Annotated in this window: 44 protein-coding genes, 3 tRNA genes and 1 pseudogene (1 of these 48 running past the window's edge); 27 read left to right on the top strand and 21 right to left on the bottom strand. The window is 31.2% G+C overall.

Annotation, left to right across the window (positions count from 1 at the left end; translation table 11 throughout):
• Nucleotides 1-641: 641 nt before the first annotated feature.
• Entirely contained in the window at nt 642-1,007 is a 366-nt protein-coding gene (locus tag ACFQ0S_RS10245; protein WP_379756821.1) for an IS1/IS1595 family N-terminal zinc-binding domain-containing protein, read from the top strand.
• Complete coding sequence (locus tag ACFQ0S_RS10240) at nt 1,004-1,588, top strand: transposase (RefSeq protein WP_379756824.1); 585 nt, start codon at nt 1,004-1,006, stop codon at nt 1,586-1,588. The genes ACFQ0S_RS10245 and ACFQ0S_RS10240 overlap by 4 nt, the downstream gene beginning before the upstream one ends.
• 256 nt (nt 1,589-1,844) lie before the next feature.
• Here the strand turns inward: ACFQ0S_RS10240 and ACFQ0S_RS10235 are convergent, their stop codons facing one another.
• Nucleotides 1,845-3,236 (bottom strand): OmpA family protein, encoded by a 1,392-nt coding sequence (locus ACFQ0S_RS10235; RefSeq protein ID WP_379756827.1) that lies wholly within the window; start codon nt 3,234-3,236, stop codon nt 1,845-1,847.
• A gap of 400 nt (nt 3,237-3,636) precedes the next feature.
• Between ACFQ0S_RS10235 and ACFQ0S_RS10230 the strand changes: the two genes are divergently transcribed.
• Complete coding sequence (locus tag ACFQ0S_RS10230) at nt 3,637-5,217, top strand: T9SS type A sorting domain-containing protein (protein WP_379756830.1); 1,581 nt, start codon at nt 3,637-3,639, stop codon at nt 5,215-5,217.
• 188 nt (nt 5,218-5,405) lie between these two features.
• Here ACFQ0S_RS10230 and ACFQ0S_RS10225 read toward each other — a convergent pair whose 3' ends face one another.
• The 4 genes from ACFQ0S_RS10225 to aroB all read right to left on the bottom strand — a co-directional run bounded on the left by ACFQ0S_RS10225 (nt 5,406) and on the right by aroB (nt 9,750).
• Entirely contained in the window at nt 5,406-5,831 is a 426-nt protein-coding gene (locus ACFQ0S_RS10225; RefSeq protein ID WP_379756833.1) for a DNA primase, read from the bottom strand.
• Between the two features lie 87 nt (nt 5,832-5,918).
• Nucleotides 5,919-6,890: a deoxyhypusine synthase family protein gene (locus ACFQ0S_RS10220; protein ID WP_379756836.1), complete on the bottom strand. Its 972-nt coding sequence runs from the start codon at nt 6,888-6,890 to the stop codon at nt 5,919-5,921.
• A 101-nt stretch (nt 6,891-6,991) separates the two neighbouring features.
• The gene (locus ACFQ0S_RS10215) at nt 6,992-8,392 is read right to left on the bottom strand and encodes an arginine decarboxylase (protein ID WP_379756839.1); all 1,401 of its coding nucleotides are present in this window, start codon (nt 8,390-8,392) and stop codon (nt 6,992-6,994) included.
• A 290-nt stretch (nt 8,393-8,682) separates the two neighbouring features.
• Nucleotides 8,683-9,750 carry a 3-dehydroquinate synthase gene (gene aroB / locus ACFQ0S_RS10210; protein WP_379756842.1) on the bottom strand — a complete coding sequence of 356 codons (1,068 nt, stop codon included), beginning with the start codon at nt 9,748-9,750 and terminating at the stop codon, nt 8,683-8,685.
• A 131-nt stretch (nt 9,751-9,881) separates the two neighbouring features.
• Here aroB and ACFQ0S_RS10205 point away from each other — a divergent pair, with 131 nt between their 5' ends.
• The 9 genes from ACFQ0S_RS10205 to ACFQ0S_RS10165 all read left to right on the top strand — a co-directional run bounded on the left by ACFQ0S_RS10205 (nt 9,882) and on the right by ACFQ0S_RS10165 (nt 17,836).
• Complete coding sequence (locus ACFQ0S_RS10205) at nt 9,882-10,172, top strand: TIGR03643 family protein (RefSeq protein WP_379756845.1); 291 nt, start codon at nt 9,882-9,884, stop codon at nt 10,170-10,172.
• A gap of 15 nt (nt 10,173-10,187) precedes the next feature.
• Nucleotides 10,188-10,589 (top strand): DUF2452 domain-containing protein, encoded by a 402-nt coding sequence (locus tag ACFQ0S_RS10200; protein ID WP_379757190.1) that lies wholly within the window; start codon nt 10,188-10,190, stop codon nt 10,587-10,589.
• A gap of 26 nt (nt 10,590-10,615) precedes the next feature.
• Nucleotides 10,616-11,254, top strand: coding sequence for a flavin reductase family protein (locus ACFQ0S_RS10195; protein ID WP_379756848.1), 639 nt, complete (start codon nt 10,616-10,618; stop codon nt 11,252-11,254).
• Nucleotides 11,255-11,256: 2 nt separating this feature from the next.
• On the top strand, nt 11,257-12,750 hold the full coding sequence (locus tag ACFQ0S_RS10190; protein WP_379756851.1) for a cryptochrome/deoxyribodipyrimidine photo-lyase family protein: 1,494 nt from the start codon (nt 11,257-11,259) through the stop codon (nt 12,748-12,750).
• A 6-nt stretch (nt 12,751-12,756) separates the two neighbouring features.
• A complete protein-coding gene (locus ACFQ0S_RS10185; protein ID WP_379756854.1) occupies nt 12,757-13,491 on the top strand; it encodes a YqjF family protein in 735 nt (244 codons plus the stop codon).
• Nucleotides 13,478-13,615: a DUF2256 domain-containing protein gene (locus ACFQ0S_RS10180; protein WP_379756857.1), complete on the top strand. Its 138-nt coding sequence runs from the start codon at nt 13,478-13,480 to the stop codon at nt 13,613-13,615. The genes ACFQ0S_RS10185 and ACFQ0S_RS10180 overlap by 14 nt, the downstream gene beginning before the upstream one ends.
• A 1-nt stretch (nt 13,616) precedes the next feature.
• Nucleotides 13,617-15,152, top strand: coding sequence for a cryptochrome/photolyase family protein (locus ACFQ0S_RS10175; RefSeq protein WP_379756860.1), 1,536 nt, complete (start codon nt 13,617-13,619; stop codon nt 15,150-15,152).
• Nucleotides 15,149-16,441: a DASH family cryptochrome gene (locus ACFQ0S_RS10170; RefSeq protein ID WP_379756863.1), complete on the top strand. Its 1,293-nt coding sequence runs from the start codon at nt 15,149-15,151 to the stop codon at nt 16,439-16,441. The genes ACFQ0S_RS10175 and ACFQ0S_RS10170 overlap by 4 nt, the downstream gene beginning before the upstream one ends.
• A 225-nt stretch (nt 16,442-16,666) precedes the next feature.
• On the top strand, nt 16,667-17,836 hold the full coding sequence (locus tag ACFQ0S_RS10165; protein ID WP_379756866.1) for a proline dehydrogenase family protein: 1,170 nt from the start codon (nt 16,667-16,669) through the stop codon (nt 17,834-17,836).
• 2 nt (nt 17,837-17,838) lie between these two features.
• Here ACFQ0S_RS10165 and ACFQ0S_RS10160 read toward each other — a convergent pair whose 3' ends face one another.
• Together ACFQ0S_RS10160 and ACFQ0S_RS10155 are read right to left on the bottom strand one after the other, a co-directional pair.
• Complete coding sequence (locus tag ACFQ0S_RS10160) at nt 17,839-18,600, bottom strand: C40 family peptidase (RefSeq protein ID WP_379756869.1); 762 nt, start codon at nt 18,598-18,600, stop codon at nt 17,839-17,841.
• Nucleotides 18,601-18,686: 86 nt separating this feature from the next.
• Entirely contained in the window at nt 18,687-19,868 is a 1,182-nt protein-coding gene (locus tag ACFQ0S_RS10155; RefSeq protein WP_379756872.1) for an acetyl-CoA C-acyltransferase, read from the bottom strand.
• A 265-nt stretch (nt 19,869-20,133) separates the two neighbouring features.
• Here ACFQ0S_RS10155 and ACFQ0S_RS10150 point away from each other — a divergent pair.
• From ACFQ0S_RS10150 to ACFQ0S_RS10140, 3 genes are all read left to right on the top strand, one after another.
• A tRNA-Ser gene (locus ACFQ0S_RS10150) sits at nt 20,134-20,220 on the top strand.
• 15 nt (nt 20,221-20,235) lie between these two features.
• Nucleotides 20,236-20,310: transfer RNA gene (locus ACFQ0S_RS10145), tRNA-Pro, on the top strand.
• Between the two features lie 21 nt (nt 20,311-20,331).
• Nucleotides 20,332-20,405 (top strand) — tRNA-Arg (locus ACFQ0S_RS10140).
• A 273-nt stretch (nt 20,406-20,678) separates the two neighbouring features.
• Here the strand turns inward: ACFQ0S_RS10140 and ACFQ0S_RS10135 are convergent.
• From ACFQ0S_RS10135 to ACFQ0S_RS10115, 5 genes and pseudogenes are all read right to left on the bottom strand, one after another.
• Nucleotides 20,679-20,843, bottom strand: a complete 165-nt coding sequence (locus ACFQ0S_RS10135) for an acetate uptake transporter (RefSeq protein WP_379756875.1) — start codon at nt 20,841-20,843, stop codon at nt 20,679-20,681.
• 446 nt (nt 20,844-21,289) lie between these two features.
• Nucleotides 21,290-22,654 carry a glycosyl hydrolase 53 family protein gene (locus ACFQ0S_RS10130; protein WP_379756878.1) on the bottom strand — a complete coding sequence of 455 codons (1,365 nt, stop codon included), beginning with the start codon at nt 22,652-22,654 and terminating at the stop codon, nt 21,290-21,292.
• A gap of 328 nt (nt 22,655-22,982) precedes the next feature.
• Complete coding sequence (locus ACFQ0S_RS10125) at nt 22,983-25,307, bottom strand: glycoside hydrolase family 2 TIM barrel-domain containing protein (RefSeq protein WP_379756881.1); 2,325 nt, start codon at nt 25,305-25,307, stop codon at nt 22,983-22,985.
• Nucleotides 25,308-25,358: 51 nt separating this feature from the next.
• Nucleotides 25,359-26,456, bottom strand: a complete 1,098-nt coding sequence (locus ACFQ0S_RS10120) for a glycoside hydrolase family 53 protein (RefSeq protein ID WP_379819090.1) — start codon at nt 26,454-26,456, stop codon at nt 25,359-25,361.
• Between the two features lie 184 nt (nt 26,457-26,640).
• A pseudogene (locus ACFQ0S_RS10115) lies at nt 26,641-27,284 on the bottom strand (transposase); the annotation flags it as partial.
• A 571-nt stretch (nt 27,285-27,855) separates the two neighbouring features.
• On the opposite strand from ACFQ0S_RS10115, the gene ACFQ0S_RS10110 reads away from it, so the two are divergent.
• Nucleotides 27,856-28,323 carry a glutamate ligase domain-containing protein gene (locus tag ACFQ0S_RS10110; RefSeq protein ID WP_449267404.1) on the top strand — a complete coding sequence of 156 codons (468 nt, stop codon included), beginning with the start codon at nt 27,856-27,858 and terminating at the stop codon, nt 28,321-28,323.
• 188 nt (nt 28,324-28,511) lie between these two features.
• Here ACFQ0S_RS10110 and ACFQ0S_RS10105 read toward each other — a convergent pair whose 3' ends face one another.
• Genes ACFQ0S_RS10105 through ACFQ0S_RS10080 form a run of 6 tightly spaced genes read right to left on the bottom strand, consistent with a single transcriptional unit; the run spans nt 28,512 to nt 35,635 of the window.
• Nucleotides 28,512-30,197: a sodium/sugar symporter gene (locus ACFQ0S_RS10105; RefSeq protein WP_379756890.1), complete on the bottom strand. Its 1,686-nt coding sequence runs from the start codon at nt 30,195-30,197 to the stop codon at nt 28,512-28,514.
• Between the two features lie 48 nt (nt 30,198-30,245).
• The gene (locus ACFQ0S_RS10100) at nt 30,246-31,289 is read right to left on the bottom strand and encodes a LacI family DNA-binding transcriptional regulator (protein ID WP_379756893.1); all 1,044 of its coding nucleotides are present in this window, start codon (nt 31,287-31,289) and stop codon (nt 30,246-30,248) included.
• Nucleotides 31,290-31,328: 39 nt separating this feature from the next.
• Nucleotides 31,329-32,348, bottom strand: coding sequence for a UDP-glucose 4-epimerase GalE (galE, locus tag ACFQ0S_RS10095; protein ID WP_379756896.1), 1,020 nt, complete (start codon nt 32,346-32,348; stop codon nt 31,329-31,331).
• 1 nt (nt 32,349) lies between these two features.
• Nucleotides 32,350-33,399 carry a UDP-glucose--hexose-1-phosphate uridylyltransferase gene (locus ACFQ0S_RS10090; protein WP_379756898.1) on the bottom strand — a complete coding sequence of 350 codons (1,050 nt, stop codon included), beginning with the start codon at nt 33,397-33,399 and terminating at the stop codon, nt 32,350-32,352.
• A 1-nt stretch (nt 33,400) separates the two neighbouring features.
• Nucleotides 33,401-34,570: a galactokinase gene (galK, locus tag ACFQ0S_RS10085; protein WP_379756901.1), complete on the bottom strand. Its 1,170-nt coding sequence runs from the start codon at nt 34,568-34,570 to the stop codon at nt 33,401-33,403.
• A 12-nt stretch (nt 34,571-34,582) separates the two neighbouring features.
• Nucleotides 34,583-35,635, bottom strand: coding sequence for an aldose epimerase family protein (locus ACFQ0S_RS10080; protein ID WP_379756904.1), 1,053 nt, complete (start codon nt 35,633-35,635; stop codon nt 34,583-34,585).
• A 196-nt stretch (nt 35,636-35,831) separates the two neighbouring features.
• Between ACFQ0S_RS10080 and ACFQ0S_RS10075 the strand changes: the two genes are divergently transcribed.
• From ACFQ0S_RS10075 to ACFQ0S_RS10025, 11 genes are all read left to right on the top strand, one after another.
• The gene (locus tag ACFQ0S_RS10075) at nt 35,832-36,830 is read left to right on the top strand and encodes a GntR family transcriptional regulator (protein WP_379756907.1); all 999 of its coding nucleotides are present in this window, start codon (nt 35,832-35,834) and stop codon (nt 36,828-36,830) included.
• Between the two features lie 282 nt (nt 36,831-37,112).
• Nucleotides 37,113-38,348, top strand: a complete 1,236-nt coding sequence (locus ACFQ0S_RS10070) for an HD domain-containing protein (protein WP_379756910.1) — start codon at nt 37,113-37,115, stop codon at nt 38,346-38,348.
• 122 nt (nt 38,349-38,470) lie between these two features.
• Nucleotides 38,471-39,499: a UDP-3-O-(3-hydroxymyristoyl)glucosamine N-acyltransferase gene (gene lpxD, locus ACFQ0S_RS10065; protein ID WP_379756913.1), complete on the top strand. Its 1,029-nt coding sequence runs from the start codon at nt 38,471-38,473 to the stop codon at nt 39,497-39,499.
• Nucleotides 39,500-39,502: 3 nt separating this feature from the next.
• Nucleotides 39,503-40,891: a bifunctional UDP-3-O-[3-hydroxymyristoyl] N-acetylglucosamine deacetylase/3-hydroxyacyl-ACP dehydratase gene (locus tag ACFQ0S_RS10060; protein WP_379756916.1), complete on the top strand. Its 1,389-nt coding sequence runs from the start codon at nt 39,503-39,505 to the stop codon at nt 40,889-40,891.
• Nucleotides 40,892-40,901: 10 nt separating this feature from the next.
• Nucleotides 40,902-41,687, top strand: coding sequence for an acyl-ACP--UDP-N-acetylglucosamine O-acyltransferase (gene lpxA, locus ACFQ0S_RS10055; protein WP_379756919.1), 786 nt, complete (start codon nt 40,902-40,904; stop codon nt 41,685-41,687).
• A 134-nt stretch (nt 41,688-41,821) separates the two neighbouring features.
• Nucleotides 41,822-42,385 (top strand): elongation factor P, encoded by a 564-nt coding sequence (efp, locus tag ACFQ0S_RS10050; protein WP_151106060.1) that lies wholly within the window; start codon nt 41,822-41,824, stop codon nt 42,383-42,385.
• A 6-nt stretch (nt 42,386-42,391) separates the two neighbouring features.
• The gene (locus ACFQ0S_RS10045; RefSeq protein WP_379756922.1) at nt 42,392-43,321 is read left to right on the top strand and encodes a UDP-3-O-(3-hydroxymyristoyl)glucosamine N-acyltransferase; all 930 of its coding nucleotides are present in this window, start codon (nt 42,392-42,394) and stop codon (nt 43,319-43,321) included.
• Nucleotides 43,322-43,323: 2 nt separating this feature from the next.
• Nucleotides 43,324-43,686, top strand: coding sequence for a nuclear transport factor 2 family protein (locus ACFQ0S_RS10040; protein WP_379756925.1), 363 nt, complete (start codon nt 43,324-43,326; stop codon nt 43,684-43,686).
• A 285-nt stretch (nt 43,687-43,971) separates the two neighbouring features.
• Nucleotides 43,972-44,835, top strand: a complete 864-nt coding sequence (locus ACFQ0S_RS10035; RefSeq protein WP_379756928.1) for a hypothetical protein — start codon at nt 43,972-43,974, stop codon at nt 44,833-44,835.
• 101 nt (nt 44,836-44,936) lie between these two features.
• Nucleotides 44,937-45,809, top strand: a complete 873-nt coding sequence (sucD, locus tag ACFQ0S_RS10030) for a succinate--CoA ligase subunit alpha (RefSeq protein ID WP_379756931.1) — start codon at nt 44,937-44,939, stop codon at nt 45,807-45,809.
• A 142-nt stretch (nt 45,810-45,951) separates the two neighbouring features.
• On the top strand, nt 45,952-46,380 hold the full coding sequence (locus ACFQ0S_RS10025) for a hypothetical protein (RefSeq protein WP_379819088.1): 429 nt from the start codon (nt 45,952-45,954) through the stop codon (nt 46,378-46,380).
• 460 nt (nt 46,381-46,840) lie between these two features.
• On the opposite strand, the gene ACFQ0S_RS10020 is transcribed toward ACFQ0S_RS10025, so the two are convergent.
• From ACFQ0S_RS10020 to ACFQ0S_RS10010, 3 genes are all read right to left on the bottom strand, one after another.
• Entirely contained in the window at nt 46,841-47,440 is a 600-nt protein-coding gene (locus ACFQ0S_RS10020) for a DUF2238 domain-containing protein (protein ID WP_379756937.1), read from the bottom strand.
• A gap of 108 nt (nt 47,441-47,548) precedes the next feature.
• Complete coding sequence (locus tag ACFQ0S_RS10015) at nt 47,549-48,118, bottom strand: YceI family protein (RefSeq protein WP_379756940.1); 570 nt, start codon at nt 48,116-48,118, stop codon at nt 47,549-47,551.
• 29 nt (nt 48,119-48,147) lie between these two features.
• Nucleotides 48,148-48,544: the 3' portion of an NAD(P)H-dependent oxidoreductase gene (locus ACFQ0S_RS10010; protein WP_379756943.1), read on the bottom strand. Its footprint extends 236 nt past the window's final position; only the last 397 of its 633 coding nucleotides appear in the window; its start codon lies off the right edge, out of view; it ends in the stop codon at nt 48,148-48,150.

Here is a 48,544-nt window from a genome sequence, read left to right as displayed (position 1 = left end):
GCGACTTCAAGATACTGAATTTCAGTATCTTGAGCAATATCTAATCAGTATTTTTTACTTCAAATAATTACACCCAACGGGTTTATGAAAAATTAAAAAAAAATAGAGTGTCGAACTTGTAAATCTTCAAATAATTATACTAGAAATGAACCAAAATAAGTATAGATTTGGATTAAAGATTTTTTATGGACAATTATTGAGAGCATAGATTTAATCTTAATCTGTTTCGGATTCTAATAAAGAATTTAGATTCAAGAATTTTAAGACGCTTTTGATAAAATTTATTTTGAATCAAGACATAGATGAGAAAGTTATATTATTTTTTTAAATCTTTCGCAAAGAACTTAATTTAGAAATTTGCAAGTATTTTAGGTATTTAATTCTTTATGTAAAAAAATAAGTTGGAGTTTGAAAATAATAAAAATATGAATACTTTATGCCTTGATTTAAATTTGTAATGTTGTTAAAATATTTTATCCTTCATCAACAAGTGTTTATATATGTTTTAATAATAAAAAAAAGGTTTAATAGTCAAAAATGGTTGGTAAAAATGCTGTGAAGCATTGTAAAATATGATATTCCCGAAAGTTTATTGAAATTCGTTTCAATAAACTTTTTTTATTTATGAAAAACTCAAAAAAATGCGCTGTCCAACGTGTAAAAGTCTTCAAACAATTAGATGGGGAATAAGGGAAAGCAAACAACGATTCAAGTGTAAAGATTGCGGTCAATTATTCACTTCCAGCAATAAATCTGTTTCAGATTCGAACAATGAAATTTGTTTCAAAAACTGGATAATTGGCAAAGATACATTTGATAAAATCTCACTCGAATCAGGTTACAGCAAAAGTACATTACAACGTTATTTTTCTAGAATGTTACGCAAAGCACCTGTTTTGGAATTCAGTTACACGGATAAAATTTACCTGATAATTGATGGAACTTATTTTCCTAATGATGTCTGTCTGGTAGTTTATAGAAACTTTCATTTAAGCTTTACAGGATGACCAATGGAGAACATTTTGAAGAAATTGCCGAAGACTTGCAAAACCTATTGAATTTAGGGATCAAAATAAAAAGTATCACATCCGATGGAGACAAATCATCTGTCAAAACCATCAAAAAAGTCTGTCCGAAAGTGCCTTTCCAAAGGTGTTTGGTGCATATTTCAAGAATGTGCAGAATATGGCTTACACAGAATCCAAAACATAAATCTGGTTTTGAACTCAAGCAAATAGCCGTTAAAATTCATCATATCAATTCTGAATATAAACGTCAATTATGGCTTATTGAACTTATCCAGTGGGAAGAACAATATAGAGATTTTATCAATCAAAAATCGTATAATATTGAAACGGGAAGATATTGGTACACTTATAAAATGGTCAGAAGATCATTTACCGTAATCAAGAAATATTTACCCAATATGTTCCTGTATCTGAAGGACGACAAAATACCAAACTCAACAAACTCTCTAGAATCCTTTTTCGGACACTTAAAAGGCGACTTGAATATTCATAGAGGATTAAGTTTAGCCAACAGAAAGAACTTCTTAAAATGGTATTTATATTATAAAAACCAAACGTAAAGTAGGTTTTCTTTAGCCATATCAGATTGCCGATAATTAATAAAAAAGGATAGCTAAAAAACTATCCTTTTAATTATCGTATAATCATCAAACTTATTGCTGGTTGGTTGCTCCTCAGCAGAGCCAACTTCCTCTTCAGTTTGATGTTGAAATATAAGCAATCTAAAATGAAAATTCACCAACCATTTTTGACCACATTACCAAAAAAAAACTCTGATTTTTTATAATCAGAGTTTTTTTTAATTAGTTAAGTTTATTATTTAATTTGAAAAACAACTTTCCTAACTAATCTTCTCGCTTCTGGAGATTTAGCATCCACTGATTTATCAATTCCTCTATCAGTACCTGCTCCAGGTATAATATTTAGTCTATAAGGATTTACTCCAGACTTTATTAATATATCTTTTACAGCCTTAGATCTTTTATTTGCCAATTTAATGTTATAATCACTGTTTCCAATTTCATCAGCATATCCAATAATATCTACTGTTGAAGTTGGGTTTGATCTCAAATAAGTTAAAATAAATCCAATACCGTCAGATGACATATCTGTAGGTTTTGAAGCATTAAATTCAAAATATGCCGCAACATAACCTTTATTAACTAAATCTTTAATTAATTCAGATTTTGATTCAGATTTAGCTCCTTCAAGAATTGTGTTAGTTTCTGTTTTGTCTGAATAATTATTAGCTAAATACTTTTCTAACTCATCAGGAACACCATTTTTGTTAGTGTCAACCATTCTTCCTTTAGTGTCAACCGCAACGCCTGCAATAGAGTTATTTTCAACATCTAAATAGTCAGGAACACCATCTTTATCACTATCATCCATTAATTTTTCTATATCACCCACTTTTTTATCAAGAGCTTCTACAGCTAGCATTTCTTTAGTAACAATATTTGCCCAGTCTCCGTGCATTTTATTTTCTCCAAATGAGTAGGTTAGACCAATAGTTGCAGAAGCCATTTGTCCGTAAAGATTGTTTTCTGTTGCAGAATAATTACCATCCCAAGCATAGTTTTGTCTAAAGTTATAAAGAACGCTATAATCAGCTATAATAGAGAAATTTTTAAAAACTCTAAATTCTGGGGATAATCCAAAAACAATCCCGCCATCATCTTCTGTACTGTTGTATTTTGGTAATGTTTCAAGTTTTGGCGTTCGTTGGCTCAAATGCAAACCTCCATGAACAAGAAAATTAAATCTTCCTAATTCATTTTCTATGTCAAATAGTCTCGCTGCATTAACAACCCCTTGAATTGAAACTCGATACTGTTGAGTTTTAAATGGTAGACTTTTGTTATCATCACTAGGATCTGACACAGGATTTTTTAACAAATCGGAGCTAAAATCTAATTTTAGTCCGAATTTAGGACTGAACATATATCTAACACCAGCACTATAAGAATTGAAACCAAGTGTTCCTAGATAATCATTTGAATTGCTGCCAAAATAACCGTCGTTGTATGGTTTTATTCCTTTACTTCTACCAGCACTTACTTCGACAGTCCATCTATTGAAGGTGTTGCTTTTTATAGTTGCATCGTTTGTCTCTTTTTTTGGAGTTTCTTTTTTTACTTTATTCTGTGCAATAGTAGTTGTTATTGCTAATAAAGAAATTGATAGTAATAGTAAACTTTTTTTCATAATTGTTTTGAATATTTAAGCTCGTAAAAGTTTGAATTTAACATATAATTTGCAAATATAACATTTTAGTTTAAAAATTCAATTTTTTGAGCTATATTTATAATTATTAACATATTATTAATTTATCATTGATATTTAGATAATAAATTAATTTTTTGAATTTAATTTCAATTATTTCAGTAATATAACAGTTTTTAACTAATTTAAGGGTGTAGTGATTGACTCTTTAAATGTCTTTTTTTAATATTTTGTCATTATAATTTGTAATTTTTCGTTCTAATAATTTTTTGTAATTAGTTAATTAACCTTTTTGTATAAAATTTTCAACATCAAATTTTATTGTAAAGATAAAAGTATTGTTATATTTGCAACATTATTAATTTAATCTTATAAAATAATTATGAAAAAACTATTACTATTAACAATAATGCTTGCTTTGACAAATTTATCTTACGGTCAGGTTGCATTAGCAAACGAATCTTTTGATGGTGAAGTGTTTCCTCCTACTGGTTGGACTGTTCAAAACACTAACGCTACAAATAATTGGGATACTGACGGGAGTTCAGCTTTTGTAAATTGGATTGATGAAGTTCAAGACGAATCTCTTATCACACCATCTTTTAGTCTTGTGGGTTATTCATCTGCTTTCTTAAATGTTACTCTTAGTCTTGGGCTTGAATTTATGGTAACTCCAAATCCAAACGGAGATTTTTTAATTAGTGTCTCAAAAGATGGCGGAACCACATGGAACCAAATATGGGTTGAAGAAGATTACGGAGTTTATGTAGACTACGAGGAACTTTTATTGCATCTTAATCTAGCTGATTTTGTTGGTGAATCTGATGTAAAAGTTAAATTCCAATATGTAGCTCAAGATGCTGATGTTGTGTCTATGGATGATGTGAGTATTACAGGTTGTAAGACTACAGATGAAATAGGTTTGACAGAAGCAGTTACTGATAACGCAGCTTCCTTTATTTGGACAGATTCATCAGATAATTATGACGTAGAGCTAGGTGATGAAGGTTTTGTTCAAGGTAACGGAACTGTCACAAATGTTAGTGATGCTACTATTAGTTATACAACATTAACTTCAGGAACAGGTTATTCTTTTTATATTAAAGCAAATTGTGGTGGAACTTCGAATAGTGGTTGGCAAGGGCCTTACACTTTTTATACTACTTTATCTACACCAGCTGATTTAGATTATGAGTATGGTTTTGAAACAGCTACATTAGGTTCTGGTGGATGGTCAGCTCCAGTTTCTACTGTTGATAACACTGAAGTTTGGGATATTTCAGACGTTACTGGTAGTGAAGAACTTGCACAAGACGGGAGTGCAATTGCATCTTGTTTTGGTACTGAAGGTATAGCAACTAATTCTTGGTTGTATTCTAGAGGTTTAAATTTGGTAGAGGGTACTACAGTTACAATTAAATATTATGTGAGGGAGTTTAAACTTACTGGTAATGGAGGAGTAAGTAATTTAGTAGTTAGTATAGGAACAGATAAAACGATAGCTGCTCAAACTACAATTATCGGTACTAATAACAATATTGGCGCCGCTACAGACGCTGAAGATGCATATGTATTACAATCATATACTTTTAATGTTCCTTCAACTGGGGTTTATTATTTAGGTTTTAATTGTACTAGTGCAGCTCAAACTGCAACTAATAATGGTGCGCTTCTTTTAGATGGTGTTTCTGTTACTATTCCTTTATCAAGAGAAGATTTCTTATCTAGTAGTTTTGAAGTGTATCCAAGTCCAGCATCAGATATTATTACTGTTTCAAATAATAATAACGTTTCAGTAAATAGTATAAGTATAGTTGATTTAAACGGAAGAGTTTTAAATCAGTCTAAATTCAATAATCAATCTAAAGTTCAAATAAATATTTCTAATTTATCTGCTGGTATTTATATGATGAATATTAATACAGTTAACGGTATAGCGACTAAAAAAATAATTAAGAAATAATAAATAGTTTTATTTAATTTTTTAACCGCTTCAAATTTAAAATTTGAAGCGGTTTTTTATTAAAAGGGTATTGTTAATTAATGTTATAAATGATTAAATATACGTTTAAAATAATGATTTCAAATAAAAAACAGTTGCTAGAAATTTCTAACAACTGTTTTTTTATAAAATCTAATTTAATCTAAAATCTAATCTTCGTCTTCATCGTCTTCATCAACGATATTTTCTAGGTTATCAATATCCTCATCGTCATCGTCATCATCTTCTTCATTACTTGAATCGTCAGAGTCTTTTGTTAAATCATTCTCTTCTTCATCATCGTCATCAGAAACATCATCATCTAAATCAATTCCTTTTATCACATCAATTGGTTCAACAATATCATCAATATCATCGTCTTCATCAAATTTTTCTAATCTGCTGGCTAGTTTTGTACTCACTTTTACTAAGTAAATTGTATCGTCTGTTCTAACTTCAACTGCTTCAATAAGTTCGTTTTGAGCATTTCTAAATCGTATTATATTTGAGTCATCATATCCGTCAGGAAAACGTTCCACAAGAAGGGTTAGGATTTCGTTTGTAAGTTTTGAATAATCAACAATAATTCTTTTCATATGTAGGTAATATTTGTTTTTTATAGGAATATGGTATCGACATTCTTCATTTATGTTTGCGATTTGGAATCATGTCGATTTCATAAATTATAAATCTAGTAAGTAAGCAAAAATTAATGGCGCTACAATAGTAGCATCCGATTCAATTATAAATTTCGGGGTTTTAATATCTAATTTTCCCCAAGTAATTTTTTCATTGGGTACAGCTCCAGAATAAGAGCCATAACTGGTTGTTGAGTCTGAAATCTGACAGAAATAACTCCAAAAAGGAACATCATGCATTTCCATATCCTGATACAACATTGGTACAACACAAATTGGGAAATCACCTGCTATTCCACCTCCTATTTGAAAAAAACCAACCCCGTTCTTACTGTTTTTTGGATACCAATCAGCTAAAAAGGTCATATATTCTATTCCAGATTTCATAGTAGATGCTTTTAGGTCGCCTTTAATAACATAAGAAGCAAATATATTTCCCATTGTACTATCTTCCCAACCAGGAACAATAATAGGTAAGTTTTTCTCTGCGGCAGCATACATCCAACTGTCTTTTAAATCAATTTCATAATATTCTTCTAAAACACCAGATAATAGCATTTTATACATGAACTCATGAGGAAAATAGCGTTCGCCTTTGTCATCAGCATCTTTCCAGATTTTATAAATGTGTTTTTGCAAGCGTCTGAAAGCTTCGTGCTCTGGAATGCAAGTGTCAGTAACACGATTCAAACCTCTCTCTAATAAGTCCCATTCTTCCTGTGGAGTTAAATCGCGGTAATGCGGTACTCGCTCATAATGAGAATGAGCAACTAAATTCATGATGTCTTCCTCAAGATTGGCTCCTGTACATGAGATAATTTGAACTTTATCTTTACGGATAAACTCAGCAAATATTTTTCCGATTTCTGCAGTACTCATTGCTCCAGCTAAAGTTACCATCATTTTAGCGCCATTGGCTAATTGTTGTTCATAACCTTTAGCTGCATCAACCAAAGCTGCAGAGTTGAAATGCAAGTAATGTTTTTCTATAAATTGACTGATAGGTCCTTTACTCATTTTGTGTTTTTTTTAATCTCTTTAAACAATTTTTGAGATTTTTTTCTTGATTTATTTACACTCCAAAGAAAATCTTTTTTTTTGAATTTGCAAACAGTAAATTATTTTTTATTATACCCTAAAATAGTTAAAACTTGCTCTGATGTTTGTTGTTCTGAAAAGACTTCTGTAGCTAAGATTCCGTTTTTATCTCGATCAATTAAAATGTGCTTAGGCTCAGGGATTAAGCAGTGATGCAATCCTCCATAACCACCTATAGTTTCTTGATAAGCTCCGGTGTTAAAGAATCCTATGTACAAAGGTTTTTCTTTGTTGTATTTAGGTAAATAAATAGCATTCATGTTTTGTTCAGAGTTGTAATAATCGTCACTATCACAAGTCATTCCTCCTAATAAAACTCTCTCATAAGTGTCGTTCCAACGGTTTACAGCTAGCATTATAAAGCGTTTGTTTATAGCCCAAGTATCAGGTAAAGTTGTTATGAATGAAGAATCAATCATATTCCATTTTTCTCTATCATTTTGTTGCTTTTGATATAGGATTTGATAAATGGCACCTCCACTTTCTCCTACAGTAAACGATCCAAATTCAGTAAAAATATTAGGAACATCAACTTCGGCTTCATCGCAAGCAATTTTAATTTGATTGATAATTTCGTCTATCATATATTGATAGTCATACTCGAAAGCTAAAGAGTTTTTTATAGGAAAACCACCTCCAATGTTCAATCCGTCAAGTGAAGGACATTCTTTTTTTAGTGCCACATATACTTTTATACATTTTACTAATTCGTTCCAATAGTAGGCATTGTCGTTGATACCTGTATTGATAAAAAAGTGCAACATTTTGAGTTCCAATTTTTTATTTTCTTGAATTTGTTTTTTGTAAAACTGAACGATGTTTTTATAACCTATTCCTAAACGCGAGGTATAAAATTCAAATTTGGGCTCTTCCTCAGCAGCAATTCGAATTCCAATTTTAAATTTTCCTTTTATTTGGGCCTGAAGCAAATCGAGTTCTTCATAATTATCAATAATTGGAATAGCATTTTTATGACCGTTATTTACCAAACGAGCTATGTTTTCTATGTATTGGTCTCTTTTAAAGCCATTACAAATGATATACGTGCTTTTGTTTATTTTTCCATTTTCTAAAAGGTTCTCAACTATGTTTATATCAAATGCAGAAGAGGTTTCAATATGAATATTATTTTTGAATGCTTCATTCATAACATACTCAAAATGAGAACTTTTTGTACAATAACAATAGTAGTACTTACCTTCATATTTGTTAGTGTCCATAGCTTTTCGAAACCAACTTTTAGCTCTATTGATGTTGTTTGAAATTTGAGGTAGATAAGTAAACTTTAATGGCGTTCCGTATTGTTCTACCAATTTCATCAAGTCTATGTTGTGAAACTGTAAATTGTCTTTGTTTAAAGTAAATTCGTCCTGAGGGAAATAATAGGTTTGATTGATAAGGTCAAAATATCTTGTATTCATTATGGTGTAAAAGTTTAAGATTAAAAATAATTAAAAAATTATGTTAATCTCTTTTCAAACCCTAATGTTTGCATATATAATTTGGAGTTTTTCAGTATAAAAATTTGAATAATGAAAAACATCAAAATTTAAAATTCCTTTAATTGCAAATGCATTCCTCAATTTGACTATGGTTGAAGAAACAGTGTTATTAACAAAGAAAGAAAATTTCTGGTTGTTTTTATTTTTATTCATTAGCGCAAATATAAAAAATAAAATATTTTGTTAGTACCCTTTAGATTAAAAAATCGTTAAGATTTATAATCTTCAAAAGCTTTTTCAATTAACTGATTTTCAACTTCTTGATTTATTTTGATTTTCCCAATTCCGTCAAGCAAAGCAAATTGTATCGACCCATACTCATTTTTCTTATCATGAATCAGTAATTCTATGATGGGTTTCAAATCATTTTCTTCAAATTGAATATCCTCAAAAATTGATTTGATAGTACTTTTAATCTGAAGATAATCGGCTGTAGTAATTAAATTTTTTTCTTTAGAAATATAACTTTCAAGTATCATACCTGCTGCAATTGCTTCACCATGTAATAAAGTTGTTTTATTTTCGCTTTCCAGAAAATAGCTTTCAACTGCATGACCTAAAGTATGTCCAAAATTTAATGCTTTTCTAATATTTTTCTCGGTTGGATCTTGAATGACAATTTCATTTTTAATCGACACAGACCTAAATATAAAACCATCAAAATCGGCAAAGTCTATACTTTTTAAATCAAGAAATTTTTCCCATTCATTTTTGTCATAAATCAATCCATGTTTAAGCATTTCTGCAAGACCCGATCGCATTTCGTTTTTGGGTAAAGTTTCTAAATATTTAGTGTCAATAAGAACCATTTTCGGGACATTTATAACTCCGATTTGGTTTTTTAAATTCCCTAAATCGACACCGTTTTTCCCTCCAACAGATGCATCTACCATAGCAAGTAACGTTGTTGGAATATTTATAAAATCGACTCCTCGTTTAAATGTTGATGCAACAAATCCACCTAAATCAGTTACAACCCCACCACCAAGATTTATAATTAGTGTTTTTCTATCAGCGCCAAGTTCTGTCAAAACATTCCAAATTTGGATACAAGTTTCAATGTTTTTGTGGGCTTCACCAGCATCAAACTCGATGATTTCAATTGTAAGATTAGTTTCAAGATAACCAAGAAACTGTGGCAAACACAATTCGTTTGTTTTGCTATCAACAATAATAAATAAGTTAGAATATTTATTTTCTTTAAGGTGAAGATTTAAAAAATCATATCCTTGTTCGTTAAAATAAATAGGATAACCGTTGGCTTGAATCGATTTCATAATTGTATTTAAAATAGTGATGCAAAATAAGCGATTTTTTTCTAATAATTCATCAAGATTTGTCTTTCTAAATTATTGAATATAGTATTTATTTGTTTAACTTTGCATCAATTATATTAAACAAAATATAAATGGAAATTTTAAATAGTAATAATTTTACAATCGCACAAATTGATCGAATCATTGAAATGGCCTGGGAAGATCGAACGCCATTTGATGCAATTAAATTTCAGTTTGGTTTAACTGAGTCCGATGTAAAAGCATTAATGAAAAAAGAATTAAAATTTAAAAGTTATATTTTGTGGCGTGAACGTGTAGAAAACTGCAAAACTAAACATGTTGCCAAACGTGTAGAGGGAATAGATCGATTTAAATGTAATTTACAGCGTTCAATTACAAATAACAAAATTTCTAAAAGATAAAATACCTAATTAATGATAAAAAAGGACAAACCAGATAATGTAGTTTTTTCTGAAGAAAAAGGATACAATGCAAATTTACTTTCTTATTCAACTAATGTAGGAGCGCCGGCCATTATTATGGATGACGTTGTAGGATGGAAAAGCAGAGGAATTAGTAATGTAAACAAAGAGTTTGAAAATAAGTTTAATGAACTTAAAATGCAATACCAAGATTTAATGAAAGAATACGAATGGAACGAATTGGTTTACAATGCTAGATTTTCATTTGAGCCTGTTATTGGCGAAACATATCATTTGTATTTTGGAGACGATGGCGTCTATTTTTTATCATTAATCGCTCCAGAAGAGTGGAATAAAGAACATGTTGGAACTTTTAAATTAAATAGCAACAAAAAGTGGGTTATAATAGAAAAATAATTTTACCTGTAATCAAATAAAATTTCATGAAAAAATATATCACTTCAGATGCTTTAATGGCTATGGAAAAGCAAGAACGTGTCCATTTCATAAATAGTTTAGGTGGGTTTAAAAGCGTTTCCTTAGTAGGAACTTCAGATAAAAGTGGAAATACTAATTTAGGAATTTTTAGCTCATTTTTTCACATAGGAGCACAACCTCCACTAATAGGAATGATATTTCGTCCAAGTCCGCCAGAGCGTGATACTTTGCGAAATATTATAGATACCGGTTTTTATACTGTAAATCACATTAACGAAAATATTTACAAGCAAGCCCATCAAACTTCTGCAAGATATGATGCATCAATTTCTGAATTTGATGCAACAACTTTAACAAAGGAATACAAGAATAATTTTTTAGCTCCTTTTGTAGCTGAAAGTAATATTCAGTTAGGAGTTGAATTTAAAGAAAAGATTGATATTTCTATTAATAATACATTGATGGTTATTGGTGAAATTGTACAAATTTATATTCCAGAAAATTGTTTTTACGAAGATGGTTTTATCGATTTAGAAAAAGCCAATACAATTACCTGCTCAGGTTTAGATAGTTATCACAAAACGATACAATTAGACCGTCTAAGTTATGCAAAACCAGATAAAGAGTTAATATCCATTAAATAAAATTGACAAGAAAACCCATAAATATAGTTTGGTTCAAACGTGATTTACGTTTTACAGATCACGAACCGCTTTTTATGGCACAACAAGAAAATATTCCTGTACTTTTAATTTATTTTTTTGAACCTTCAGTAATGGCTTACGACGATTCAGATATTCGGCACTGGCGTTTTATATATGAATCGTTACAGGATATGCAATTAAAATTGAATTCTTTTTCTTCCAGAATTTACTTTTTTCATCAAGAAGTTGAGTTTGTTTTTAAGGAATTAATTAATGTTTATGATATTCAAAATGTTTTTTCGCATCAAGAAATTGGTAACAAAGTTACTTATGATCGAGATATACAAATGCAACATTTATTTGATAAAAATGCAATTTTTTGGAAGCAATTCCAAATGCATGGTGTTATCCGAAAACTAAAATCCAGGAGTGATTGGGACAAGCGATGGGAAAATGTAATGCGAGACATTCCTAAAACTATCGAACTTAAAAATTTAAAAATAGAAAGTTTAGAAACTAATTTTTATGAAAATTTAAGAGGAAAAGAACTTTCAAAAGAAATTACAAATCACAATAAAAATTTTCAGCAAGGCGGCGAAAATTTTGCATGGCGCTATTTAGATAGTTTTGTCAAAGAACGTTATGTTAATTATAGCAAACACATTTCAAAACCCAGTTTAAGCCGCAAAGGTTGCAGTCGTTTATCGCCCTATTTAACATATGGAAACATCAGTATGCGAATGATTTACCAATATACTAATCAATATTACGAAAGTTCAAAAAATAAGCGCGCCATTCTAAATTTTGTTTCTCGTTTGCATTGGCATTGTCATTTTATTCAAAAATTTGAAGATGAATGTCGTATGGAATTTGAAAATGTAAATCGAGCATATGATATTTTACAAAAACCCAAAAACGAAATTTATATACAAGCTTGGCAAGAAGGAAAAACAGGAATTCCTATAGTTGATGCTTGTATGAGATGTGTGGTTTCAACAGGCTATCTTAATTTTCGGATGCGAGCTATGGTAGTTTCGTTTTTTACATTCAATTTATGGCAGGATTGGCGTGAATTACACTTCTTAGCGCGTCAATTTTTAGACTACGAACCCGGAATTCATTACCCACAATTACAAATGCAAGCTGGCACTACAGGAATTAATACGATTCGGATTTATAACCCTATTAAAAACTCTGAAGAACACGATTCTGAAGGTGTATTTATCAAAACATGGTTGCCAGAATTAAGCGAAATCCCTATAAATTTAATTCACGAACCTTGGAAAATGAATGCAATTGAACAACAATTTTATAACTGTGAAATAGGAAAAGATTACCCTTTTCCAATTGTTAATATTGATGAAACAAGAAAAAAAGCTAGTGATATTGTATGGAGTTTTAGAAAAAAGGATGAAGTAAAAGAAGAAGGGCAACGAATTTTGAAAAAGCATGTGAGCAATCCGAATCGAAATTTAAAATCAAAAAAGAAAATATAATTTAGTATGGCAGTATTTCTAAAAGCAAATTGGGAACACATTATCATGGTTAACTATGAAATTGACCCACAAATTTTATTGCCTTTTTTGCCAAATGATGTCGAGCTGGACTTGTTTAACGGAAAATGTTACATCAGTTTGGTTGGCTTTATGTTCAAAAACACTAAATTATTCAATATACCAATTCCGTATTTTGGCACATTTGAAGAAATTAATTTACGTTTTTATGTTAAGAGAAAAGAAGGAAATCAAATAAAGCGGGGTGTAGTATTTATAAATGAAACAATTCCTTACAAAATCGTAGCTTGGATGGCAAACAAACTATATAAAGAGCATTATACTGTTGTGCCAACAAAACATGAATTACAAATTAATAATGCAGCCCAAAGCATTAAATTCGAATGGTTTTTAGATAAAAGATGGAATAGTATTTATGTTACCTCAGAATTAAAATCGAATAGGATGAAAAACGAAAGTTTAGAAAAATTCATATACGAACACTATTATGGCTACACTAAAATTGATGAAAATAATACCGAAGAATACCAATTGCAACATCCTAGTTGGAATATTCATAAAGTATTAAATTATACTGTTGATTGTGATTTTGAAACGATGTACGGACAACCCTTTTCTATTTTAAATCAAACTCAACCAACAGCCGTTTTCATTGCAGAAGGTTCTTTAGTAAAAGTGAATTGGAAAAGAACAAAATTACAATTTAGTGATGAAGGGAATTAAAAAACAAAATTTACCATCTAAGATATGTGTAGTCTGTAACAAACCCTTTTCATGGCGAAAAAAGTGGGAAAAAGTTTGGGACGAAGTAAAATATTGCAGTGATAAATGCAGAAATAATAAATAAAATGACCAAAACATTACGACTCATTCTTGGCGATCAACTCAATAGCAACCATTCATGGTATAAAACCATTGATGATTCTGTTACTTATGTAATGATGGAAATACGAACAGAAACGGATTACGCATCACATCACATTCAAAAAGTAGTTGGTTTTTTTGCTGCAATGCAATCTTTTTACAATGAACTAATAAGTAAAAAACACAATGTAATTTATATAAGTATAAATGATGAAGATAATTTACAATCGTTTGATAAAAATATTAAACAGTTAATTTCGAAATATAATTTTTTAAACTTTGAGTATCAATTGCCTGATGAATTTCGTGTCGATGAACATTTAAAAAATTTGTGTAAATCACTTTCAATAACAAATTCATTTGTAGATTCTGAACATTTTTTTACCTCCAGAAATGAACTTGGAAGTTTCTTTGAAGGCAAAAAAACCTTTTTACTAGAAAGTTTTTATCGAGCACTCCGAAAAAAAAATAGTGTTTTAATGGAGGGCGACAAACCACTAACAGGACAATGGAATTATGATGGTGATAATCGAAAAAAATTACCAAAAGATCACCAACCAATTACTCCTCTTGTTTTTAATAATAACGTTTCAAAAATTGTTCAAGAAATTAAAAAAACCAACATTAAAACCATTGGCACAATTGATGAAAATAATTTTGTTTGGCCAATAAATCGTCAGCAATCATTACAATTAGTAGAATTTTTTGTTACTGAATGTCTGCATTTATTCGGGAGTTATCAAGATGCTATGGCGCCAAATGAATGGTCTTTGTATCATTCAAGAATTTCATTTTCTATGAATGTTAAAATGATTTCTCCTCAAGAAGTAATTGAACGTGCAATTGAAGAATGGAAGATAAGACCAACTGAAATAGAGTTCAATCAACTCGAAGGTTTTGTTCGTCAAATAATTGGTTGGCGAGAATACATGCGAGGAATATATTGGCTCAAAATGCCAGAATATGCAACAATGAATTTCTTAAACAATCAAGAAAAATTGCCTGATTGGTTTTGGACAGGAAAAACCAAAATGAATTGCATGAAAGATGCCATTAATCAATCCTTAAACTATGCTTATGCACACCATATTCAACGATTAATGATTACTGGTAATTTTGCTTTGTTGGCTGGAATTGATCCCGATGAAATTGATGCATGGTATCTCGGAATATATATTGATGCTATTGAATGGGTTGAAATCACTAATACTCGTGGTATGAGTCAGTTTGCTGATGGGGGAATTGTGGGAACAAAACCATATGTAAGTTCTGCATCCTATATTGATAAAATGAGTCATTATTGCGGTACTTGTTTCTATAAGAAAGCATTAAAAACAGGAGAAAAATCATGTCCTTTTAATAGTTTGTATTGGAATTTTTATGATAGAAACGAAGCTAAATTAGCTAAAAACCCTAGAATTGGAATGATGTACAACGTTTGGCGAAAAATGAAGCCCGACGATAAAACAGCTCTATTACAACAAGCCGATTATTATTTAAAACATATAAATGAATTATGAAAACCGCTATTGTTTGGTTTAAAACAGATTTAAGACTAGAAGACAATGAAACTTTAGTGAAGGCTATAGCTCAAAGTGATCAAATAATTCCATTGTACTGTTTTGATGATTCACAATTTACAACAACTTCCTATGGATTTAAAAAAACAGGAAGTTTTAGAGCCCAATTTTTATTAGAGTCATCGCAAGATTTAGATAACAATTTAAGACAATTAGGTTCTGGTCTCATCATTGTAAAAGGAAAACCAGAAGTCGAAATTGCGAAAATTGCGCAACAATATAAAGCCTTTAAAGTTTTTGCAAAGCGAGAAGTAGCTTATGAAGAAAAAAATACAGAACGTTTGGTTCAGAATGAACTTTTTAAAATGCGATGCGAATTAGAAACGTTCAGCACGAGCACGTTATATCATGCCGAAGATTTACCATTTTCTATCAAAGACATACCTGATGTATTTACTAACTTCAGAAAAAAAATAGAAAAAGAATCATCAATAAGAACTATTTTCGATAAGCCTTTACTGATAAACTCACCTCAAATTCCAGAGGCAGCGTTTCCTAAATTAAATGATTTAGATTTAAAATTTCAAGCAATCGATTCTAGAGCTGCAATGCATTTTAAAGGTGGCGAAACAGAAGCAAGTAAACGATTAAATTATTATTTTTTTCAAACAAAAAAAATCTCTACTTATAAAGAGACTAGAAACGGTTTGGTTGGCGCAGATTATTCTTCCAAATTTTCAGCTTGGTTGGCTTTAGGTTGTATTTCTCCTCGATTTATTTATCATGAGTTGAAGAAATACGAATCAAATTTTGGCGCAAACGAATCAACCTATTGGTTAATTTTTGAGTTACTATGGAGAGATTTTTTTCGGTTTATGTTTAAGAAACACCAATCTAAAATGTTTCAAGCATCAGGAATTAACTCAGAAAAAGAAATTCCAAAAGCAGTTAGTGAAAAATTGCTAAAAAATTGGGTAAGCGGAAATACAAATGTTGATTTTATAGATGCTAACATGATTGAGCTAAAACTAACAGGATTTATGAGCAATCGAGGGAGACAAAACGTAGCAAGTTATTTATGTAACGATTTAAAACTCGATTGGCGTTACGGAGCTAGTTATTTCGAACAACAATTAATTGATTATGATGAATGTAGTAATTGGGGAAATTGGGCCTACATTGCTGGTGTTGGTAATGACCCAAGAGCAAACAGGTACTTTGATATTCAAAAACAAGCGGTCGTCTACGATAAAGATAAATCCTATAGAAATTTATGGTTAAATAGTTAATCCTTAAAAGCAATGGTATGAAAATTTTTTATCTCGAAACAATGATTATATAGGAATACGTTTGTATTGGTATTTGATGATTTCATTTCGTTTTTTTATTTTGACAGAATGATAAAAGAAATAGCGAAATCTAAATAAACATTATCCTATTCATATTATATTTGTATTGATTGTACAAATACTTTCATTTTTAGGCAAAGAACTATTTTTAACTTGATTTTTAAAATGGATACAATTTTCGCCGATACCCAAGTTGCTTTTGCTTTAAAAAGCGATACCGAATTAGACAGAGCCTATTTTCTTTTCAAAATGATAGCCAATGAACCTTTGGTTCGAATTGGAACTGCAGTTACCAATTTTGCATTAAAAGCACACCTGCCAGTGGATGGACTAATTAGAGCTACTGTTTTTGATCATTTTTGCGGTGGGATAAACGAGAACGATTGCTTATCGGTGGTTGATAAAATGTATACTAAAGGCGTTTCTTCAGTTTTAGACTATTCTGTAGAAGGAAAAGAAGAAGAAGATCAGTTTGATGCCACTTTAAAAATGACTTTAAAAACCATTGAGTTTGCTAAAGAACGTCAAGCAATTCCATTTGCTGTTTTTAAACCTACTGGATTAGGGAGAATAGATTTATATACAAAAGTAGGAGCTAAAGAGATGCTAACTACAGAAGAGCAAGTAGAGTGGGATACCATTAAAGAGCGATTCGAAATGATTTGTAAAACAGCTCATGCAAAAGATGTGGCTTTATTAATAGATGCGGAAGAAAGCTGGATGCAAGATGCTGCAGATGATTTAGCAGAAGAAATGATGCGAAAATACAATAAAGATAAAGCAATAGTTTTTAATACTTTACAAATGTATCGTTGGGATCGGTTGGATTATTTAAAAGAAATTCATGAAAGAGCTAAACGAGACGGCTTTTTTATTGGGATGAAAATTGTTCGTGGTGCTTATATGGAAAAAGAGAATAGTCGTGCCGAAGAAAAAAAATACATTTCTCCTATTTGTGTTTCAAAAGAAGCAACTGATAAAAATTATGACGCTTGCATTCGCTACATGATAGAACATTTAGATAGCATGTCCATTTTTGCAGGAACGCACAATGAATCGAGTTCTTATAAATTAATGGAATTTATAAATGAAAAAGGAGTTGCGAAAAATGATTCAAGAATTTGGTTCGGACAATTATACGGAATGAGTGATAATATCAGTTTCAATCTAGCAGCACACGGATACAATGTGGCTAAATACCTTCCATTTGGACCAGTTCGTGATGTTATGCCTTATTTAATACGAAGAGCCGAAGAAAACACTTCTGTTGCAGGGCAAACCAGCAGAGAATTAAGTCTTATAAAAGCAGAAAGAAAAAGAAGAAAGATAAAATAGTATCAGATAATTTTTTTTATAACTCTTAATTTATGAGTATGTCTATTGGTATCGGCATTATAAATTCCGAGATGATCTAAGCGATCAATACGAACTTTTCCACTGGCGTGAATGATGAAATTATTTTCCATTATTATTCCAACATGAATAATGTTACCTTCCTCATTATCAAAAAAAGCCAAATCACCAGGTTCGCTTTCTTCAATAAAACTTAAAGCCTCTCCTTGTTTAGATTGCTGTGAAGCATCACGCAACAAATGGTAACCGTTAAGTTTGTAAACCATTTGGGTAAATCCGGAGCAGTCAATCCCAAAAGGAGTTTTTCCTCCCCAAAGATAAGGAGCATTAAGATACATATATGCAGTATCAATAAGGTTTGATTTTGGTTTAATGCCACTAACTTTTAAACCTTCAAAATTAAAATTAGAACTATTTATTTCGGAATGATTTAAAAAGGATAATGACGCACCAAGTGAAATTGGCATCAATAAATTATTTGTACCAATAATGTATTCAATTAAATCGGCATTTAAAATAATGGCATCCTCAGATAATTGTTTGAAATTTGATTCTGAAATAGACTGGTATTGTTTGATGTCAATCCAACCTATATATGCATCAAAATGTAATTTAATTTTTACCCATTGTTTAGCACTTTCCAAAATTTCAAAATGTTCACCAAACAAAACTTGAGAAACAATTTCGCTTTTGTCATTTGGCTCAGCCCGAAGAGGAATTATGGATAAATTACAAATACCAAACATCTATTGGATTTTAATTTTAGAATGAAAATTTTTAAATATTTTACAATGATACTAAATATCAGTAATTATTAAAAATAAATAATTATTTAAATAGCTCTTTCAATAACAATTGCAGATGCTCCGCCGCCTCCGTTACAAATTGCAGCAGCACCAATTTTAGCATGATTTTGTTCCAAAACATTGATTAAAGTTACTATAATACGAACTCCAGAGCAACCCAGGGGATGACCTAATGAAACGGCACCACCATTAACATTGACTTTATCATTGTCTAAACCAAGAATTTTTGCATTTGCAATTCCTACAACAGCAAAGGCTTCATTAAATTCGAAAAAATCAACATCACTGACATTTAATCCAATTTTATCAAGTGCTTTAGGCAATGCTTTAGATGGGGTAGTGGTAAACCATTTTGGTTCTTGAGCGGCATCGGCATAGCTTAAAATATAAGCTAGAGGTTTTATTCCTAATTCGAGAGCTTTTTCTTCACTCATTAAAACGACTGCTGCAGCACCGTCGTTAATAGTTGAAGCATTTGCGGCGGTTACGGTACCGTCCTTTGTAAAAACAGGATTTAATGAAGGTATCTTATCCAATTTTACGTTGGTATATTCTTCATCTTTTGAAATTATAATTGGTTCTCCTCTTCGTTGAGGAACAGCTACAGGTACAATTTCGTTGTTGAATTTTCCTGATTCCCAAGCTTTTGCTGATCGTTCATACGACTGAATGGCAAAATCATCTTGAGCCTCTCTAGAAATAGTATAAGTAGATGCACACAAATCAGCATGAACTCCCATGGCATTGTTATCGTAGGCATCAGTTAAGCCATCTTTTTGCAATCCGTCAATCATTGTTGCAGGACCAAATTTATAGCCATTTCTTAAATGTACATAATGTGGAATTTGACTCATGCTTTCCATGCCTCCAGCAACAATTACATCGGCATCTCCAACCAAAATGGACTGAGCTCCTTGCATAACTGCTTTCATGCCTGAAGCACAAACTTTATTTACAGTTGTTGCAATGACACTATTTGGTAGTCCTGCCAATAAAGCGGCTTGCCTGGCAGGAGCCTGACCAACGCCGGCCTGTACCACATTTCCCATCAAAACTTCATCGACTAAACTAGCATCTAAATTTATTTTGTCTAAAGCCCCTTTTATAGCCACAGCTCCTAATTGAGTTGCCGTCATAGAAGATAATGCTCCCATAAAACTCCCAATTGGAGTTCGTACAGCTGATACGATAACCACTTTTTTGTTCATGTTATTTAGATGTTAATTTGTGTTGCGAATTTAATCATTTCTGAGGTAATTCTGAATTGGATTTCTGATAAATTTACTCTTGTATGCAATTTGTTTTAGATTACTATTTTGAAAAAAGAGGTATGAATTCTACTTTTTGAAACCTATAGATTTGATTGTTAATGTTTTTAAATTTAAGTCAAAAAAAAAACTCTATTTATTTGTATGATATAGAATAGAAAGCTACATTTGCAACCGCTTAAATTAAGATACGTTCTTTGAGTATGGAGAGTTGCCTGAGTGGCCGAAAGGACATGTTTGCTAAACATGCGTATGGGAAACTGTACCAAGGGTTCGAATCCCTTACTCTCCGCTTTTTTTAAGTCTTCGGGGTGTAGCGTAGCTCGGTTATCGCGCCTGCTTTGGGAGCAGGAGGCCGCAGGTTCGAATCCTGCCACCCCGACTTTATATTTTTAAGTGAAATGGTTCCATAGCTCAGCTGGATAGAGCAACGCACTTCTAATGCGTAGGTCGAAGGTTCGAATCCTTCTGGGATCACGCTATGGGACAATTCTGTTTTTAGATTTGTCCCATTATTTTTTTGCTTCCTAAACACTCAAACCATTAGCAAGGCTGAATTCATCTTATCCTATTTTAATCTATCAACTGTCAATATTTATTATTTGCTATTTGTTCAGGGATTTGTTTTGAGTATGAAATATAATTAAAATGCATTTCCGTTAAGAGTTAAAAAAAGTCAATCATAGGGTTTTTTTGTTTCTCATTATTTCTTCTCAAGTAATTAAAGTAAAGCGAACTATATATCTTGTTTTACAATGGTAAAACAAATTTTCTAATTTTTTCATTTAGGATTAAAACTGCAGCTTTGTAAAAAGCAAATGAACCACATATAATCCCTTCATACCCTGAGAAATTAAGTATAGATTTGTTGCCAGTAAATCTTGCAACTGACAATAATGCAAATAAAAGAACCAAATATCAGTTTTCTGATCGTATTTCCTTTTTAAGTTCTGATAAAAGTAAAAGTAATTTAATCATTGGTTTGATCTTAACTATGTTTAGCAATTTGATGTCATCTTTTCTTAGCGTTATTAATGTTTTTTCTGTTTTCGGGAGGGTTTGTTGCCAAAACCAAAAAAAGTGGCTTTATCGCCTTTTTATTAAAAAACATTTTAAATTTAATTAGACAAATTCGTTAAATTATTATCAAATATCAAATCAATATTTTTTTCATTTTTACTATAATCAAATGGAGTCCAATACTTAAATTTATTATCACTACAAGTGAATGATAATCAATGAAATATCAGCTATTTTTTATTTATATTTAATAATTATTTTATCTTTAGTTCCTTTACAACTAGTAGGAAATTGAACAAAAAGTATATTACATTGAATTATTAATATCCGATTAAATCGTGTCATATTTTAATAAATTTCTTTGAAACTAGTTTATCATCAATAAATAGACTAATTGTATAGCCTCCAACTGGTATATTTCTAATATCAACGATGTTATTTTTTGAAAATGTATTTTTTACAGTTCTGCCCAAAACATCAGTTATTTTTATTGCAACATCTTGATGTAATCCAATAATTTTGATTTCGTTACTGGCTGGGTTTGGAAAAATTAAGATATTCTCTTTCATTATTTGTTTTCTCAAAGAAAGAGTACTACAAAAATTAAAAATATCAAAGGCTGGCAATGGTCGATTGCCATTTTGGAAATCAAAAAAACTTGCGTTTTCATATGCAGATCCTTTCCCCCACAAATCACACATTCCAGAACTTATCCATGCAGGTTCCCAATATAAAATACCTGTTCCTCCAGCATTATAGACTGTATTTGCCAAATCAAATAAAAAATCTCTTTGTCCCTGAGGGGTAAAAGGATAATTAAATTTTCCATTATTACCCATAAAATTTCCATAACCATCAGCAAAGGCAGTGTTGGTCCATGGGGCACCAGTTTCGAAAATCATTATTTCTTTATTGTAAGTAGTTTTTAATTGGGATATCAAACTACCTAACGATTGTAAAGAATCAAAATTTGAAAAATAGGGGTAGAAAGAAATTCCAATGATGTCGAAATTTCTTACGTTTTTAGTAAAAAAAAGTCCTGCTAACCAACCTGCCGTATTATCTGTAAAATGGACTGCCTTTTTAATAGAAGAGCCATTTTCTGCATTAAAATTATCCACTGCAGTGAATGCAATATTAAATTTATCGGCATCATTAGGCCAAGCCCAACCATTTGTTGGAGAAGTTTCATCAATAAAACCATTAGTAGTCTCGTTTCCGATAGCCACAATGTCTGGGGCTACATTCTCTGCTTTTAATCTTTCAAGAACAGCATAAGTGTATTTGTAAATTGAATCGAGGAGTAAAGCTTGAGAAAGTCCTAGCCAAGATTTCGGCATTTTTTGATTGCCTGGGTCATTAAAATAATCACCATAATGAATAGATAAATTCAATTTCATACCTTGAGCTTTAGCACTTTTGAAAGCCAAAACAACATCATCTATATTATTAGTCGAAATTGGATTTCCGCATTTATCAATATTATTTTCAGGAGTATGCCATAGTCTAATTCGAACCATATTTGCTCCTTTTTGAGCAAACAAAGTATAAGGATCGGTTATGTTTCCGTTAGAATCTCTATAAATCCCTCCTTTGGCAAGAACAGAATTGGCATAAGACATATCTGCTCCAACCGAAAAACATTGTGATTGGCTGTAATTAAAAAATAATAATGGTAATACGATAAAAAAAAGTAGTCTTTTCATTTTAATTTTTTTTGAGTTAAAAAAAAGAATTTATCATTAACAAATTCATTTATATAATTTTGTTAAACATTATATCCCGTTTCTTTCAAAAGTAAGCCATCAACCGCATAATTACTAATCATTAAATCATTGGCATCAGCAAATATTGGATAAAGGTTAATAACTTGATAATTATTAGTTTTTAAATAATTACATGAATTACTCTTGTTTCGCGATTTATTCTTTGTCGAAATATCAATTATAAATAGCGTAAAATCTATGTTTTAAAGAGACAACTTTTTAGATTTATTTCATCATAAACTAACCTTATATCAAGCCAACTTTAATTTTATTTTTGACTCTCTGAACCTAAAACTAACTCAGAACTATTGTTGAGTTGTAAATTTTCAGATTTAGCCATAACTTTTACTGATTTTTTTAAATTTTTAGTTTTAAGAATAATAGTCGCAATTCCAGCCTCTGCCTTCACTGGATTTTCACCAATTAATTCGGCATTTCCCTCTAATATAGTAAAAGTGACTTCGTTCGTTGCTGTTGGTATTATAGTGCCGCTTTCATCTGTAATTTTAGCATAAACAAAAATCATATCTGGCGCGTCAGGATTGATTGGTTTAGAGGAAATATCATAAACTAATTCTATTTTGGATTGGCTTTTAGGAGTTTTGACAAAGTTAGAAATTACTTTTTTATCATTAATATATCCCTCGGCTCTTAGTGTTCCCGGAATAAATTTATCCAGTTTAAAAAGGAAGGGTGGGTGTTTTAATTCGTCACTATTTGCATTGATAGATGGCTTTTGTTTAGCAACCAAAACTTCGTTCAAATACAGAGCAACCTCATCGCAATTGCTGTAAACAGTTACATTTAAAGGTGAAGTCGCGGTCCAATTATTTGCAATTGTTAGCATTGGACCTGAAGTTAATTTAGTGTCTAAAATTACGTTAGCATCACGCTGGCTTTGATAAAAAGAATAAGCAAATTTTGGTATTCTAAAAATATCACTAATCCCTGAACTCTCTAGATCATCACTGTATCCGCGATTATAATCAAACATAACCCAGTTGGCCTCGCCAATTGTATTGATACCCTTTCTATTCGAATTTGCTGCTTCCTGAAAATTATAAGCTTGTTGTAACAGTCGTTTTTCTCCATGGGCACGCAATTGTCGTGATGTCCTTTCGTCTTCTTTTAAATTGGCAAATTCCTTTTGATTGAATCCAGCATTTTGTGCATAATATTCCCAATCGCCATATTCAGCAATGAAGATTTTCCGGTTTGCTTTGTTGTATTTCGTCCAATAATCGGGTGCTTGTCCGTGTTGTCTCGCTGGAATAAAAATGTCGTAGTTGTTATTGTCAATCCAGCAAGCACTGTAATTATGAGAAAATGGCAATTCTTCCTTCAAAGCTTGAGTAGCTTCTTTCATAAAACTTTCGGTCATTTGGGTTTCGTTCAAAGAAGCTTCCCAAAAAATAACACTCGGATGATTTCGGTCTCGTCTTGCCATGTCTCGAATATCTTGAATGGCATTTTTCTGGAAAATTTCGTTCCCAAAAAACTGCCAACCTGTAAGGCTATTCATTACTAAAATTCCCAATTCGTCACAAGCATTCATAAAAGCTTCGGCATGAGGATAATGTGACATTCGAACAAAATCAAAGCCTGCATTTTTAATTTTTATCGCATCGCGATACTGAGCCTCATCTGATAGGGCGTATCCTAAATACGGATATTCTTGATGTTGATTCGTTCCTGTAATGTACAATTTTTCATCATTGAGATAATAGCCATCTTCTTTAATTTCCGATTTTCGGATTCCAATTTTCTCATAATAGCTATCTATAATTTTATTGTTTGCAATTACTTGGACCTCCAAATTGTATAAGTTGGGTTTTAAAATCGACCATAATTTTGGGTTATCCAACATAATATTTTGCATAATTGCTTTGTCTGAATTAGCATCAATGACAAATTCACTCGATTTAAATTCCAGTTTATCCCCTTCGCAATTGGTTAGAATAAATTTCAGCAAAGCATTCATTTCATCAGCATATTCATTTTTCAAATGCACTTGAACTGTTCCTGAAGCTTTATTTTTATTGATAGTGTCAAAATTTATATAGATGCCACCACTAGCTTTTTTATTTGCCTGGATTGAATTGGTTATGTATAATTTATCGGTTGTAATAAGATATACATTCCTGTAAATGCCACCATAGTAATTAAAATCTAAATCTTTTAGCGGTTTTCCAGGTAGAAATTCTGAATTGTCTTCGTTGTTGACTTTGACTTTAATTATGTTGCCTTTTGATTTCAAAAAAGAACTAATGTCAACTGTAAATGGTAAATATCCCCCTTTATGATTACACACTTTTTTGTCATTAATCCAAACATCTGCTTCCTGCATTACGCCTTCAAAATAAAGGAAGACTTTCTTATTTTTTGAATTAGCAATCTTAAATTTCTTTTTATACCAGCATGTTCCTTGAAACTGATTGTTGACCACCAAAGGCTCGATTTTTGCTGTATGAGGAATAGTAATTTTTTCCCAATTAGAGGTTGTTTTATCTTCTCGTTTAAACTCCCAATCAGAACCAAAATTAACTTTTGATCTCGATTGCGCAGTTATTTTTCCAATTGAAAATACAAACATTACAAAGAATAGGTTTCGTAAAATAAATTTCATTGTTGTCTTATATTAAAATTAATCTTTAAAAGCATTTAGTGCAGGTGAAGGTTTTCCATTAGATTGCCATGCATTCAATGGATACCCACTCCAACTTTTCTCGCCTTGAGGTTCCCAATAAATTACCCCAAGACCTTTATTATTTGGAACTGCTTTTACTGCTTTTATAACATCAGTAAGCATGTCTTTTGTGTTTTGAACTAAAGTATAATAGCCTCCTACTTCAACTACCATTACTTCTTTATTATATCTAGAAACCATGTCTTTCATATTCTGTTCGAGATTGGCAATCGTAACAGTGTAATCTTTTAGATTTTCTTTACCCGCTTCATATCCTAGCCAATACGGATAATAAGACATTCCTATTACATCATATTTTACATTATTGTTTTTGATATTGTCAAAAAACCATCTAAACCTTCCATTGTCATTTCCTTGGTCAATATGAACAACTACTTTAATTGATGAGTTTATAGCTTTTGTTGCTTCGTAGCCTTTGTTTAAAAGAGTTGCTAATTGATTCCAATTTTGATTATTTTCAATTTTACCTTCAGGCCATAACATGCCATTCGGAATTTCATTGCCCACCTGTACCCATTCTGGAGTTACACCTGCCAATTTTAAAGCTTTCAAAACATCATAAGTATGAGTAAATACATCATTCTTCAATTCTTCAAAAGTATGACTTGCCCAAGCAGTTGGCTTGGTTTGATGAGCCGGATCGGCCCAAGTATCACTATAATGAAAGTCAATCATTATGCGCATTCCCATATTTTTAGCACGAACCGCCATCGCCACAGTTTCTGCAGGACTACAATGGCCGTTGGTTTTATCATTGGATGGATTCACAAAAACTCGAAGCCGAATCGTGTTCATCCCCATTTCTTTAAGCAATTGTAAACCATCTTTTTTGCTGCCATCAGCATCATAAAAAGTATACCCTGTGGCTTCCATTTGAGTTAACCAACTCACATCAGCACCTTTTGAAAGGGTAAAATTTGAAGATGTTTCGAGAAGACCAATCGTTTCTGAAGGTTGTGCACTAGTGCAGGAATTAATTAGCGATGTGATTATTGACATTAAAATTAATCGAAATTTTGTAATAGCTGTTTTCATATTTATTTACAATTAAGGTTCTAAAACGTGCTTATATAGTAACATTTTAGGTGCAGGACAAAAGATTAAGACCCCATTCAAATATTTTAAAACTCGTCAAAAAATGTTTTGAAAAATATTAAATCAAAAGGTAAATTTATTTAGATTATGTAGATTTTCTATTTTATTAACGCGTCGGTTATATTTAAATTATTTGATTCTTAATATTGTTTTGGTCTATCAAAAATAAATTTATTGAAAAATTGAACCAATGTTAATAATGTTTTTTTTGCAAAAATTCGTGTTTTAATCCTTCAATAGATTTAGCATGATTGTTTCTAATTTTGAACTGGTTACACAATTATGAAAATAATGTTTCAATTCTTTTTCTTGATTATCTAAAGATATATGCTTGTGGTTTACAGTCTTTCTGAATTTTCCATTTAGGCGTTTTTAAATTAATATTTACTGTTTTAAATAAATCAAATTGAAGAATCTTTTATAAACAATCTGTATTTGCAAGTAATATAAAATCAGACATTTATTCTTTTTAATTCTTCAAAAAATGAACATCGTTAACTTCTGCTTTTGTAATATCTAATTAAAGAAAAATGCCAGATTTAGTATAAACTCAGTGAAGTTTATATCCATAAAACCAAGTGTTTTGTAAAACATAAAATCCTTTTGATGGATCTGTTACAAACTCTTTTTTACAAATTTTAATTCTTCGATGACAAGCAAATATGCACATGTATAAAGACATATTATCAACAATAAAACAATCTTTAAATTTCAAAAAATGAGATACTAATTTTATTGAACTTTTTCTGAAAACAAATCAATTTTCTGGTAAAAATCAATCGAACTGACGAAAAATAATCCTCAAAAACTAATTACAATTAACCGGTTGAATAAACTATTTTAGTTTTTTTAAACAACAAAAGAAGTGATTTGAACTTTATAAAACAAACAAATTTTAATTTTCCGAAGTAAAGGATTTGATTTTTTATAATAACGGTACTTCTTTATCAAAATACTATAAAGTTATTCAACTTTTTTAGGAAGATTTTACACATCAAAATGAAAATCGATACATTTTTTTCAATATAAAATACATTAATATATTTGATTTCTGCTAATATATTATACCTTTTGTATTTTTCTTTGTAGAACATAACACTTTTAAATACATTTTTATCTTTGTCATATCAAAAAAAATATAGATTTTGTAAACTTGAATGCTCAACTATTAATTGGCAAAGGTTTTTAATCTTAATTTTTTCAATGCTATTTTCTAAGTCAAATAAAACCGTTTTTTATAAATCTAGAGGATTCAATACAGGTTGACAAAACAAAAAATTTGAAAACCTTTTCTTTTGGATTTAATAAAGCAGAAGCCGATGTCACTATTTTAGATATAATGGCTATTCCATTTGTAGCAATCACTTTTTCAAATATAAGTATTCAAACGCACCTTATAGGTTTATATAATGCCAATAATATTAATGCTGCAATTACTATTGGAAAATATTTTAATATCCCCGAAAATGATATCAAATCAGCAATTGAGAATTATATTCCTGAAAATAATAGATCTCAATTGATTTATAAAAATACAAATGAGATAATTCTGGATGCTTATAATGCAAATCCAAGTAGTATGGCTGTTGAAATTTCTAACTTTATTCAGTTGGAAAGAGAAAACAAGATTGTGATTTTAGGCGATATGTTTGAACTTGGTACTGAAAGTAGTCTTGAACACAAGGCCGTAGTGAACTCTCTTTTAAATGAAATTCAAATAGCTTGTTATTTCATGGGTAAGGACTTTTATTTTCTTAAAATTTNGAGTTTTAGAATTGATATAAAAAAAAACTCCATAATTTCTTAAGGAGTTTTCTGCGGGTGATGAGGGGTTATAACCCCGACCAATTCTGAAAAAATCAATAATTTGAATATCAAATATTTGAAATATTTTCAAGCTCAAAATCTTTAATTTGTTCTTTTTTAAAACCATAGCAAGGAAGTATTACTTTTACTATCCTCATGTAATAAGTTACTGTTTTAAAAAACAACTGTTTACCAAAACTTAGCATACAATGCAAAAATGATTAATAACGTTATGATAATCAAAACTGTCGTTTGAGGTTTTAATTTAAACATTGTGGTATCTAATTCGAATGCTTTTGGATTCACTTTTGGACCAGCAAAACTTACAGCGATCATAAGAAGCATCGTAAACACAAATGACAATCCCATACAAATATGAAAAGGTATCTCGAAACCACCTTTTCCATTAGGCCAAGCTGTATATAATAAAGTTTCATTTCCAAATAACATTGGAGCATATTCATTGAATAAAACCGACAATAAAAAGCCAGAAATTACACCTACTACTGCCGCTGTTCCTGTTGTACGTTTCCAAAACATACCAAGAAAAAACATAGCAAATACTCCTGGGCTAATAAATCCAGTATATTTTTGGATATACGTAAAACCGCCTACGCCTCCAATTCCTAAAACATCATCCCAAGTAAATAGAACTGCAAGAAGCATAGCTGCAAAAACTGCATATCTACCTATGTTTACCTGAGCTCTATCCGACGCTCCTTTTTGAATGTATTTTTTGTGTACGTCTAAAGTATAGATAGTAGAAATACTATTCACTTTACCGGCTAATGAGGCTACAATAGCCGCTGTTAAAGCAGCAACAGACAACCCTTTTAAACCTGTAGGAAGAAAAGTTAACATTGCTGAATAGGCTCCGTCTTTTCCACCGACCAATTGTGTTAAATGTCCATTTTGATACAGTACATAAGCGGCAATACCTGGTAACATTACAATAACAGGCATTAATAATTTTAATATCCCTGCAAATAAAATTCCTGTACGAGCCGTTTGCAAATCAGCTCCTAATGCTCTTTGAGTGATATATTGGTTACAACCCCAATAGTTAAGATTGATAATCCAAATACCCGCTAAATAAGATAAAATCCCAGGGAAAGTTAGGTATTTATTGATTTCTAATTGAGAAGATGTTTCTGTAGGTCTAGGAATAATCATTTTGAAATGTTCAGGAGCTTCTCGCATCAATACTTTGAAACCTGCGATTGCATTCTCTCCAAAACCAAAATAATGTCCAACAGTTGTTAAAGCAATATAAGAAGTAGCCAATCCTCCAATGATTAATACAGCTACCTGAATAACATCGGTATAAGCCACAACTTTCATACCTCCTAAGGAAATAATTAAAGCGAAAAATGCTAATCCTATCATTATAGTATGAAGATATTCACCTCCCGCCAATCCGTTTATGGCAACTGCTCCTAAGTATAAAATAGATGTTAAGTTCACAAAAACATACAAAAACAACCAAAAAACAGCCATTATCAAAGCGGTAGATTCGTTATATCGTGTTTTTAAGAATTGTGGCATGGTATAAATCTTGTTTTTCAAGTAAACAGGAATGAACCATACGGCAACAATAATTAATGCAATGGCGGCAACCCATTCATAAGCTGCAACAGCAATTCCTAAAAAGAAACCTTCGCCACTCATTCCAATAAATTGTTCGGCCGAAATATTTGAAGCTATTAGTGAAGCTCCAATAGCCCACCAGGTTAATGTTCCTTCTGCAAGGAAATAAGCTTTAGCATCGTGTTCGTTTTTTTCGCGCTTGCGATAGATCGCGTATCCATATAAAGATACTATGATAAAATAAATAATAAAAACAGCGTAATCTGCGAATTCAAGGTTTTTGTTCATGGTTAATTAGTTTATTAATAAAAAAATGTTCAATTGTATCTTCTAAAATTAAAATAAAGAAACTGTTTTAAGTTTCCTGGTCGATTCTCTTTCTCTTAATTCGGTTTTGATTATCGTTGTTTTATAAGGGAGATTCTCTTCTTTACTCTCAAGTCTATCGATTAGTAACTTGGCAGCAGCTTCTCCAATTTCTGGCCCATGTTGACTTACTGTACTCAAACTTGGGGACAATCTCCTTGAAGCTAGAATACCATCTGCAAAACCTATTATCGAAATATCCTTAGGTATTTTAAACCCTTTTTTAATACTAATTCGTAATGCCGCTACAGAGTCATTTTCATCTAAAGCAAAAATCCCATCAATTGTATTTGTATCAAATATATTGTCAATCTTATCTTTCAATTCATCTTCAGAATCCGTTCTGAGAATTATATTATTATTTGCAACAATATTATTATTTTTCAATGCTTTTAGATATCCTTCGGCTCTTAGTTTACCAACACTTATATTATCCACAGAAGAAAGCAAAGCAATGTTCTTGCATCCTATATCTATTAAATGTTGCGTTGCATGAAGCGCCGAATCAAAATCATCGACAACTACCTTGTCACAATCTACTTCGTCAGCGATTCTGTCAAACATTACAATAGGTGTTCCTTCGTTTATAATTGCTGTAAAATGATTGAACTTGTTTAACTTTTGAGCTTCTTCTGAAACGGACAAAATAAATCCATCTATTGTTCCATTACTTAACATCTCTAATGTATTTATTTCTTTTTCTAATGATTCATTAGAAATACAAGTAATTACTTTATAACCGTGTTCGTCTGCTACTTTTTCGATTCCGCTAAAAACTTTTGCGAAAAAGGAATTTAGAATATTAGGAATAATAACACCAATAGTTTTTGTTTTTCTGTATTTTAAATTCAGACCAATGATATTGGGTTTATAATTTTTAAGCTTGGCATATTCCTTAACCCTTGTTTTTGTATTTTCACTAATTTCTGGACTATCATTAAGCGCTTTTGAAACAGTAGAAACTGAAACATTTAATTCTTTTGCTATTTGTTTTAGAGTTGCTTTAACTTTCATAATATATTTGTTTTATTCTATTAGGTATAACTAAATTATTTAGTTACCTCTAATCTTCTGCTCCCATTTCCAGGCACTTGCTATTGCTTCATCTAATGTAGATACTGTTTTCCATCCCAAAATTGTATTTGCTTTATCGGTGTTGGCATAAGCTTCTGTCACATCTCCTTCTCTTCTTGCCACAATTTTGTAGGGTAATTTTTGACCACTCCCTTTTTCAAAAGAGGTAATTACTTCTAGTACTGAACTTCCTTTTCCTGTGCCTAGATTGAAAATTTCTAAAGGATCTGCATTTTCTCTATTTAATAAACGCTTTAAAGCAATTACGTGTGCTTTCGCCAAATCTACCACGTGAATGTAATCACGAATACAAGTACCATCAGGTGTTGGATAATCGTTTCCGTAAACTGATAATTCTGCTCGCAAACCTACTCCTGCTTGAGTGATAAATGGAACTAAATTTTGTGGTACCCCAATAGGTAACTCACCAATTTCAGCAGAAGGATGTGATCCAATAGGATTGAAATAACGAAGTAAAATGGCGTTTAGATCGCTTACTTTCACTACATCGGCAATAATCTCTTCACCAATCTGTTTTGTATTTCCATAGGGAGATAAAGCGGGTTGTATAGGAGTTGTTTCGGCTATAGGCATAACTTCGGCTTGACCATAAACCGTACAAGATGAACTGAAAATAAAATGAGCTTCTTTCTTCTTCTCTAATTCTTGCAAAATATAAACTAAAGCACCTAAGTTGTTTTCATAATACAACAAAGGATTCTTAACACTTTCCCCCACTGCTTTCGAGGCTGCAAAATGTATCACACCAGCAATATCATTGTGTTCCTTGAAGAAAGCTTGAACGGCTTTTTTCTCCCTTAAATCGATTCCGGAATAAATTGTTTTCTTACCCGTAATTCTTTCGATTCCTTCCAAAACATCAATCGAGGAATTAGAAAGATTGTCTATAACTACTACTTCAAAACCTTGGTTTTGCAATTCTACAACGGTGTGGGAACCTATGAAACCTAAACCGCCTGTAACAACTATCTTACTCATTTTATTTATTTTTATAATGCACTTCAGGTAATGCTTTTAAGACCGTAGCACTTTTTTCTGGTGTAATGTCTCTTTGTGCTTCTCCCATCATTTCGTATCCTACCATAAATTTCTTTACAGATGCTGAACGCAATAAAGGCGGATAAAAGTGCATGTGAAATTGCCATTCTGGGTGTAATTCCCCGTCTGTTGGTGCTTGATGAATTCCTGAAGAATAAGGGAATGAAGTTTCAAATAGGTTATCGTATTTTATAGTTAATTGCTTAAGAATACTAGCGTAAGCTGTAACTTCCTCATCTGTAAATGCAGTTATTTTGGTAATATGTCTTTTACTAATTATCATCGTTTCAAACGGCCAAATTGCCCAAAAAGGAACCAATGCCACGAAATGTTCATTTTCAATTACGATGCGTTCTTTTAATTTTAATTCTTCTTGTAAATAATCAATCAAAAGATTGCTTTGATTTTTATCATAATAGGCTTTTAGACTATTTTGCGTTTTCTCTACTTGAGTTGGTAACGAAGATTGAGCCCATATTTGTCCGTGTGGATGCGGATTACTACATCCCATTACACTTCCTTTGTTTTCAAAAATCTGAACGTGGTTAATGTAATCAACACTTCCTAGATCAGTATATTCCTTTTGCCAAGTTATAATGATTGTTTCTATTGAGGAAATTTCCATTTCTGGCAAAGTCAAATCGTGTCTTGGAGAGAAACAAACCACTCTGGCAATTCCACGTTCTGGTTTTGCTTTAAAGAATGTAGGTTTAGAGTCTTCTTCAAAGAAAATAGGCTCTTGTTTTACGGCTGAAAAGTCGTTCTCAAAAACAAAGCAGGATTCATATTTTGGATTACTCTCCCCATTGGCACGAACATTTCCAGGACATAAATAGCAAGTAGGATCATATTCTGGAAGTGCATCCGTATGAATTTTTTCGTTTTGCCCTTGCCAAGGTCTTGTTGCCCGGTGAGGAGATACCAATACCCATTCGTTGATTAACGGATTAAAGCGTCTATGCGGATCTTCGTGTATATCAAATTTCTTCATCTTAATTTTCTTTACATAATGATGTTCCGTTTCCAATTTTAACATCATAAATTTTTAATTCAATTCCAAAAGCTTCTAAATACAATTTAGAAAGTTTTGATTTTATAGCTTCTTCTTCTCCTTTTTTAATCAAGTTGATAGTGCAACCGCCAAAACCGCCACCCATCATTCGTGAACCTATAACTGCTTTTTCTAACTTTAAAGTGTCAACTATCATATCTAATTCAGCGCAACTCACTTCATAATCAACGGATAATCCTTGATGCGTTTCGAACATTAGTTTTCCCAAAGTTTGAATATCTCCGTTGTCCAATGCTTCACATGCAAGACTCACTCGCTTTATTTCTTTGACTACAAAAAGACTTCTCTTGAAAACATTTTCGCTCATTTTTTCTTTCAAACTGAGCACATGGTTTTTAGTACAATCCCTGAAACTGCTTATTTCTGGAAAATTATTTTTTAGAATGGCTATCCCCTCTTCACATTGAAGTCTTCTTTCATTATAGGCAGATGTCATTAAAGAGTGTTTTACGTTACTGTCAAATAGAATCAAGGAATATTCGTTGAAGTTAGCTTCATGATATTCATAATCCAAAGTTCTGCAATCAATTTTTATTACTTTGTTTTCCTGTCCCATTACACTTGAAAACTGATCCATGATACCGCAATTGATTCCAACCCAATGTTCCGCTTTTTGTCCCATTAAGGCAATATTCACCTTTGGAATTGATAAGTTGAAGAGCTCCTTGATTCCAAAAATAGTTCCACATTCCAGCGCTGCCGAAGAAGACAATCCTGAACCTACAGGAATATCACTGCTAAAAACACAATTAAAGCCATCGAACAAAAAGCCATTATCTTGTAATTGTTTGATAACGCCTAAAATGTAATTTGTCCAAACAACATTGCTTAATAAAATAGGATTAGTCAAATCAACTTCAAATTCCTCATTTAAATCAATTGCATAAATTTTTGAAAGCTTTGAATTGTTTTTTGCAAAAGCAAAACATATAATTTTGTCAATTGCTGCGGGCAAAACAAAGCCGTCATTATAATCGATATGTTCCCCTATAAGATTGATTCTTCCTGGTGAAAGCACTATTTTTTCTGGTGGGCTACCAAAGGTATTCTCAAAAAAAGCAGTAGTTGTTTTTACTAATAAATCATTCATTGATTTTAAATTTTAGAGTGATTGAAATTTGTAAATGGTTTTGTGAACATATTTCTCTTCCTTTTTTAGAACTGCATTAGGAAAATGGCTGTGATTAGGAGCATCAGGAAAATTTTGCGTTTCAAAACAGATACCGCTTAAAGGGTGATAAGAGGCTTTTTCTTTTCCTTTTATCATATTAAAACAGTTACCACCTACATAAATATGAACTCCAGGTTGATTGGTATAAACTGTCATTTTTAAATTATTATTTTTGTTAAAAAGAGAGGCCGCTAATTCGTCTTTTGTATCTATTACAAAAGTATTATCTATTTTAGATGGTGCTTTTTTTGGAGTTGAAAAATCAAATGGATTATTTTTAATTTCCAAAAACCTCCCCGTAGGAATGTTCTCGTTTGTTGTTTCTAGCATTTGACTTGCGTTTATAAATAACTCTTGGTCTTCAATATTAGATGAATGACCATCTAGATTAAAATAACTATGATGCGTTAAATTAACTATGGTATCTTGAGTTGTAGTCGCTTTATATTCTAAAATTAATTCGTTTTCTTCAGATAAAGTATAAGTCAAATCAACAGTTAAGTCTCCAGGGTATTTTGAATCTCCATTTGGACTAAATAGGGTTAAAGTTATAGAAGGATTTTCTGCATTATTTATTTCTTTTACTTTCCACATCGCTTGACTAAATCCGTTGTTTCCTCCGTGAAGCGAATGTCCGTTGTTGTTTTTATCCAAGACCGTTGTGATGCCATTTGAGACAAAAGTCGCATTATTGATTCTTCCTGCAAATCGACCAACAGTGGCTCCGAAATATGGTGCACTTTTTAATTCAAAAGACTTTAAGTAGGATTCTAAATCATCAAAACCTAAAACTACGTCAATTTTTTCGCCATTTTTAAGCGGGATTAATAACTCCGTGATTGTAGCACCGAGGTTTATTAAATTTAATTTCATTCCGTTTTTATTCGCTAATTGATATGAAAAAATAGATTCACCACTTGGTATCACACCAAATAATTTCTCAATAGTTTTTAACTTAAATGCTAATTCCGTTTTTATTTTCATATATGTAAATTATAATTTTTCAGCGGTCATATATGGTATCGCCTTTTTACTTATTGGTGTTTGTTTGCAACAAACTCGTTGTTAGTGGCGATTTCATAATTTATAATCAATAATAGAATTTCAAAATTATATTTTTTTTCAAAAAAAACACACCGGTACCTACCGGTTTTTTTTATCTTGCCAAAAATTTAAGATTATGAAACTAATTTCGGTTCAAAGTAATAGTGGTATTCCAAAATATAAGCAGATTATTTCATCTATTGAAAAAGCAATTGAAGAAGAAAAATTAGTAAAAGGAGAGAAACTTCCTTCAATAAATAAAGTTTGCACAGCTTTTTCTTTATCACGGGACACTGTTTTACAAGCCTATGAAGACTTAAAAAAAAGAGGGGTAATATTTGCTGTTCTTGGCAAAGGGTACTATGTGAAAAGCACACAAATAAAGATAAAACAGCGTGTTTTTTTACTCTTTGAAGAGTTGAATATCTTTAAAGAAGATCTCTATAATTCCTTTTTAGAAAACATAGGAAGAAATGTTGAGGTCGATATTTATTTTCATCATTTTAACATCCAAGTTTTTGAAAAACTGATTAAAGATAGTAATGGTAATTATACTAAATATATTATCATGCCTACTAATTTAGTCAATGCCGAATTTTATATAAAAACCCTACCAGTTAATGAAGTCTATATATTAGACCAAACACATTCCGAACTTAAACAATATCCTGCAGTATTTCAAAATCACAAGAAGGATATTTTTGAAGCTTTATTTAAAGGAAAACATAAATTATTAAACTATAAAATTTTGATTTTGATTTTCCCTGGTTATCGAGAACCGATAGGAATGAGAGAAGGATTTGAAAATTTCTGTAATGATTTTTCATTTGAAAATGAAATAATTACTGAATTCTCTGATAGAGAAATCAAAGTTGGTGAGGTATACATTATTCCAAATGATAGAGATTTAGTAAGTGTAATAGAAAAGGCAAAATCTCAAAATTTGAAACTAGGTAGTGATTTTGGGATCATTTCTTATAATGAAACTCCATTAAAAAAAATAGTTGAAAGTGGAATCACAACTATTTCAACTGATTTTAGGGCAATGGGAAAAATTATGGCAGAAATGATTTTGAATGGTCAAAAAAAACAAATTGAAAATAAATGCTCTCTAATTATACGGAATTCTCTTTGATTCTATTTTGTATAGATTTTGCCATAATTAGGCTTCAACCTAAATCAACTTTTAATAACTTCTGGATTAAAAGAATACAATATGCCCATGATAGTCATTACCTGAATTGTTTAAATTTAAACAATGTTTCGTCCATAATAATCTGTATAGATTATTTAATATTAGTCAAACTTTAAAATTGTATTTTAAAAAGCAATAAATGCTAGTAAAAAATTACTTTCATACTAGATTTAAAACCGAACAGCTAAATTTCCTATATTTGTTCTCCATAAATTATTACTTGTGAGTCAAATCAATAAACTAAAAATATTAAACGATCCTATATACGGATTCATAACTTTACCAAACACCTTACTTTACGATTTAATTCAGCATCCTTATTTTCAGCGGTTGCGACGCATCTCTCAAATGGGAATGTCCTATTTGGTATACCCCGGTGCACATCATACCCGGTTTCATCATGCTTTAGGATGTATGCATATTATGCAAAAAGCCATAGAAGTTTTACGTTTTAAAGGCGTATCCATTTCTGAAGACGAAGAAAATGCGTTGTTTATTGCTATTTTGTTACACGATATTGGTCATGGTCCTTTTTCGCATGCAATGGAACACAGTATTGTAGAAAATGTAAATCATGAATCTATATCATTACTTTTAATGGAAAAACTCAATGAAGAGTTTGAAGGAAAGTTAGCTTTGGCTATTCAAATATTTAAAGGGGATTACCATAGAAAGTTCATGTTGCAGCTTATTTCTAGTCAGTTAGATATGGATAGAATGGATTATCTGAAACGCGATAGTTTTTATACTGGTGTGGCTGAAGGTAACATCAATTCTGATCGATTAATACAAATGATGAATGTTGTTGATGATGTATTGGTTATAGAAGAAAAAGGAATCTATTCTGTAGAGAAGTTCTTAATGGCGAGGCGATTAATGTATTGGCAAGCTTATTTACATAAAACCAGTCTAGTAGCCGAATTAATCCTAACAAAGGTTTTAAAAAGAGCCAAAGAGTTGACTCAAAAGGGAATTATTTTGCCATGTAGCAAACCATTATTGTTTTTTATGCAAAATAAAGTCGAGTTATATGACTTTGACAGTATTGTTTTAAATGAGTTCTCTCAATTAGATGATTATGATGTTATTAGCGCATTAAAAAATTGGCAACATAACGAAGATTTTATTCTAAGTTCATTAAGTAAAATGATTATCAATAGAGATTTACTTAAAGTGAAATTGAGTAGTGAGAAGTTTCCTATTGAAGAAATTCAGCAATTATTAGATCGATTTTCAAAAGAGAATGCTATTTCACAACAAGATGCTCATTATTTTATTTTCAAAGGAAAAATCAAGAACCAAGCCTACAGCAAAGAGGCTGAACCTATTCGTATTTTAAAGAAAGATAAGACAATTGAAGACGTAGTTGAAGCATCCGATCAGTTGAATTTAAAAGCATTATCAAAATCAGTAATCAAATATTATATTTGTTTTCCAAAACAACTACTCGAAAAGTAGTAACTAAAATCTATTTTTTATATTTTTGTCAATGTTAAATAGGCCAATCTGCTTTTTTGCATTGCAATAAAATCTTGATTAAATAGGTTTTATTTCAAATATAAAAAGCATTACACATTAAGATGAAATTTACTGCAGAACAAATAGCGGGTATTTTAGAAGGTGAGATTGTAGGGAACCCTATGGTTGAAGTCTTTAGGTTGTCTAAAATTGAAGAAGGTACAGAAGGATCTTTAACATTTTTGTCCAATCCAAAATATTTAAATTATATTTATTCTACTGAAGCCTCTGTAACTATAGTTAACAATACATTTGTTCCAGAAAATGAATTAAGAACAACGCTAATTAAAGTTGAAGACGCTTATCAAGCATTCTCAAAATTATTAGAATATTACAATCATGTAAAAAACAATAAAAGCGGAATAGAACAACCATCAGTGATTTCCGAAAATGTAAAATACGGTATACAATTGTATTTAGGTAGTTTTAGTTTTATTGGTAATAACGTTATTTTAGGTGATAATGTAAAAATTCATCCCAATTGTTATGTTGGTGACAATGTAATTATAGGGGATAATGTGACACTTTTTGCCGGAGCAAAAGTATTTTCTGAAACTATAATTGGTAATAATTGTGCTATTTATTCAGGCGCAATAATTGGTTCAGATGGTTTTGGGTTTGCGCCTCATGCAGACGGAACTTATTCAAAAATTCCTCAAATAGGAAATGTGATTATTGAAGATAATGTAGATATTGGATCATGCACAACAATTGATAGGGCTACAATGGGCTCTACAATCATTAGAAAAGGTGTAAAGTTAGACAATCAGATTCAAGTTGCTCATAACGTAGAAATAGGTGAGAATACTGTAATTGCTGCACAAACCGGAATTGCAGGTTCTACAAAAATTGGTAAAAATTGTATGATTGGCGGTCAAGTGGGCTTTGCCGGACATTTAACCATTGGCAATAATGTTCGCATACAAGCACAATCAGGTGTAGGCAGAAATGTAAAAGACGGCGAAATACTGCAAGGCAGCCCTACATTTGGTTATACTGAGTTTAGCAAGTCTTATGTTCATTTTAAAAATTTGCCTAAAATTATTTCAGAATTTGAAGAATTAAAAAAAACTATAAATAATAAAGATTAAGCTATGGTTAAACAAAAAACCATCAAGAGTGAAATTTCTCTTATAGGAGTTGGACTTCACACTGGAAAAGAAGTAAAAGTAACTTTTAAACCAGCCCCAATAAATAATGGATATACTTTTGTTCGTGTTGATTTAGAAGGATGTCCAGTTATTGAAGCGGATGCTAATTATGTTGTAAACACACAGCGGGGTACAAATTTAGAAAAATTAGGAGTTAAAATTCAAACACCCGAGCACGTTTTAGCCGCATTTGTTGGTTGTGATGTCGATAATGTAATCATAGAATTAGACGCATCTGAATTGCCTATTATGGATGGTTCAGCTAAATTTTTTGTTGAAGCTATCGAAAAAGTTGGGCTCGAAGAGCAAGACGCAAAAAGAAACGTATATGTTGTTAAGGAAATTATTTCATTTACAGATGAAGCAACTGGAAGCGAAATTATTTTAATGCCCAGTGATGAATATCAAGTTACTGCAATGGTCGATTTTGGTACTAAAGTTCTAGGTACTCAAAATGCTAATCTTAAAAACATTGCCGATTTTAAAACTGAAATTGCAGATTCTAGAACGTTTAGTTTTCTTCATGAATTAGAAGCACTCTTAGACGAAGGTTTAATAAAAGGAGGTGACCTTAACAACGCAATAGTATATGTTGATAAAGAAATTTCGGAAAAAACCATGAGTCATCTTAAAGTGGCTTTCGGAAAAGAAGATATTTCAGTAAAGCCAAATGGCATTTTAGATAATTTGACCTTGCACTATCCAAATGAAGCGGCAAGACATAAATTGTTAGATGTTGTTGGAGATTTAGCTCTTATAGGTTCGAGAATTCAAGGAAAAGTAATTGCAAACAAACCTGGGCATTTTGTAAACACCCAATTTGCAAAAAAAATGTCTAAAATTATTAAAATAGAACAACGAAATCAAATTCCGTATTACGATTTACATAAAGAACCATTAATGGATATTCATAAAATTATGAGTATCTTACCACATCGTCCTCCATTTTTATTCATTGATAGAATTATAGAAATGTCCGAAAGCCATGTGGTTGGAATGAAAAATGTAACTATGAATGAAAGTTTCTTTGTAGGTCATTTTCCAGAAGCGCCAGTAATGCCAGGAGTTATAATTGTAGAGGCAATGGCTCAAACAGGAGGAATATTGGTTTTAAGCACCGTTCCTGACCCAGAAAATTACTTAACTTTTTTCATGAAAATTGACAATGTTAAGTTTAAAAATAAGGTATTACCTGGTGATACTTTAATATTTAAATGTGATTTGATTACACCTATACGAAGAGGAATTTGTCACATGCAAGCCAATGCTTACGCTAATGGTAAATTAGTTGCACAAGCTGAATTAATGGCGCAAATCGCAAGAAAACAATAAAGAAAAGAACATGAATCAACCTTTAGCATACGTTCATCCGGGATCAAAAATAGCCAAAAATGTAGTTATCGAACCATTTACTACCATTCATAATAATGTAATTATAGGAGATGGAACTTGGATAGGTTCTAATGTGACTATTATGGAAGGAGCAAGAATTGGAAAAAATTGCAATATTTTTCCAGGCGCAGTAATTTCAGCCGTGCCTCAAGACTTAAAATTTGGGGGAGAAGATTCTCTAGCTATAATTGGTGACAATTGTACCATTAGAGAGTGTGTAACTATCAATAGAGGAACAATTGCCTCTGGACAAACTCTAATTGGAAACAATTGTCTAATAATGGCCGCAGCTCACGTGGCGCATGATTGCGTTGTGGGTGATAATTCTATTATTGTAAATGGGGTATTATTAGGAGGCCATGTTACCATTGGTAAATATGCGGTTATTGGCGGTTTAGCAGCTATCCATCAATTTATATCAATTGGCGATCATGCTATGGTTTCTGGAGGATCTTTAGTTAGAAAAGATGTTCCTCCATATACCAAAGCTGCAAAAGAGCCTTTATCTTATGTAGGGATTAATTCGGTTGGATTAAGAAGAAGAGGATTTACCTCTGAAAAAATACGTGAGATTCAAGATATTTATAGAATTCTTTATCAAAAAAATTACAATACTACTCAAGCAATCGGAATAATCGAAGCTGAAATGGAAGCAACACCAGAACGTGACGAAATTTTAGATTTCATTAGAAATTCTTCAAGAGGAGTTATGAAAGGCTATTCAGGGAATTATTAAAAAAAATATTTAATCGGTTATTCGTTGATTAAAATCAATGATTATTAAAATAAACACATCAAAAAAAATAGAATATGGGTTCTTTTTTCAAGAATCATAAATCTAAAAATATAAATCTAAAATCATAAATTATAATGGCTTCTACTTCAGATATTAAAAACGGATTGTGCATAAAATACAACAACGATATTTATAAAATTATTGAGTTTCTTCATGTTAAACCAGGGAAAGGTCCTGCTTTTGTTAGAACGAAACTTAAAAGTCTTTCTAACGGAAAAGTATTAGACAACACCTTTTCTGCAGGTCACAAAATTGAAGAAGTTCGTGTTGAGAATCATAAATTTCAATTTTTATATCCAGAAGGTGATTTATTTCATTTTATGAATGTAGAGTCTTTCGAGCAAATCTCTTTAAACAAAAGTATTCTTGATTCACCTGAATTGTTAAAAGAAGGCGAAAATGTAATGGTAAGTATTAACACTGAAACTGATTTACCTCTTTCGGTAGATATGCCAGCTTCTGTAGTATTAGAAGTTACCTATGCAGAGCCAGGAGTAAAAGGAAATACAGCTACAAATGCTACAAAATCTGCAACCGTCGAAACAGGTGCTACTATAAACGTTCCGTTGTTTATTAATGAAGGCGATAAAATAAAAATCGATACATCCAACGGGAATTATATGGAACGCGTTAAGTAATGTAATATGAAATTTCCAAAAGTTCATTCATTAGAAGAAATAGCCAATTTGCTGCATTGCGAATTTGTTGGTGACGAAAACTTTTCCGTTTATGGCATGAACGAAATTCATGTGGTTGAGCCTGGAGATATTGTTTTCGTAGATCATCCAAAATATTATGATAAAGCATTACAATCTGCCGCTACTATAGTTTTAATAAACAAAAAAGTAGATTGTCCTGATGGCAAAGCATTATTAATTTCTGATGACCCTTTTAGAGATTTCAATATATTAACAAAACATTTTAAGCCTTTTCAATTTTCTAACACTTCGATTTCTGCTTCTGCTATAATAGGTGAAGGAACTGTAATTCAACCAAATACATTTATTGGAAATAATGTTATTGTTGGTAAAAATTGTTTGATTCATTCAAATGTTTCCATCTACGATTATACTGTAATAGGTGATAATGTTATTATTCATGCTGGAACTATTTTGGGTGCCGATGCGTTTTATTATAAAAAACGACCCGATGGGTTTGACCAATTGGTTTCTGGCGGAAGAGTAGTTATTGAAAGCAATGTAGGTATTGGTGCGCTTTGTACAATTGATAAAGGAGTTACTGGCGATACCACTATTGGTGAAGGAACCAAAATAGACAATCAGGTGCATGTAGGACACGATACGGTTATTGGAAAAAAATGCCTTATCGCTTCCCAAACCGGAATTGCAGGTTGTGTAATCATTGAAGATGAGGTTACGCTTTGGGGACAAGTTGGTACTACTAGCGGAATTACCATTGGCACAAAAGCAGTAATAATGGGGCAAACGGGAGTTACAAAGTCAGTTGAAGGCGGAAAATCGTATTTTGGAACGCCAATTCAGGAATCGAGAGAAAAACTCAAACAATTGGCTAATATTAAAAAAATTCCGGAGATTTTAAATAAACTAAAATAATTATGTCTGCTAAACAAATTGTACAGGACTTTTACAAATCGGATGCTTTGATTAATGCAACTATTTTAGATATTTATTTGCATCCCGAAGTTATCTTGGAGTGGAATAGTACTAAAGGTTTTATAAAAATGGATCGCAAGGGTTTATTAGACATAGCCACTGAATTAAGTAAAGCCTACATTCGTTCAAAAGTTAGAATCAGCCATATTTTAGAAGAAGGAAATTTAGTTTCTGTGCGTTATTCGCATTACATAAAAACAATTGAAAACCCTAGAGAAGAAATGCTTTTGGCACATTTCATAGTGATTTGGGAAATCAAAGACGACAAACTTTTCCGTGGCTATCAAATGAGCCAGTTGTCATAAAGACTAAAATATTTTTAAAAACACATGTTAGTCAAAAACAAATTTGAAATAACCATAAAAATAACATGTTTCTTTTGGCTTTTTGCAAAAATATTTTCATACAAACTTTGGATTTCAGATAGAACATTTCCTTTGCTTCCAATTTTTGATTTTTTAGATTATATTCCAAATACAATACATCTATTTCTATACTCACTTTCTTTAATTGGAATTTTTTTGATTGCATTTTTTTTCAAAAACAAATACCTATTAATATCAACATTAATAATAGAATTGTTTTCCTGTATGTTAGATCAAAACCGTTGGCAACCCTGGGAATATCAATATTATCTTATAATTTTATTCTTATTGTTATATAGAAATAACCAGAAACAATTTTTCAATTATTTTATATTTCTATTGGCTATAATTTATATTAATAGCGGACTTCATAAAATTAGTGGTGGCTTTCTTTTCGAAGTTTGGGAAAGTATGATTTTAAAAAGTTTTTTTGGATTTTCAACAACACAAATTCAAAGTTTATGGATACATTATTCAGGCTTGTCATTGGGTATAATTGAAGTTTTATCAGGTATAGGTTTGCTTTTTTATAAATCACAAAAGCAAGCAGCAATAACGCTTATAGTTATGCATATATTTATTTTATTACTCATTTCACCCACTGGATTAAACTATAATTCAATAGTTTGGCCATGGAATATTGCAATGATTTTATTCTTATATGTCATTTTTATTAAAAATAATGATAACCAAATTGTTTTTTTGAATTTATTAAAAGGATACAATAAAGTTATTTTTTTTCTAATCGGAGTAGCACCAATTTTTAATTTTTTCGGGTATTGGGACGATTATTTATCCTTTAATTTATACTCTGGGAATTCAAAACGTTTAGAAATATGTTTCCCAAAAAACTCTAACATTCCAGAATACCAAAAATTTTTGTCTAAAAAAAGTCGGTTTTGTAAATCCTGTGCCGTTTTAAAAGGAAACGATTGGGCATTAAAAGAGATGAATGTCGTATTATATCCGGAAAATAGATTGTTTATTGGAATAATAAAAAAATGGAAACAAAAAAATCCTCAAATAAACACTACTTTTTACAGCTATAAATACCCGTATAGAACAAAAGACATAAAAATTTATCAATGATTTAAAAACAAGATTAATTTTATCTAAATTACTTTATTTATTGTTTTTAAACCCTTATTTTTGCAACACAAATTTAAAAATACAATTTAATAAACATAAACATGAGCGTTTTAGTTAATAAAGATTCAAAAATAATAGTTCAAGGTTTTACAGGAAGTGAAGGTACTTTTCACGCTTCTCAAATGATTGAATACGGAACTAACGTTGTTGGTGGAGTGACTCCCGGTAAAGGAGGCACAATTCATTTAGAACGACCAGTTTTTAATACAGTAAAAGATGCTGTTGAGCAAGCTGGTGCAGATACTACCATTATTTTTGTTCCGCCTGCATTTGCTGCTGATGCCATTATGGAAGCTGCTGATGCTGGAATTAAAGTAATCATTACTATAACGGAAGGTATTCCAGTCGCTGATATGATTAAAGCGTACCAATATATTAAAGGAAAAGACTGTAGATTAATTGGTCCTAACTGTCCAGGAGTAATTACACCAGGAGAAGCAAAAGTAGGAATTATGCCTGGTTTTGTTTTCAAAAAAGGAACTGTTGGTATTGTGTCTAAATCAGGAACATTAACATATGAAGCTGCTGACCAAGTGGTAAAACAAGGAATGGGAATCACAACGGCTATTGGAATAGGAGGAGACCCAATTATTGGAACGACTACAAAAGAAGCAGTTGAATTATTAATGAATGATCCTGAAACCAAATGTATTGTTATGATTGGTGAAATTGGGGGTCAACTAGAGGCTGATGCTGCAAAATGGATTAAAGCGGACGGAAACCGTAAACCAGTTATAGGCTTCATTGCTGGCGAGACTGCTCCAAAAGGAAGAACAATGGGTCACGCAGGAGCAATTGTTGGTGGAGCTGATGATACTGCCGAAGCCAAGAAGCGAATTATGAAAGAGTGTGGTATCCACGTGGTGGATTCTCCTGCTGAAATAGGAAAAAAAGTAAAAGAAATAATGGGATAGTCCTTGTAAACATAAAGTAATCTCAACATAAATAATGAACTTAAAAGCTCCACAAAACGTGGAGTTTTTATTTTTGAATAAAAAAGAATTCAACTCGAATTATACAGATTTAAACATATTATCAAATCGACACCTTAACATTATGTACAAAGAATTAAAAAAATTTAAAACCAACAATAGTTTCAATTATACAACAAACGATAGTCTTGAAGAAGTTTGTAACGCCTCAGAAAACGGAAGTGGTGTCTTTCTAGTATATGCAGTTGATGGAGAAGAAAAAGAATTGATTATGGTTGGTTCTACTGGAACTATACAAAATGATGGGACGCTAAAAAGTAAAAACGGTGGCCTTTTTGACAAGATAGTGAATGGACATCAATTTGCAAAAACAGGGAGAAAATACACTTGGCCCACCCAAATGAAATCTGAAAATATTGCGAGTTTAGAAGTATATTGGTATGAAACCTTTAATGCCAAAACCAATGCGATTCCTACATATGTTGAAGGGTTGATTTTGCAAAATTTCTTAGACGAAAATGCAAGATTACCAAGATGGAACGTGGCTTTTTAATTTAATTGATTTAAAACAATCCTGTCTTAAATATATTTTCATATATCAAAATCCGACAATTTTATTTATCCTAGCCTCTGAAATAGTCGTATTTTAAATAGAGCTCTTAATATGTTTTTTGGAAGATGTTCTATATTTTAAAAAAGGTTTAACTAGTCAATTTTGGAGGTTAATTTTAATAAAAATATTCAATCTAATTAAGGCTACTAAATTGGATGGTTACCAACGAAATTTTGATTCAGTTTAAATGCTTAATGGATAAAATTGTAATTAATACTATTCATATTTGTATCATAACAATATTACCATAGGTACCTAATATGATTTTATGTCAAATAATTGTTAATATTTTAGGTTTATGATTACTAACCGACAATCATACAATTTTATAATAAAATCAATATTTATAAAAGGCATCATAAGCGATTTAATGATGCTTTTTTTGTTTTTAAAATTATTTCTATTTAATATTTTCAAGTTGTCGATCTTGGATTTTAGAAAATAAAACTAATCCAATAATAGCTCCTATCGTAGCAAACAACATATCCGATTGTGTATCCCAAACATATCCTTGAGTTCCTAAAAAAGAATCACCGCTATCACCTGTTACTAAAGAAACTACCCACTCAATCCATTCATATGCGGCACTAATAGCCAAACAAATACAAACAATGATAAAGTTGAAAAAGGACTTGTTTCTAATTACCATTTTGCGAATAAACAATTCTCTAATAATTAATGCGGGTATTAATCCTTGTGCAAAGTGTCCTACTTTATCATAATTGTTTCTACTTTGATGAAACGTTTCTTTGACATACTCAAATAACGGGACTTCGGCATAGGTATAATGTCCACCTACAAAAAGTATTATACAATGAATTAGAATAAAAAAATAGGTAAAGTTTGTGAATCTAAATTTCTTGAAAGTGCCTATTAATATAAGCAGTCCAATTATTGCTGGAATAATTTCTAATAAACAAGTAAAATTTTCTTTAGGATTTGTAACTGACCAAAGTAAAGTAATTACAAATATAGTTAACATTATATAGAGCTGTTTCATTCGTTATTTAAATTTTAAATTTACAACTTTCAAATATATACTTTATTGCTATAAAAAAACCGTCTCATATTTTTGCATGAGACGGTTTCGAAGTATTTATAATTTTTTTTAAAATTGCAAAGCTACATTCAAATCAAAATTATCTGAAATCGCTTTATCTCCTAAATTATCAAAGAAACTTCCTGAACCGTACTTAACGTCATATTTTGTACGATCAATTTTTAGGTTAGTTGTTGCACTATTTCCTTTTACTGTTATGATAAATGTAATAGGATTTGTAATGCTTTTAATAGTTAAATCTCCAGTTACTGTGTAAGAGTTTTTACCATTAGCTTTAATTGTTTTAAAAACTAATTTTGAAGTTGCAAATTTGTCAGTTCCAAAAAAATCATCTGATTTTAAATGACCTTCTAATTTTTCTTTTCCTTCTCCTGGTTTTAAATCGGTAGTACTAAGCGAAGTCATATCAACAATAAAATTACCACCGGTAAGTTTATTTTTTTTGAATACTAATAAACCTTCTTTCAGATTAATGGTTCCTTCATGCTTTCCGGTTACTTTTTTTCCAACCCAGTTAATGGTGCTCTTAGCTACATCTACATTTTTTGATTGTGCGTTTACTGTTACACTTGAAATAGTTACTAATAAAGCGATTGCAATTGTTTTTAAATTTTTCATTGTTTTAAATTTTAAAGTGTTTGTATTAATTAAAGAGTGATAAATAATTCTTCGGTCGATTTTCGTACTTTTTTGTAATGTTGTGTTTCATCTTCTTCGTGACGATATCCAATAGTTGCAAGTAATGAAGCATTAAGACCAAGTTTTTCTAGTCCTAATATTTCATTTACTGCTGTAGGATCAAAGCCCTCCATAGGCGTAACATCAATTTTTAATTCTGCTGCGGCATTCAATAAATTTCCTAATGCTAAGTAAGTTTGTTTTGCAGTCCAAACATTTTTAACTTCTTCTGAGAGAGTAGCGATTTTTGATTTAATAAATCCACCATAACCATCTAATGCATTTTCTGGAAGTCCTCTTTCAGATGTAAAAACATTTAAAACGGAATCAATATCGTCGTTTCCAAAATTGGTAATGTTGGCAAAA

Source organism: Flavobacterium myungsuense (assembly GCF_042677265.1).
Lineage (GTDB): Bacteria > Bacteroidota > Bacteroidia > Flavobacteriales > Flavobacteriaceae > Flavobacterium > Flavobacterium myungsuense.
Note: the sequence above shows the minus strand (reverse complement) of the source record. Positions and strands in the feature narration are given on the sequence as shown.

Coding starts and splice junctions, on each gene's coding strand:
- ACFQ0S_RS10245 (WP_379756821.1), top strand. CDS start 642: ATGCGCTGTCCAACGTGTAAAAGTCTTCAAACAATTAGATGGGGAATA.
- ACFQ0S_RS10240 (WP_379756824.1), top strand. CDS start 1,004: ATGACCAATGGAGAACATTTTGAAGAAATTGCCGAAGACTTGCAAAAC.
- ACFQ0S_RS10235 (WP_379756827.1), bottom strand. CDS start 3,236: ATGAAAAAAAGTTTACTATTACTATCAATTTCTTTATTAGCAATAACA.
- ACFQ0S_RS10230 (WP_379756830.1), top strand. CDS start 3,637: ATGAAAAAACTATTACTATTAACAATAATGCTTGCTTTGACAAATTTA.
- ACFQ0S_RS10225 (WP_379756833.1), bottom strand. CDS start 5,831: ATGAAAAGAATTATTGTTGATTATTCAAAACTTACAAACGAAATCCTA.
- ACFQ0S_RS10220 (WP_379756836.1), bottom strand. CDS start 6,890: ATGAGTAAAGGACCTATCAGTCAATTTATAGAAAAACATTACTTGCAT.
- ACFQ0S_RS10215 (WP_379756839.1), bottom strand. CDS start 8,392: ATGAATACAAGATATTTTGACCTTATCAATCAAACCTATTATTTCCCT.
- aroB (WP_379756842.1), bottom strand. CDS start 9,750: ATGAAATCGATTCAAGCCAACGGTTATCCTATTTATTTTAACGAACAA.
- ACFQ0S_RS10205 (WP_379756845.1), top strand. CDS start 9,882: ATGGAAATTTTAAATAGTAATAATTTTACAATCGCACAAATTGATCGA.
- ACFQ0S_RS10195 (WP_379756848.1), top strand. CDS start 10,616: ATGAAAAAATATATCACTTCAGATGCTTTAATGGCTATGGAAAAGCAA.
- ACFQ0S_RS10185 (WP_379756854.1), top strand. CDS start 12,757: ATGGCAGTATTTCTAAAAGCAAATTGGGAACACATTATCATGGTTAAC.
- ACFQ0S_RS10180 (WP_379756857.1), top strand. CDS start 13,478: ATGAAGGGAATTAAAAAACAAAATTTACCATCTAAGATATGTGTAGTC.
- ACFQ0S_RS10175 (WP_379756860.1), top strand. CDS start 13,617: ATGACCAAAACATTACGACTCATTCTTGGCGATCAACTCAATAGCAAC.
- ACFQ0S_RS10170 (WP_379756863.1), top strand. CDS start 15,149: ATGAAAACCGCTATTGTTTGGTTTAAAACAGATTTAAGACTAGAAGAC.
- ACFQ0S_RS10165 (WP_379756866.1), top strand. CDS start 16,667: ATGGATACAATTTTCGCCGATACCCAAGTTGCTTTTGCTTTAAAAAGC.
- ACFQ0S_RS10160 (WP_379756869.1), bottom strand. CDS start 18,600: ATGTTTGGTATTTGTAATTTATCCATAATTCCTCTTCGGGCTGAGCCA.
- ACFQ0S_RS10155 (WP_379756872.1), bottom strand. CDS start 19,868: ATGAACAAAAAAGTGGTTATCGTATCAGCTGTACGAACTCCAATTGGG.
- ACFQ0S_RS10130 (WP_379756878.1), bottom strand. CDS start 22,654: ATGAAAAGACTACTTTTTTTTATCGTATTACCATTATTATTTTTTAAT.
- ACFQ0S_RS10125 (WP_379756881.1), bottom strand. CDS start 25,307: ATGTTTGTATTTTCAATTGGAAAAATAACTGCGCAATCGAGATCAAAA.
- ACFQ0S_RS10120 (WP_379819090.1), bottom strand. CDS start 26,456: ATGAAAACAGCTATTACAAAATTTCGATTAATTTTAATGTCAATAATC.
- ACFQ0S_RS10105 (WP_379756890.1), bottom strand. CDS start 30,197: ATGAACAAAAACCTTGAATTCGCAGATTACGCTGTTTTTATTATTTAT.
- ACFQ0S_RS10100 (WP_379756893.1), bottom strand. CDS start 31,289: ATGAAAGTTAAAGCAACTCTAAAACAAATAGCAAAAGAATTAAATGTT.
- galE (WP_379756896.1), bottom strand. CDS start 32,348: ATGAGTAAGATAGTTGTTACAGGCGGTTTAGGTTTCATAGGTTCCCAC.
- ACFQ0S_RS10090 (WP_379756898.1), bottom strand. CDS start 33,399: ATGAAGAAATTTGATATACACGAAGATCCGCATAGACGCTTTAATCCG.
- galK (WP_379756901.1), bottom strand. CDS start 34,570: ATGAATGATTTATTAGTAAAAACAACTACTGCTTTTTTTGAGAATACC.
- ACFQ0S_RS10080 (WP_379756904.1), bottom strand. CDS start 35,635: ATGAAAATAAAAACGGAATTAGCATTTAAGTTAAAAACTATTGAGAAA.
- ACFQ0S_RS10075 (WP_379756907.1), top strand. CDS start 35,832: ATGAAACTAATTTCGGTTCAAAGTAATAGTGGTATTCCAAAATATAAG.
- lpxD (WP_379756913.1), top strand. CDS start 38,471: ATGAAATTTACTGCAGAACAAATAGCGGGTATTTTAGAAGGTGAGATT.
- ACFQ0S_RS10060 (WP_379756916.1), top strand. CDS start 39,503: ATGGTTAAACAAAAAACCATCAAGAGTGAAATTTCTCTTATAGGAGTT.
- lpxA (WP_379756919.1), top strand. CDS start 40,902: ATGAATCAACCTTTAGCATACGTTCATCCGGGATCAAAAATAGCCAAA.
- efp (WP_151106060.1), top strand. CDS start 41,822: ATGGCTTCTACTTCAGATATTAAAAACGGATTGTGCATAAAATACAAC.
- ACFQ0S_RS10045 (WP_379756922.1), top strand. CDS start 42,392: ATGAAATTTCCAAAAGTTCATTCATTAGAAGAAATAGCCAATTTGCTG.
- ACFQ0S_RS10040 (WP_379756925.1), top strand. CDS start 43,324: ATGTCTGCTAAACAAATTGTACAGGACTTTTACAAATCGGATGCTTTG.
- ACFQ0S_RS10035 (WP_379756928.1), top strand. CDS start 43,972: ATGTTAGATCAAAACCGTTGGCAACCCTGGGAATATCAATATTATCTT.
- sucD (WP_379756931.1), top strand. CDS start 44,937: ATGAGCGTTTTAGTTAATAAAGATTCAAAAATAATAGTTCAAGGTTTT.
- ACFQ0S_RS10025 (WP_379819088.1), top strand. CDS start 45,952: ATGTACAAAGAATTAAAAAAATTTAAAACCAACAATAGTTTCAATTAT.
- ACFQ0S_RS10020 (WP_379756937.1), bottom strand. CDS start 47,440: ATGAAACAGCTCTATATAATGTTAACTATATTTGTAATTACTTTACTT.
- ACFQ0S_RS10015 (WP_379756940.1), bottom strand. CDS start 48,118: ATGAAAAATTTAAAAACAATTGCAATCGCTTTATTAGTAACTATTTCA.